At 70.8% G+C, this 49,549-nt stretch carries 44 protein-coding genes; 13 read left to right on the forward strand and 31 right to left on the reverse strand.

Annotated features, from left to right (window positions below; all coding sequences use genetic code 11):
* Positions 1-176: 176 nt before the first annotated feature.
* Both ACFWBW_RS08800 and ACFWBW_RS08805 read right to left on the reverse strand, forming a co-directional pair.
* Complete coding sequence (locus tag ACFWBW_RS08800; RefSeq protein WP_385369757.1) at positions 177-1,637, reverse strand: alkaline phosphatase PhoX; 1,461 nt, start codon at positions 1,635-1,637, stop codon at positions 177-179.
* A gap of 166 nt (positions 1,638-1,803) precedes the next feature.
* Entirely contained in the window at positions 1,804-3,357 is a 1,554-nt protein-coding gene (locus tag ACFWBW_RS08805; RefSeq protein WP_385369759.1) for a hypothetical protein, read from the reverse strand.
* 310 nt (positions 3,358-3,667) lie between these two features.
* Here ACFWBW_RS08805 and ACFWBW_RS08810 point away from each other — a divergent pair, with 310 nt between their 5' ends.
* The 3 genes from ACFWBW_RS08810 (at position 3,668) to ACFWBW_RS08820 (ending at position 6,459) form a co-directional block, all read left to right on the forward strand.
* Entirely contained in the window at positions 3,668-5,509 is a 1,842-nt protein-coding gene (locus tag ACFWBW_RS08810; protein WP_385369761.1) for an endonuclease/exonuclease/phosphatase family protein, read from the forward strand.
* Between the two features lie 59 nt (positions 5,510-5,568).
* Complete coding sequence (locus ACFWBW_RS08815; RefSeq protein ID WP_385369762.1) at positions 5,569-6,048, forward strand: GNAT family N-acetyltransferase; 480 nt, start codon at positions 5,569-5,571, stop codon at positions 6,046-6,048.
* 156 nt (positions 6,049-6,204) lie between these two features.
* Positions 6,205-6,459: a hypothetical protein gene (locus ACFWBW_RS08820; protein ID WP_385369764.1), complete on the forward strand. Its 255-nt coding sequence runs from the start codon at positions 6,205-6,207 to the stop codon at positions 6,457-6,459.
* 125 nt (positions 6,460-6,584) lie between these two features.
* Here the strand turns inward: ACFWBW_RS08820 and dapD are convergent, their stop codons facing one another.
* From dapD to ACFWBW_RS08840, 4 genes are all read right to left on the reverse strand, one after another.
* Positions 6,585-7,565, reverse strand: a complete 981-nt coding sequence (dapD, locus tag ACFWBW_RS08825) for a 2,3,4,5-tetrahydropyridine-2,6-dicarboxylate N-succinyltransferase (protein WP_385369766.1) — start codon at positions 7,563-7,565, stop codon at positions 6,585-6,587.
* A gap of 9 nt (positions 7,566-7,574) precedes the next feature.
* Positions 7,575-8,687, reverse strand: coding sequence for an MFS transporter (locus tag ACFWBW_RS08830; protein ID WP_385369768.1), 1,113 nt, complete (start codon positions 8,685-8,687; stop codon positions 7,575-7,577).
* A 118-nt stretch (positions 8,688-8,805) separates the two neighbouring features.
* On the reverse strand, positions 8,806-9,354 hold the full coding sequence (locus ACFWBW_RS08835) for a TetR/AcrR family transcriptional regulator (protein ID WP_385369770.1): 549 nt from the start codon (positions 9,352-9,354) through the stop codon (positions 8,806-8,808).
* 96 nt (positions 9,355-9,450) lie between these two features.
* Positions 9,451-9,774: a DMT family transporter gene (locus ACFWBW_RS08840; protein WP_385369772.1), complete on the reverse strand. Its 324-nt coding sequence runs from the start codon at positions 9,772-9,774 to the stop codon at positions 9,451-9,453.
* A gap of 130 nt (positions 9,775-9,904) precedes the next feature.
* Between ACFWBW_RS08840 and ACFWBW_RS08845 the strand changes: the two genes are divergently transcribed.
* Positions 9,905-10,858 (forward strand): hypothetical protein, encoded by a 954-nt coding sequence (locus tag ACFWBW_RS08845; protein ID WP_385369774.1) that lies wholly within the window; start codon positions 9,905-9,907, stop codon positions 10,856-10,858.
* Here the strand turns inward: ACFWBW_RS08845 and ACFWBW_RS08850 are convergent.
* The 11 genes from ACFWBW_RS08850 to ACFWBW_RS08900 all read right to left on the reverse strand — a co-directional run bounded on the left by ACFWBW_RS08850 (position 10,845) and on the right by ACFWBW_RS08900 (position 21,350).
* Positions 10,845-12,236: a DUF3616 domain-containing protein gene (locus ACFWBW_RS08850; RefSeq protein WP_385369775.1), complete on the reverse strand. Its 1,392-nt coding sequence runs from the start codon at positions 12,234-12,236 to the stop codon at positions 10,845-10,847. The two genes, ACFWBW_RS08845 and ACFWBW_RS08850, sit on opposite strands and share 14 nt — an antisense overlap.
* Positions 12,233-13,657: a DUF3616 domain-containing protein gene (locus ACFWBW_RS08855; protein ID WP_385369777.1), complete on the reverse strand. Its 1,425-nt coding sequence runs from the start codon at positions 13,655-13,657 to the stop codon at positions 12,233-12,235. Before ACFWBW_RS08855 ends, ACFWBW_RS08850 begins: the two co-directional genes overlap by 4 nt.
* 193 nt (positions 13,658-13,850) lie before the next feature.
* Complete coding sequence (locus ACFWBW_RS08860) at positions 13,851-14,195, reverse strand: metal-sulfur cluster assembly factor (protein WP_073913993.1); 345 nt, start codon at positions 14,193-14,195, stop codon at positions 13,851-13,853.
* Entirely contained in the window at positions 14,192-14,653 is a 462-nt protein-coding gene (sufU, locus tag ACFWBW_RS08865; RefSeq protein ID WP_250742305.1) for a Fe-S cluster assembly sulfur transfer protein SufU, read from the reverse strand. Before sufU ends, ACFWBW_RS08860 begins: the two co-directional genes overlap by 4 nt.
* Before the next feature lie 29 nt (positions 14,654-14,682).
* Entirely contained in the window at positions 14,683-15,939 is a 1,257-nt protein-coding gene (locus ACFWBW_RS08870) for a cysteine desulfurase (RefSeq protein WP_266876884.1), read from the reverse strand.
* A complete protein-coding gene (gene sufC, locus ACFWBW_RS08875; protein WP_266876885.1) occupies positions 15,936-16,703 on the reverse strand; it encodes a Fe-S cluster assembly ATPase SufC in 768 nt (255 codons plus the stop codon). The genes ACFWBW_RS08870 and sufC overlap by 4 nt, the downstream gene beginning before the upstream one ends.
* 7 nt (positions 16,704-16,710) lie before the next feature.
* Positions 16,711-17,028, reverse strand: coding sequence for a bifunctional 3-phenylpropionate/cinnamic acid dioxygenase ferredoxin subunit (locus tag ACFWBW_RS08880; RefSeq protein ID WP_250742308.1), 318 nt, complete (start codon positions 17,026-17,028; stop codon positions 16,711-16,713).
* Positions 17,028-18,206, reverse strand: coding sequence for a Fe-S cluster assembly protein SufD (sufD, locus tag ACFWBW_RS08885; protein ID WP_385369780.1), 1,179 nt, complete (start codon positions 18,204-18,206; stop codon positions 17,028-17,030). Before sufD ends, ACFWBW_RS08880 begins: the two co-directional genes overlap by 1 nt.
* 59 nt (positions 18,207-18,265) lie before the next feature.
* Positions 18,266-19,681 carry a Fe-S cluster assembly protein SufB gene (gene sufB, locus ACFWBW_RS08890; protein ID WP_328297992.1) on the reverse strand — a complete coding sequence of 472 codons (1,416 nt, stop codon included), beginning with the start codon at positions 19,679-19,681 and terminating at the stop codon, positions 18,266-18,268.
* Positions 19,678-20,454 (reverse strand): helix-turn-helix transcriptional regulator, encoded by a 777-nt coding sequence (locus ACFWBW_RS08895; RefSeq protein WP_385369783.1) that lies wholly within the window; start codon positions 20,452-20,454, stop codon positions 19,678-19,680. The genes sufB and ACFWBW_RS08895 overlap by 4 nt, the downstream gene beginning before the upstream one ends.
* Before the next feature lie 101 nt (positions 20,455-20,555).
* Positions 20,556-21,350: a formate/nitrite transporter family protein gene (locus ACFWBW_RS08900; protein ID WP_385369785.1), complete on the reverse strand. Its 795-nt coding sequence runs from the start codon at positions 21,348-21,350 to the stop codon at positions 20,556-20,558.
* A gap of 130 nt (positions 21,351-21,480) precedes the next feature.
* On the opposite strand from ACFWBW_RS08900, the gene ACFWBW_RS08905 reads away from it, so the two are divergent.
* The 4 genes from ACFWBW_RS08905 to ACFWBW_RS08920 all read left to right on the forward strand — a co-directional run bounded on the left by ACFWBW_RS08905 (position 21,481) and on the right by ACFWBW_RS08920 (position 25,384).
* Positions 21,481-22,407: an ABC transporter ATP-binding protein gene (locus tag ACFWBW_RS08905; protein WP_385369787.1), complete on the forward strand. Its 927-nt coding sequence runs from the start codon at positions 21,481-21,483 to the stop codon at positions 22,405-22,407.
* Positions 22,404-23,171, forward strand: coding sequence for an ABC transporter permease (locus tag ACFWBW_RS08910; RefSeq protein ID WP_385369789.1), 768 nt, complete (start codon positions 22,404-22,406; stop codon positions 23,169-23,171). The genes ACFWBW_RS08905 and ACFWBW_RS08910 overlap by 4 nt, the downstream gene beginning before the upstream one ends.
* A gap of 79 nt (positions 23,172-23,250) precedes the next feature.
* On the forward strand, positions 23,251-24,387 hold the full coding sequence (locus tag ACFWBW_RS08915; RefSeq protein ID WP_385369791.1) for a hypothetical protein: 1,137 nt from the start codon (positions 23,251-23,253) through the stop codon (positions 24,385-24,387).
* A gap of 25 nt (positions 24,388-24,412) precedes the next feature.
* A complete protein-coding gene (locus ACFWBW_RS08920; RefSeq protein WP_385369862.1) occupies positions 24,413-25,384 on the forward strand; it encodes a heme A synthase in 972 nt (323 codons plus the stop codon).
* A gap of 43 nt (positions 25,385-25,427) precedes the next feature.
* On the opposite strand, the gene ACFWBW_RS08925 is transcribed toward ACFWBW_RS08920, so the two are convergent.
* The 3 genes from ACFWBW_RS08925 to ACFWBW_RS08935 form a co-directional block, all read right to left on the reverse strand.
* Positions 25,428-26,546: an amidohydrolase family protein gene (locus ACFWBW_RS08925; protein ID WP_385369793.1), complete on the reverse strand. Its 1,119-nt coding sequence runs from the start codon at positions 26,544-26,546 to the stop codon at positions 25,428-25,430.
* A gap of 141 nt (positions 26,547-26,687) precedes the next feature.
* Positions 26,688-27,041 (reverse strand): hypothetical protein, encoded by a 354-nt coding sequence (locus tag ACFWBW_RS08930; protein WP_385369794.1) that lies wholly within the window; start codon positions 27,039-27,041, stop codon positions 26,688-26,690.
* 53 nt (positions 27,042-27,094) lie between these two features.
* Positions 27,095-28,042: a heme o synthase gene (locus ACFWBW_RS08935; protein ID WP_250742345.1), complete on the reverse strand. Its 948-nt coding sequence runs from the start codon at positions 28,040-28,042 to the stop codon at positions 27,095-27,097.
* Between the two features lie 270 nt (positions 28,043-28,312).
* On the opposite strand from ACFWBW_RS08935, the gene tkt reads away from it, so the two are divergent.
* From tkt to pgl, 5 genes are all read left to right on the forward strand, one after another.
* A complete protein-coding gene (tkt, locus tag ACFWBW_RS08940; protein ID WP_385369796.1) occupies positions 28,313-30,400 on the forward strand; it encodes a transketolase in 2,088 nt (695 codons plus the stop codon).
* 35 nt (positions 30,401-30,435) lie between these two features.
* Complete coding sequence (gene tal, locus ACFWBW_RS08945; RefSeq protein WP_385369798.1) at positions 30,436-31,578, forward strand: transaldolase; 1,143 nt, start codon at positions 30,436-30,438, stop codon at positions 31,576-31,578.
* Positions 31,579-31,583: 5 nt separating this feature from the next.
* A complete protein-coding gene (gene zwf, locus ACFWBW_RS08950) occupies positions 31,584-33,110 on the forward strand; it encodes a glucose-6-phosphate dehydrogenase (protein ID WP_243338381.1) in 1,527 nt (508 codons plus the stop codon).
* Positions 33,107-34,156, forward strand: coding sequence for a glucose-6-phosphate dehydrogenase assembly protein OpcA (gene opcA, locus ACFWBW_RS08955; RefSeq protein WP_385369800.1), 1,050 nt, complete (start codon positions 33,107-33,109; stop codon positions 34,154-34,156). The genes zwf and opcA overlap by 4 nt, the downstream gene beginning before the upstream one ends.
* Before the next feature lie 162 nt (positions 34,157-34,318).
* The gene (pgl, locus tag ACFWBW_RS08960) at positions 34,319-35,101 is read left to right on the forward strand and encodes a 6-phosphogluconolactonase (protein WP_385369802.1); all 783 of its coding nucleotides are present in this window, start codon (positions 34,319-34,321) and stop codon (positions 35,099-35,101) included.
* A gap of 73 nt (positions 35,102-35,174) precedes the next feature.
* Here pgl and pgi read toward each other — a convergent pair whose 3' ends face one another.
* The 11 genes from pgi to uvrC all read right to left on the reverse strand — a co-directional run bounded on the left by pgi (position 35,175) and on the right by uvrC (position 49,473).
* Entirely contained in the window at positions 35,175-36,878 is a 1,704-nt protein-coding gene (pgi, locus tag ACFWBW_RS08965; protein WP_385369864.1) for a glucose-6-phosphate isomerase, read from the reverse strand.
* Between the two features lie 155 nt (positions 36,879-37,033).
* Complete coding sequence (locus ACFWBW_RS08970) at positions 37,034-37,369, reverse strand: RNA polymerase-binding protein RbpA (protein ID WP_007263454.1); 336 nt, start codon at positions 37,367-37,369, stop codon at positions 37,034-37,036.
* Between the two features lie 177 nt (positions 37,370-37,546).
* Positions 37,547-37,783 carry a preprotein translocase subunit SecG gene (gene secG, locus ACFWBW_RS08975; RefSeq protein WP_385369804.1) on the reverse strand — a complete coding sequence of 79 codons (237 nt, stop codon included), beginning with the start codon at positions 37,781-37,783 and terminating at the stop codon, positions 37,547-37,549.
* A 143-nt stretch (positions 37,784-37,926) separates the two neighbouring features.
* Positions 37,927-38,715, reverse strand: coding sequence for a triose-phosphate isomerase (gene tpiA / locus ACFWBW_RS08980; protein ID WP_385369806.1), 789 nt, complete (start codon positions 38,713-38,715; stop codon positions 37,927-37,929).
* A 6-nt stretch (positions 38,716-38,721) separates the two neighbouring features.
* Positions 38,722-39,933, reverse strand: a complete 1,212-nt coding sequence (locus ACFWBW_RS08985; RefSeq protein WP_385369808.1) for a phosphoglycerate kinase — start codon at positions 39,931-39,933, stop codon at positions 38,722-38,724.
* 140 nt (positions 39,934-40,073) lie between these two features.
* On the reverse strand, positions 40,074-41,078 hold the full coding sequence (gap, locus tag ACFWBW_RS08990) for a type I glyceraldehyde-3-phosphate dehydrogenase (RefSeq protein WP_243338363.1): 1,005 nt from the start codon (positions 41,076-41,078) through the stop codon (positions 40,074-40,076).
* A 208-nt stretch (positions 41,079-41,286) separates the two neighbouring features.
* Positions 41,287-44,244: a M14 family zinc carboxypeptidase gene (locus tag ACFWBW_RS08995; RefSeq protein WP_385369810.1), complete on the reverse strand. Its 2,958-nt coding sequence runs from the start codon at positions 44,242-44,244 to the stop codon at positions 41,287-41,289.
* A gap of 156 nt (positions 44,245-44,400) precedes the next feature.
* A complete protein-coding gene (gene whiA, locus ACFWBW_RS09000; RefSeq protein WP_112449750.1) occupies positions 44,401-45,402 on the reverse strand; it encodes a DNA-binding protein WhiA in 1,002 nt (333 codons plus the stop codon).
* Positions 45,393-46,463: a uridine diphosphate-N-acetylglucosamine-binding protein YvcK gene (yvcK, locus tag ACFWBW_RS09005; RefSeq protein ID WP_385369812.1), complete on the reverse strand. Its 1,071-nt coding sequence runs from the start codon at positions 46,461-46,463 to the stop codon at positions 45,393-45,395. The genes whiA and yvcK overlap by 10 nt, the downstream gene beginning before the upstream one ends.
* Complete coding sequence (gene rapZ / locus ACFWBW_RS09010; RefSeq protein ID WP_385369814.1) at positions 46,460-47,464, reverse strand: RNase adapter RapZ; 1,005 nt, start codon at positions 47,462-47,464, stop codon at positions 46,460-46,462. Before rapZ ends, yvcK begins: the two co-directional genes overlap by 4 nt.
* The gene (uvrC, locus tag ACFWBW_RS09015; RefSeq protein ID WP_385369816.1) at positions 47,461-49,473 is read right to left on the reverse strand and encodes an excinuclease ABC subunit UvrC; all 2,013 of its coding nucleotides are present in this window, start codon (positions 49,471-49,473) and stop codon (positions 47,461-47,463) included. The genes rapZ and uvrC overlap by 4 nt, the downstream gene beginning before the upstream one ends.
* Between the last annotated feature and the right edge of the window lie 76 nt (positions 49,474-49,549).

A 49,549-nucleotide genomic window follows, 5' to 3' on the forward strand; every position in this document is an offset into this window, starting at 1 on the left:
GGGGGGGGGGGGGTTTTGGCAACGCGAAAGAACGAAACAACAAAAAAAAAAAAAAAAAAAAAGGAAAAAAGAACAAACAGGAACCCCCCCCTCCCCCAAGCCTCCTCCCCCCTCTTCTCATGTCCACCGCCCATGTCCGCCGCTCATGTCCACCGCTCATGTCCGCGGCCGGAGGGTCAGCGCCGGCGCCGCCACGGCCCCGTGATGGCCAGCATGACGCCCGGGTCCTGGATGTTGGCGAACAGCGTCCGCCCGTCCGGCGAGAAGCAGATGCCGGTGAACTCCGAGTACTCCGGCTCCTCGGCCGTCCCGATGTTCATCTCGTTGCGGGCCAGCGGGTACGTGCGCCCCGACTCGGTCGCGCCGAAGAGGTGCTGCAGCCCCGAGCCGTCCTCGGCGATGATCAGGCCGCCGTACGGGGAGACCGTGATGTTGTCCGGGCCGTCGTACCCGCCTTCCACCGACGGGTCGGCGTTCACCCCGAGCAGGACCTGCAGCCGCACCGTGCGCCGCTTGGGGTCGTAGAACCACACCTGGCCGTCGTGGGCCGCGCCCGGGCTCTCCTCACGGGCGTAGGAGGAGACGAAGTACGCGCCGCCGTCGGCCCACCACATGCCCTCCAGCTTGCGCGCGCGGGTCACGGCCGCCTCGCCGAACTGCTTGCGCACGGCCACGGTGCGCGCATCGCGGTCCCGGACCGGCACCCAGTCCACCCCGTAGGTGGTCCCGATCTTCGTCGCGCGCGAGAGGTCGTCGACGAACAGCCCGGCGCTGTCGAAGCACTTGGCGGCCGCCAGCACACCGGCGTCGTCGGCGAGGGTACGGAGCTTGCCGCGCCCGTGGCGGAAGCCGCTCGGCGGGGTCCAGCGGAAGAGCAGCCCGTTGGGGTTGGAGGCGTCCTCGGTGAGGTAGGCGTGGCCCTGGCGCGGGTCGATGACCACGGCCTCGTGGTCGTAGCGCCCGAACGCCTTGACCGGCTTCGGGCCGAGGTTGGCGCGGCGGTCGTGCGGGTCGACCTCGAAGACGTAGCCGTGGTCCTTGGTCATCCCGTTCTTGCCGGCGAGGTCCGAGTTCTCCTCGCAGGTCAGCCAGGTGTCCCAGGGGGTGGAGCCGCCCGCGCAGTTGGTCGACGTACCGGAGATGCCCACCCACTCGGCGACCTCGCCGCCGCGCCGGACCTCGACGACCGTGCAGCCACCGGCCGCGGCCGGGTCGTAGACGAGGCCCTCGGCGAGCGGGACGGGGTGCGTCCAGTTCGTGCGCGGGCCCTTCAGCTCGTGGTTGTTGACGAGGAGGGTGACTCCCCGGTGGCCTTCGAAGGCGGCCGTGCCGTCGTGGTTGGACGGGGTGCTTTCACCCGAGTCGAGCACGGTGACACCGCTGTGCGTGATCACGCGGTACGCGAATCCGGCGGGGAGGGCCAGAATGCCGGCCGGGTCGGAGACGAGCGGTCCGTAGCCGGGACCGTGCCCGTGGCCGTGGTCGCCATGACCCTGCTCGCGGTCGGCGTCCAGTGTGCCGTCGTCCGCGGCGAGGGCCCCGGGAGCGGTGGCGAGTGCACCGACCGTCCCGGTGAGCGCGACTCCCGCACCCGCGAGTGCGGTGCGGGTGGTGAAATCTCTGCGGCTGAGCGGCATCGGGTCTCCAGGGGTGGGGAGGTGGTGCGCCTGTCGTGCGGTCGTCGGCGCACACGCTCCCGCCCGCACGTGAACGCCGACTGAACTACCCGGAAAAACGAACCGACCCCTTGACCGGTGTCCGCGTTGGCCGAGTCCCTTTCGGGAACGGCCGGTTACCAACGCCTCATACGCCCCGGGAACGCGCCTTGAACGCGGCCTTCCGGGCCTCCTTGGCGGCCTTCTTGTCGGGGTGCAGCCGCCCCATCGCCTCCAGCACGTGGGCCGTCGCCGGGTGCTCCACCCGCCAGACCTGCTCGAAGAACCCGGCGTGATGGGCGGTCAGCGATTCGATCAGGAGCGGCAGCTCCGCCTCGGCGCCCTCCCCGCCCTCGGCTCCCCCGCCGCTCCCGCCGCCCGTGGCGAGCTGGGCCGCGATCGTGTCGACCGTCAGCCAGAACACCATCTCCTCGTCCGGCGCCGGTACGTCGGCCACCCCGCGCTCGGCCAGCCAGACCCGGGCGAGTCCGCCGAGCTCCGCGTCGTCCAGTACCGCGCGGACGGCCGGCTCGGCCTCCGCTCCGGCCGGCGCGAGGGCCTGCTGGCAGCGCAGCCGGCGCAGCGGGCCGCCCGCGTCGGCGCCGCGCGCCGCGGCGAGCAGTTCCGCGGCGGCCTCGGGTACGGGGCGGCCGGCCAGCCATTCCTCGATCTCGGCCTGGGCGGCGGCCTCGGAGTAGTGGGAGACCACGTCGAGCAGTACGTCCGCGCCCTTGTCGGCCAGTTCGCCGACGGCCGGGGCCTCGACGCCCGCCTCCAGCATGCGCGCGCGGATCCCGTAGAGCCCGAGCGGGGTCAGCCGGACCAGCCCGTACCGGGAGACGTCCTCCTCGTCGGGAGCGGAGCCGGTGCCCGCACTCGCACTCGCACTCGCACTCGCGAGGAACTCCTCGTCCTCGGCCTCCGCCATCAGCTCCTCGTCGACGGGGCGGAACTCGACCAGCCCGATCGGCTCCAGCTGCCGGAACTGGTCGTCCAGGCGCATCATCGCGTCCGAGACCTGTTCCAGTACGGCGTCGGTGGGGTCGCCCATGTCGTCCGGCACCACCATCGAGGCGGCGAGCACCGGCAGCGGCACCGGGCCCTCGGCCGTGCCGCCTTCGGCGACGGTGAGCAGGTAGAGGTTGGCGAGGACCCCGTCGAGGAAGTCGGCCTCGCGGCGCGGGTTCCAGTCGAGCTGGTCGAAGTCGATCTCGCCACCCGCGTCGAGGGCGTCCACCAGGTCGTCCAGGGCGGGCACCGCCGCGTCCGCGAGCACGGTGTCCAGGGCGGCCAGCCACAGGTCGAGCACGTCGCCGGGGGTTCCGCCGGTCACCAGCGCCAGGTCCTCACCGGGCTCAGCGGTGCCGAACTCCCCCTCCTCCCCGTCCGCTTCCCCGTCCGCGGAGCCGCCCTCCTCCGGTTCGGTGACGTCGACGAGGCCGGTGTCGACGGCCACCCGCCAGGCCTGGCTCGCATGGGCGGCGGAGTCCTCGTCGGCGGGGTCGAGGCCCAGCAGGGCCACGGCTTCGGGCAGTTGCCCGGGGACGAGCTCGCCACCGGTGTCCACGCGGGTGTCCGGTCCGGCCCAGCGGGCGAGGCGCACGGCGCGGGCGAACAGCGGGGCGGCCAGGGCGTCGCGGGCCAGCTCCGCGTCGGGGAGCAGCCGTACCGGCGGCAGCGTGGGGTGCGAGTCTGCGGGCATGGGACGGTTCTCCTCGCGGGCACGGGGTGTTCGGGCACGGGATGTTCAGGTACGAGATGTTCAGGTACGGGGTGTTCAGGTACGGGATGTTCGGGCGCGCGCGGTTCGCGCGGGCCGGATACGCGTGGTGCGGTGGTCTACGGCGCCCCAGAGTAGACGCATTTCGGGCGGTCCCGGCGGCCCCTCCCCTTTGGTTCATCCCACAGTCAACCTCTGTCTTCCCTGTAGGGCTTGACAACTTTGCCGGGCACGAAGGAAATTGACGCGCGTAGATATCTGCTTCCTCCTCCACACACCGGAGTTCCCGCCCATGCGCTCCTCGCATCCCCGTTCCGCCGCCGTCGCGGCCCTCGTCGCCACCGCGCTGGCCACCGGCCTGCTCGCGGGCACCGCCGACGCGGCCGAAGGCGCCGCGTCCGCCGATCCGATACGCATCCACGACATCCAGGGCACCACCCGGATATCCCCGCTGGTCGGCAAGCAGGTCGCCGGTGTCGCGGGCGTCGTCACGGGCGTTCGCACGTACGGTTCGCGCGGCTTCTGGATCCAGGACCCGGACACGGACGACGACGACGCCACCAGCGAGGGCGTGTTCGTCTTCACCAGCTCGGTCCCGACCGTCGCCGTCGGCGACGCCGTCACCGTCTCCGGCCTCGTCGGCGAGTACATCCCCGGCGGCGTCTCCTCCGGCAACCAGTCGGTCACCCAGATCTCCAAGCCCGTCGTGACCGTGGTCTCCTCCGGCAACGCCGTCCCCGAGGCCACCGCCGTCAACGAGTACTCGGTCCCCTGCGCGTACGCCCCGGAGGGCGACCCGGCCGCCGCCGGCAGCGTCAACGGCCTGACCCTGGAGCCCTCGCGCTACGCCCTGGACTACTACGAGTCCCTTGAGGGCATGAACATCGCGATCGGCACTTCGCGCGTGGTCGGCGCCACCGACCCGTACGCGGAGCTGTGGGTGACCGTGAAGGGCTGGGAGAACAACACCAAGCGCGGCGGCACGCTCTACGGCTCGTACGAGTCCCAGAACACCGGCCGCCTCCAGATCCAGCAGCTCGCGCCCCTCGCGCAGCAGCCGTTCCCGGTGGCCAACGTCGGCGACAAGCTGACCGGCCGCACCGAAGGCCCGCTGGACTTCAACCAGTTCGGCGGCTACACCCTGGTGGCCCGCACCCTCGGCACGGTCACGGCGGGCACCCTCGCCCCGGAGAAGACCAAGCCGCAGGCCGAGAAGGAACTCGCGGTCGCCACGTACAACGTCGAGAACCTCGACCCGTCCGACCCGCAGGAGAAGTTCGACAACCTGGCGAAGGCCGTCGTCGAGAACCTCGCCTCCCCCGACATCCTCGCCCTGGAGGAGATCCAGGACGACAACGGCGCCAAGAACGACGGCACGGTCTCGGCCGAGGCCACCCTGACGAAGTTCACCGCGGCCATCGCGGCGGCCGGCGGCCCGGCCTACCAGTGGCAGACCGTCGACCCGGAGGACAAGAAGGACGGCGGCGAGCCCGGCGGCAACATCCGCCAGGTGTTCCTCTTCAACCCGGCGCGGGTCTCCTTCACCGAGCGCGCCCCGGGCGACGCCGTGACGGCGACCGTCGTGGTCAAGGAGAACGGCAAGGCCGCCCTGACCCACTCCCCGGGCCGGATCGACCCGGCGAACCCGGCGTGGGTCGACAGCCGCAAGCCGCTGGCCGGCGAGTTCGTCTTCCGCGGCAAGACCGTCTTCGTGATCGCCAACCACTTCGGCTCGAAGGGCGGCGACCAGGGCCTGACCTCCTCGACCCAGCCTCCGGTGCGCTCCTCCGAGGCCAAGCGGCTGCTGCAGGCGCAGGCCGTGAACGGCTTCGTGAAGGACATCCTGGCGGTCGAGAAGAAGGCCGCCGTCCTCGTGGTCGGCGACATCAACGACTTCGAGTTCTCGGACACGACGAAGGCGCTGGAGGACGGCGGGGCGCTGTACGCGGCGATCAAGTCGCTGCCGAGGCCGGAGCGCTACTCGTACGTCTACCAGGGCAACTCGCAGGTCCTCGACCAGATCCTGACGAGCCCGGGCATCAAGCAGTTCACCTACGACAGCGTGCACATCAACGCGGAGTTCGCGGACCAGAACAGCGACCACGACCCGCAGGTCGTGCGCTTCCGCCCGTAGCGGCGGCGCCGAAGGGGCCGGGCCGCACCGCCGCCCGGCCCCTTTGGCATGATCCCGGCATGATCTTCCGCACCGCAAGGCGTCAGGACCTGCCCGCCGTACTCGCCCTGCTGGCTCAGGACGACGACCCGGCCGCGGCCGGGGTCCAGGCCGGGGCTCCCGCTCCCGAACCGGTCTCCGAGCCGGTCTCCGAGGCCCACGAGCTGGCCTTCGCCGCGATCGAGGCGGACCCGCGCAACGAAATGCTGGTCCTGGAGGAGGACGGGCTCCTCCTCGGCTGCCTGCAGCTGACGTACGTTCCCGGACTCGGCCAGGGCGGGCGGGAGCGGGCCCTCGTGGAGGCCGTACGGATCCGCGCGGACCGGCGGGGCGGGGGGCTCGGGGCCCGCCTGATGGAGCTGGCCGCGGACCGGGCCCGCGAGCGCGGCTGCGGCCTGATGCAGCTCACCAGCAACAAGCGGCGCACCGCCGCGCACCGCTTCTACGAGCGGTTGGGCTACGCCCGGAGCCACGAGGGCTTCAAGCTGCCGCTGGCCTGACCGGGACCGGCGGTGGGACGGGCCGGCGGAGCCAAGGAAGGGACCTTTGGCCCTGGCGTGACGCTCAGCACATCCCTACCCATTCGGGCGGTTCTGGTGTTGAGTGTCCCCACGCCCGATCTTGTACCGCACTCCAGCACTCCTTTGGAGGACCGCGTGTTCCCCTCCATCTCCCTCGCTCAGGAAATCGGCATCGCCGTCCTGCTCGTGGCCGCCGCCGTCTGGCTGATCGGCCTCGGCCACATGCTGTGGGACAGCCGTTTCCACCACCCGGAGCCAGGCGCCTTCGAAGGCCTCTCGATCATCCCGGCCCAGCGCGGCGTCTCCGTCCACCCGATGGAGTCGGTGGAACTGACCGAGGCGGAGCAGCAGGCCTTCGCCGGCCTGGTCCGCACCATCCCCCTGCGCTGACGCCGCCGCGCGGAGCCGCGTAGGCGAGCCCCTCCCCCGCTCGGGGCGGGAGGGCGCTCACCACGCACGGTGCCCTCCCACCCCGTCGGGGTGGGAGGGCACTGGTACGACGGGACCGGGATCGGTCAGTTGTGGCTGTGGAGGACCTCGTTCAGGCCGCCCCAGGCCGCCTTGTACGGGCGGGCCTCGACGGCGCCGGAGACCGAGTTGCGGCGGAAGAGGATGTTGTTGGCGCCCGAGAGCTCCAGCGCCTTGACGATCTGGCCGTCCGGCAGGGTGACGCGAGTGCCCGCGGTCACGTACAGGCCCGCCTCGACGACGCACTCGTCGCCCAGCGCGATGCCGACGCCCGCCTCGGCACCGATCAGGGTGCGCTCGCCGATCGAGATGATCTGCTTGCCGCCGCCCGACAGGGTGCCCATGGTGGACGCGCCGCCGCCGATGTCGGAGCCGTCACCGACCACGACGCCCGCGGAGATCCGGCCCTCGACCATGGAGGTGCCCAGGGTGCCGGCGTTGAAGTTGACGAAGCCCTCGTGCATGACGGTGGTGCCCTCGGCGAGGTGCGCACCGAGGCGGACCCGGTCCGCGTCGGCGATGCGCACGCCCTTGGGGGCGACGTAGTCCGTCATCCGCGGGAACTTGTCGATCGAGGTGACCTGGAGGTGCAGGCCCTCGGCGCGGGCGTTCAGGCGGACCGTCTCGACCTGGTCGATCGCGACCGGGCCCAGCGAGGTCCAGGCGACGTTGGCCAGCAGGCCGAAGACGCCGTCCAGGTTCTGGCCGTGCGGCTTGACCAGGCGGTGGCTGAGCAGGTGCAGGCGCAGGTACGCGTCGTGCGCGTCCAGCGGCTTGTCCTCCAGGGAGGCGATCACGGTGCGGACGGCTACGACCTCGACGCCGCGGACCGCGTCCTGGCGGATCGCCTTGGGCGCGGTGGCGCCCAGCAGCTCCACGGCCTGTTCGGCGGTGAGGCGCTCGGTGCCGGCCGGGCCGGGCTCGGCGACCAGCTGGGGGGCGGGGAACCAGGTGTCGAGGACGGTGCCGTCGGCGGCGATGGTGGCAAGTCCGGCGGCGACGGCGCCGGTGGTACGCGTAGCAGTCATGCCCGAAACCTAACCGGCGACGGCCCGCGGTCGCGAACCGGTCTCATGTGCCGGGCGCTCGCGTCGCCGCGTCCCGCGCGAGCCCATGACCAGGACGGTCCCGCCCGCGGCTGCGCCGAGTACCGCGCACAGCGGCCACAGCAGGCCCGGCGCGGCGTCGTACAGGGCTCCGCCGAGGGGCGCGGCGAGGACGACACCGCTGACGGAAACGCCCGCGTAGAGGCTCTGGAACCGGCCGATGGCGTGCTCGGGCGGCTCGTCCGCGACGTACGCCGTGGCGGTGGTCTTGTAGAGGATCTCGCCGAGGGTGAGCAGCAGCATCATCGCGACCGCGGTCAGGACGCCCACTCCGAGCGCCGGCATCGCGTAGCCGCCGCCCACCAGCACGAGCCCGGTGCTGATGATGTGCAGCGGGGAGCGCCGGCGCAGGGCGAGGGCGGCGGGCCGCGCGCGCAGCTCGCGCCACAGGCCCCCGCGGCCCTGACCCCCGTCCGGGGCCGCGGGAGGCCTGGTGGCTGCCCGGGCCGGGACGACCCGGGCGGTCCAGAGGGCGAAGAAGAGCGTGCCGAGGCCGTCCGCGACGAAGAGCCAGTCGTAGGAGAGCCCGGTCGCGATGAGGGCCCCGATGGGTGAGCCCACCGCGAAGCCGGCGTTGGACATGAAGCGGGTGAGCACGAAGGCCTGGCGCCGGGAGCCTTCCGGCACGGTGCCGGCGACCAGCGCGGAGTTGGCGGCGCGGACCACCCCGGAGGCGTACTGCGCGAGCGGCAGGACGAGGACCAGCAGGCCGGTGGAGACCACCGGCAGGGCGACGAGGGCGACTCCGCCGAGCGCGGAGGCGGTGAGCAGCACCCGGCGGTGGCCGAAGCGGTCGCCGTACCAGCCGCCGGTGAAGCTCCCGGCGACCAGCCCGACGCCGCCGATGCCGACGATCAGGCCCGCCTGGGCGGCGCCCAGGCCGCGCGGGCCGGTCAGGTAGAGGAAGACGAAGACGAAGGTGAAGCTGACGACGGCGTTGACGAGGATCCCCGCAGCCAGCAGCCACACAACCCTCGGTACGTCCTTGAATCCCTGCAGCGAGGCGAGCGTGGCCCGCCGCCCTCGCGGCGGTCCGCGGCGCATAGCCCGCCGGGGGTCGGGGGCCGGGCGTCGGGGCCGCGCCCCGGGCCCGGCCGCCGTCAGGCCCGGCCGCCGTCAGGCCCGCCGCCCTCAAGCCCGGCCACCACCAGACCCTGCCGGGTCAGACCCGCAGCACCCGCCGCAGGATCTCGCGGGCGTACGCCTCGTCGTACTCCGCCCCCGCCAGCAGGACCTGCAGGCTGATCCCGTCCATCACCGCCACCAGCGCCCGCGCCGTCGCCGGGTCCACCCGGCCGGACAGGGCGACGGAGACGGCCTCGCACCATTCGGCCGCCACGGGGCGCAGCACCGGGCGGCGCAGGGCGGCCAGGTAGAGCTCGTACTCCAGCTCCGCCCGCGCCCGGTCCGCCCCCAGGAACTCGCCCAGCAGGACGGCCAGGGCGCCCGCCAGGTCCGCGCCCGGATCGGCCAGCGCCGGTGAGTCCGCCACCGCCCGGGCGAAGCCCTCGTTGGCCTGCCTCAGCGCCGCGACCAGCAGGTCGTCCAGGCTCTTGAAGTGGTACGTCGTGGAGCCGAGCGGTACGTCGGCCTCCGCGGCCACGCTGCGGTGGCTGAGCCCCGCGATGCCCCGGGCGCCCACCACCCGGATCGCCGCGTCGATGATCCGGCCCCGCCGGTCCGGGTCGTAGCGGCGCACCGAGCCGGCCATCAGCGGACGGCTCCCGTCACACGGGCGGCGGGCGGCTGACAAGGCATGCGTACGACAGTACACAGGGAGCGCGCAGGGCCGGCGCCACCACCGGCGTCAGTGCGTCGTCCCCCCGAGGTTCAGCAGCACGACCCCGGCGATCACCAGCGCGATACCGCCGATCTTCGCGGCCGTCGCCGCCTCCCCCATGAAGATCATGCCGATCGCGGCGATCGCCGCCGTGCCCACGCCCGCCCAGATCGCGTACGCCGTCCCGACCGACATCGACTTCAGCGTCTGCGCGAGCAGCGTGAAGGCGATGACGTAGCCCACCAGCGTGATCAGCGAGGGCCACAGCTTCGTGAAGCCCTCGCTGAACTTCATGGCGGTGGTTCCGGCGACCTCTGCGACGATCGCGGCGGCGAGCAGTATGTAGGGCATGCGTACGACTGTACACATCGTTATGGACGCTCGTACATATCAGCGTGTCCCCGGGACTTCCCCGGCTCCGGCCGCTACGGTGTCCGCGCCGCGGCACCGAGGCGCGCGCACCGGGGGACGGGAGATCCGCATGGCCCAGCACGGGACGTGGCGCGGGACTCGGCACGGAACGCAGCACGACAGCCGGCAGCCGGCAGGGCCGTGGACCCCCTGGAGCGGCGGCTGGCTGCCCCCGCAGCCTCCCCGGCCCGGGGTGGTATCCCTGCGGCCGCTCACCCCCGGCGAGATACTCGGCGGCGCCTTCGCCGCCCTCGCCCGGTACGGGGTCCGCCTCGCCACCGCCATGCTCCTCGGCCAGCTCTGCGCCCTGCTGCTGGTCGCCGCGGCCGCCGCGGCGGCCCTCGCGCTGGACGCCCGGCCCGTCGCCGCCCTCGTACCCGCGGCGGCCCTGGCCACCCTGCTGACCTGCGCCCTGGCCTCCGCCCTGACGGGGGCCGTGCTCCGCCCGGCGGTACTCGGCCGCCCCGCCACGGCCCGTACGCTGCTGCGCGCCGCCCGCCCCCGCTTCGCGGCGGTCCTCGGCACCCAGCTCCTGGTTCTCGGCGCCGTGGCCGGACCGGGCGCCGCCGTCCTGGCCGCCGGGCTGCCCCCGCTCCTGGCGGCGGCCACCCTGCCGGCGGCGCTCGTGCCCGGGGTCCTGTTCGCGCTCGCGCCCACGGTCGCCGTCCACGAGACTCTGGGCCCGCTCGCCGCCCTGCGCCGCTCGGCCCGCCTGGTGCGCGGGGCCTGGTGGCGCACGCTCGGCCTCACCGCCCTCGCCGCCGCGATCGCGCTCGCAGCGGCGTACGCCGTCCAGCTGCCCTTCGCGTTCGCCGGGGCGCTCAGCCTGATCCCGGCGGTGGACGGCGGCTTGGTGCACGCGATCCTCACCGCACTCGGCGGGATGGTCGCGCAGACGCTGCTGCTCTGCTTCCCACAGCTCACCGCCGGCCTGCTCTACGCAGACCGGCGGTTGCGCCGCGAGGACCTGGCGGCAGAGCTCACCAGGCAGTCGGCGCAATCAGGGGAGCTCAGTTCAGCGTGAACCAGGCCGCGCGGGACTTCTTCCACTCCGGGTGGGTGAGGTCCTTGGCCTCGGTGCCGTCCCCGTACAGATCGGCGGAGCCGCTGTCGGTGATCAGCTGCACCCGCGCGCCCGCGACCGACAGGTCGGGAACCGCCACGATGGCCTCCCAGCCGCCGGGGTCGGTGGTCGGCAGGTCGGCACGCTTGACCGGGGCGTGGCCCGCGATCCCGTCCCACTGGTAGAGGGCGTAGGGGTCGGAGTTGTCGTCCGCGGCCCAGGAGCCGGCGAGGATCAGGTACTGGTCGGCGGCGTTCTTGCGGATGTCACGGATCGCGAGCCCGCCGAGGTCGAGCTCGATGCCGGCGCCGAAGGTGGCCTTGGTCCCGCTGGAGATCACCTTGTCGAAGTTGGTCACCGGCATGACCAGCGCCTTGCCGCCGATGACCGCCGGGGCCAGCGGGGCACGGAAGCCCAGGTAGGCGGTGGTGGTGGAACCCGGGGCGAACTCCAGGCCCTCCACGTTGAACCCGTCGATCTGCTTCGGCGCCTCACCGGCGGCCGTACCGGCGGCGAAGCCGTAGCGGTTGCCGTTCGCCGTGTCCCAGGCGACCAGGTCCTCGCGGAGCTTCTTGTACGAACGCCCGTACGCGAGCTGCGCGGTGGCTCCGGAGCCGCTCAGCGTGGTGGTGAACACCGTGTTGCGGGGCGCCTTGTACTCGCCGTCCTTGTTGTTGCCCAGCGAGCCCGTCCAGTAGACGGTGTTGCCGATCAGGGTCGCGCCCTCGATGTCCACCTCCTTGGTGACGCCGAGCTGCGAGCTGAAGTCCCAGGTCCTGACCGGGGCCGCGGAGCCCGCCCGGTCGTACAGGCGCAGCACGTTGCTCTCGTCGTCGGCGACCACCGTGTAGCCGCCGCCGACGTCCACGGCGGCCGAGGAGTCGGAGGCACCGGTGAAGTAGCGCGCGTCGGCCGGGTTCTGCACCGCGGCGGAAGCGGCGAAGTACAGCGTCTTGGTGGCGGTCTTGCCGCCCAGCCCGGTCACCTTCACGGTGAGGTTGGTGTAGCCGCGGCCGCGCGCGGTCACGGCCAGCTGCCGTACCGCACCGGTCCCGGTGACGCTCACGTCCCCCGTGCCGGCGACCGAGGCCTTGCTGGACGCGGAGGCGCTGACGGTGAGCGCGGAGACGTCCGCGCCGCTCTGCGCCACGGTCACGTTCACCGTCGGGTCGCCCGTCGCGCCGACGGCCCCGGACAGGTAGGAGGCGGACAGCGCGATGGTGGGCGTGCCGTACGTCACCGCCTGCGCGGGCATCGTCGTGGCGGCGATCAGCAGCGCGGCGATGCCGGCGGCCCCGAGATACGTCGTCTTCATCGTCTTCCCATGCTGCGTGTTCATCGGTGACCTCCGCGAATCGGGCCGAGCGCGAACCATCCGGACCGGGACTTCTTCCACTCCGGGTGGTCGAGGTCCTTGGCTTCGCCGCCGTCCCCGTACAGGTCGGCGGAGCCGCTGTCGGTGATCAGCTGGACGCGGGCGCCGGGGAACCGCAGGTCGGGTACGGAGACCACGGCTTCCCAGCCGCCGGGGTCGGTGGTCGGCAGGTCGGTCCGCTTGACCGGGGCGTGGCCCGGGACGCCGTCCCACTGGTAGAGGGCGTAGGGGTCGGAGTTGTCGTCCGCGGCCCAGGAGCCGGCCAGGATCAGGTACTGGTCGGCGGCGTTCTTGCGGATGTCACGGATCGCGAGCCCGCCGAGGTCCATCTCGATCGCCTCGCCGAAGACCGGCTCGGCCGCGCCGGCCACGACCTGGTCGATGTTGGTGACGGTCACCACCAGTGCCTTGCCGCCGGGGACGGCGGGCGCCAGCGGGGCGCGGAAGCCCAGGTAGGCGGTGGTGGTGGAACCCGGGGCGAACTCCAGGCCCTCCACATTGAACCCGTCGATGCTCTTGGGGATCCGGCCGGCCGCCGTGCCCGCCGTGAAGCCGTAGCGGTTCCCGTTCGCCGTGTCCCAGGCGATCAGGTCCTCGCGCAGGCCCTTGTAGGCGGAACCGAAGACCATCTCGGTGTCGGCGCCCGTCCCGGTGAGCCGGGTGGTGAAGACGGTGTTGCGCTCGGCCTTGTACTTGCCGTCCTTGTTGTTGCCGAGCGAGCCCGTCCAGTAGACGGTGTCGCCGACGCGGGCTGCCGCCTCTACGTCGGCTTCCTTCTTGATGCCGAGCGCGGGGCCGAGGTCCCAGGTCTTCACGGGGGCGCCCGAGCGGGACCGGTCGTACAGGCGCAGCACGTTGGTCTCGTCGTCGGCCACCAGCGCGTAGCCGTCGCCGACGTCCACGGCGGCCGAGGAGTCGGCGGAGCCCGTGAGGTAGCGGGTGGTGAGGGCGCCGGTGGCCACCCGCGCCGAAGCGGCGTAGGAGAGGGTGGTCGTGGCCGTCCTGCCGCCGCGGCCGGTCACCCGGAGGGTCAGGTCGGTGTAGCCCTGGGCCCGCGGGCGGACGGTCAGCTCGCGGTCGCCCTCCCAGGTCCGCGCGATGCGCACGTCGCCGGGCCCGGCGACCGCCGGGTTGCTGGAGGAGAGGACCTCGACCTTGAGGAAGGCGGCGGGCATGCCCTCCTGGGCGATGTCCACGGTGACGCCCGGGTCGCCGATCGCGCCGACGGCCCCGGACAGGTAGCCGGCGGAGAGCGCGATGGTCGGTTCGGCGGCGGTTTCCTGGGCGGCGTGGGCGGGCGCGGTCAGTCCCGCGGCGAGCAGGGCGGCGGCCCCGGCGGCTCCCACGGCACCGAGGCGGCGTGCCGGCGACAGGCGAACGGTCAACGGAGAGTCCTCTCGTGTGCGCCGTCACGTCGTGACGGCCGTCGAGAAGATTCGGCCACCGTGGCCAACTCCCGGTGCACGCGGCCCGTCCGCCGGGAAAACAGAGGACCCCCGGCACACCCGTGCCGGGGGTCCTGCGTTCACTCGGCCGTCGGACGGCCGTCGTGCGGGGTCTTGCGGGGATGGGCGTCGATCAGACGTTGAATCCGAGCGCGCGCAGCTGCTCGCGGCCGTCGTCGGTGATCTTGTCCGGGCCCCACGGCGGCATCCAGACCCAGTTGATGCGCAGTTCGCTGACGATGCCGTCCGTAGCCGACTTCGCCTGGTCCTCGATGACGTCCGTCAGCGGGCAGGCCGCCGAGGTGAGGGTCATGTCGAGGGTCGCGATGTTCGCGTCGTCGACGTGGATCCCGTAGATCAGGCCCAGGTTGACGACGTCGATGCCCAGCTCGGGGTCGACCACGTCGTAGAGGGCCTCGCGGACCTCTTCCTCGGTGGCCGGCTTGATGGACGCCTCGGGCGTCGCGTTCTCGGTCATGCCGTCTTCCTCTCGGCGTCGCCCAGTGCCTGGGCGGTCGCGTCCTTCCACGCCATCCAGCTCAGCAGGGCGCACTTCACCCGGGCCGGGTACTTGGAGACGCCGGCGAACGCGACCGCGTCCTCCAGCACCTCCTCCATGGCCTCGTCGGGCTCCAGCTTTCCCTTGGACTGCATCAGCTCCAGGAAGACTTCCTGGATCTTCCGCGCCTCGCCCAGCTCCTTGCCGACGAGCAGCTCGTTCAGTATCGACGCGCCGGCCTGGCTGATGGAGCAGCCCTGGCCCTCGTACGAGATGTCCGTGAGGGTCTCGCCGTCGTACTTCACGCGCAGGGTGATCTCGTCACCGCACGTCGGATTGACGTGGTGCACCTCGGCGTCGCCGTCGCGCAGGCCACGCCCGCGCGGGTGCTTGTAGTGGTCCAGGATCAGTTCCTGGTACATGGATTCCAGCTTCACTGCGCCCTCGTCGCCTTCGTCGCTTCGTCTTATCCGAAGAAGTTCCGTACGTGCTCCAGCCCGTCGATCAGTGCGTCGACCTCGGCCGGAGAGGAGTACAGGTAGAAAGACGCTCGCGTCGTCGCCGGAATTCCGTACCGGAGGCAGACCGGGCGGGCGCAGTGGTGTCCCACGCGGACCGCGATGCCCTGCTCGTCCAGTACCTGGCCGACGTCGTGCGGGTGGATGTCACCGAGCGTGAACGAGATCGCGGCGCCGCGGTCCTCGGCCGTGGTCGGGCCGATGATGCGCAGGTCCGGGACCTCCGCGAGGCGCTTGATCGCGTACTCGGTGATCGCGTGCTCGTGCGCGGCGATCTTGTCCATGCCGATCGCGGTCAGGTAGTCCACGGCCGCGCCGAGGCCGACGGCCTGGGCGATCGGGGGCGTACCGGCCTCGAACTTGTGGGGCGCCGGGGCGTACGTCGAGGAGTGCATCGAGACGGTTTCGATCATCTCGCCGCCGCCCAGGAAGGGCGGCAGGTCCTCGAGCAGCTCCTGGCGGCCCCAGAGGACGCCGATGCCGGTCGGGCCGCACATCTTGTGGCCGGTGAAGGCCACGAAGTCGGCGCCGAGCGCCTGCACGTCGAGCGGCATGTGCGGAGCGGCCTGCGAGGCGTCGATCAGCACCAGCGCGCCGACCTCCTGCGCGCGCCGGACGATGGCCTCGGTCGGGTTGACCGTGCCCATGATGTTGGAGACCAGCGTGAAGGAGACGATCTTCGTCTTCTCCGTGATGACCTCTTCGATGTTGGACAGGTCGAGCCGGCCGTCGTCGGTGAGGCCGAACCACTTCAGCTTCGCGCCGGTGCGCTGCGAGAGCAGCTGCCACGGGACGATGTTGGAGTGGTGCTCCATCTCCGTGATGGCGATCTCGGTCTCGCGGTCGACCCGGTAGGGCTCGTCCGCCCAGCCGAGCATGTTCGCGACCAGGTTGAGCGACTCCGAGGCGTTCTTGGTGAAGATCACCTCGTTGCGGCTCGGCGCGTTGATGAAGGCGGCGACCTTGTCGCGAGCGCCCTCGTACAGCGCCGTGGCCTCCTCGGCGAGCACGTGCACGCCGCGGTGGACGTTGGCGTTGTGCTGCTCGTAGTACTCGTTCAGCGCGTCGAGCACCTGGCGCGGCTTCTGCGAGGTAGCAGCGTTGTCCAGGTAAACGATCTTCTTCCCGTCGTGGACCACACGATCCAGAAGGGGGAAGTCCTTGCGGATCGCCTCGATGTCGAGGAGGCCAGGCAGCTGTGTCACGCGGTCGCGCCACCCTTCGTGCTGTAGGACTCGTAGCCTTCCGCCTCCAGCTTGTCGGCGAGCTCGGCGCCGCCGGACTCGACGATGCGGCCCTCGGAGAAGACGTGGACGAAGTCGGGCTTGATGTAGCGCAGGATCCGCGTGTAGTGCGTGATCAGCAGGGTGCCGGTGTCGCCGGTCGCGTGGACGCGGTTGACGCCCTCGGAGACCTGGCGCAGGGCGTCGACGTCGAGGCCGGAGTCGGTCTCGTCGAGGATCGCGATCTTCGGCTTGAGGAGCTCCAGCTGGAGGATCTCGTGGCGCTTCTTCTCACCGCCGGAGAAGCCCTCGTTGACGTTGCGCTCGGCGAAGGCCGTGTCCATCTGGAGCTGCTCCATCGCGGACTTGACCTCCTTCACCCAGGTACGCAGCTTCGGAGCCTCGCCGCGGATCGCGGTGGCCGAGGTGCGCAGGAAGTTGGAGACCGAGACGCCGGGGATCTCGACCGGGTACTGCATCGCGAGGAACATGCCGGCGCGGGCGCGCTCGTCGACGGACATCTCCAGGACGTCTTCGCCGTCCAGGGTCACGGTGCCCTTGGTGATGGTGTACTTCGGGTGACCGGCCAGCGCGTACGCGAGGGTGGACTTGCCGGAGCCGTTCGGACCCATGATGGCGTGCGTCTCACCCTGCTTGATGGTGAGCTCGACGCCCTTGAGGATCTCGCGGGCGCCGTTCTCGGCCTCGACGGAGACGTGCAGGTCGTGGATTTCAAGCGTTGCCATGGATACCTCAGGACTCCTGGGTGAGGGAGACGAGCACGTCGTCCCCTTCGATCTTTACGGGGTATACGGGGACGGGGCGCGTCGCGGGCAGGCCGGACGGCTTGCCGGTGCGCAGGTCGAAGGCCGAGCCGTGCAGCCAGCATTCGATCATGCAGTCTTCGACCTCGCCCTCCGAGAGGGAGACGTTCGCGTGCGAGCAGATGTCGTTGATCGCGAACACCTCCCCCTCGGCGCGCACGATGGACACCGGCGTGCCGTCGAGCTCGACCCTCTTGGGGGCGTTCTCCTCGAGCTCGCTCAGCGCACAGGCCTTGACGTAAGTCATCAGACGGAACCCTGAAGCTCGGTCTCGATCTTGGCGAGCAGGCGCTCCTCGATGTCGTCGACACCGATCTGCTGGACGAGCTCGGCGAAGAAGCCGCGCACGACCAGGCGGCGGGCCTCGTCGGCCGGGATGCCGCGCGACTGCAGGTAGAAGAGCTGCTCGTCGTCGAAGCGACCGGTCGCGGAGGCGTGGCCTGCGCCGACGATCTCGCCGGTCTCGATCTCCAGGTTCGGCACCGAGTCGACCCGCGCGCCGTCCGTGAGGACGAGGTTGCGGTTCATCTCGTAGGTGTCGGTGCCCTCGGCGGTCTTCTCGATGAGCACGTCACCGATCCAGACGGCGTGGGCGTCCTGGCCCTGGAGCGCGCCCTTGTAGACCACGTTCGACTTGCAGTGCGGGGCCTTGTGGTCGACCAGGAGGCGGTGCTCCTGGTGCTGACCGGCGTCCGTGAAGTACAGGCCGAAGAGCTCGGCCTCGCCGCCGGGGCCCGCGTAGTTCACGCGCGGGTGGAGGCGTACGACGTCTCCGCCGAAGGTGACCACGATCGACTTGAAGGTCGCGTCGCGGCCGATCAGGGCGTTGTGCTGGGAGCAGTGGACGGCGGTGTCGTCCCAGTCCTGCACGGAGACCACGGTGAGCTTGGCGCCGTCGCCGACGAGGAAGTCCACGTTGGCGGCGCGCACGCCGTCACCGGTGTGGTCGATGACCACGACGGCCTCGGCGAAGGCCTTCACGTCGAAGACGGTGTGGCCGAAGGTGGTGCCGCCCTCGCCGTGCAGCGTGACGCGCACGGGCTCGGTGAGCACTGCCTCCTTGGGCACGGTCACGACCGTGGCCTTGGCGAAGGACGAGAACGCCTGGGCGGCGATCCGGTCCACCGGGGTGCCGGCCTTGCCGATGCGCGCGTCGCCGCGCTCCACGGACTCGATCGTGACCACGTCGGGCGCGTCGATCTGGGCCTTCATGGTGCCGTTGGCGACCGCGGTGCCGTCGTGCAGACCCCCCAGGCGGGCGAGCGGCGTGAAGCGCCACTCCTCCTCGCGGCCGTTGGGCACGGGGAAGTCCGCCACGTCGAAGGACGGGGGGGCACTCATCCGGGTGGCGACGGTGGACTCGGCGGCCACCGCGATCGCGCCGGCGGTGGTGGAACCCGCCGGAATGTTCTGAGCCTCAGCCATGGCTGTCGTGTTGCTCTCTTCCTTAAAGAATCTGCTGCGGGACGTCTGGCGGGCCGGGACTAACCGACCGAGCCTTCCATCTGCAGCTCGATCAGCCGGTTCAGCTCCAGCGCGTACTCCATCGGCAGCTCACGGGCGATCGGCTCGACGAAGCCGCGCACGATCATCGCCATGGCCTCGAACTCCGTCAGACCGCGGCTCATCAGGTAGAAGAGCTGGTCGTCGGAGACCTTGGAGACGGTCGCCTCGTGGCCCATGGACACGTCGTCCTCGCGGACGTCCACGTAGGGGTAGGTGTCCGAGCGGGAGATGGTGTCGACCAGGAGCGCGTCGCACAGCACGTTGGACTTGGAGCCGTGGGCCCCCTCGCCGATCTCGACCAGACCTCGGTACGAGGTGCGGCCGCCGCCTCGGGCCACCGACTTCGAGACGATGTTGGAGGAGGTGTTCGGCGCCATGTGGACCATCTTGGAGCCGGCGTCCTGGTGCTGGCCCTCGCCCGCGAAGGCGATGGAGAGGGTCTCGCCCTTGGCGTGCTCGCCCATCAGGTAGACGGCCGGGTACTTCATGGTGACCTTGGAACCGATGTTGCCGTCGATCCACTCCATGGTCGCGCCCTCGTACGCCACGGCGCGCTTGGTGACCAGGTTGTAGACGTTGTTCGACCAGTTCTGGATCGTCGTGTAGCGGCAGCGGCCGCCCTTCTTCACGATGATCTCGACCACGGCGCTGTGCAGCGAGTCCGAGGAGTAGATCGGGGCGGTGCAGCCCTCGACGTAGTGGACGTAGGCGTCCTCGTCGACGATGATCAGCGTCCGCTCGAACTGGCCCATGTTCTCCGTGTTGATACGGAAGTAGGCCTGGAGCGGGATGTCCACCTTGACGCCCTTGGGGACGTAGATGAACGAGCCGCCCGACCACACGGCGGTGTTCAGCGAGGCGAACTTGTTGTCGCCGACCGGGATGACCGTGCCGAAGTACTCCTGGAAGAGCTCCGGGTACTCCTTGAGCGCGGTGTCCGTGTCGAGGAAGATGACGCCCTGCTCCTCCAGGTCCTCACGGATCTGGTGGTAGACGACCTCGGACTCGTACTGGGCGGCGACACCGGCGACGAGGCGCTGCTTCTCCGCCTCCGGAATGCCGAGCCTGTCGTACGTGTTCTTGATGTCCTCCGGCAGGTCCTCCCACGAAGCGGCCTGCTTCTCGGTGGAACGCACGAAGTACTTGATGTTGTCGAAGTCGATGCCCGAGAGGTCGGAACCCCAGTTGGGCATGGGCTTCTTGCCGAACAGCTTGAGGCCCTTGAGACGGAGGTTCAGCATCCACTCCGGCTCGGACTTCTTCGCCGAGATGTCGCGGACGACCTCCTCGGACAGGCCTCGCTTGGCGACCGCACCGGCCGCGTCGGAGTCGACCCATCCGTATTCGTAGGTGCCCAGGCCATCGAGCTCAGGGTGAGCAGTCTCCGTGGTCATGCGGGGTTCCTCCCGGCCGTACTTGCAGATACTGATGTGTCGGTCTGTGTGGCGCCTGCGGCGACGCCGTTCCCACTGCGTGGAATGAACGTCGTGCACACCCCGTCGCCGTGGGCGATCGTGGCGAGACGCTGCACATGCGTCCCGAGCAGGCGGGAGAAGACCTCGGTCTCCGCCTCACAGAGCTGCGGGAACTGCTCGGCGACGTGCGCGACCGGGCAGTGGTGCTGGCAGAGCTGTTCACCGCTGTGCGGACCGGGAGCGCTCTTCGCCGTAGCAGCGTACCCGTCTCCGGTCAACGCCCTGGCAAGGGCCTCGGTGCGCTGCGCCGGGTCGGCCGCTTCCACGGCTTCGCGATAGGTCTCCGCCTGCGCCGTCAGCCTGGCCTTCGCGAAGGCGGCGACGGCCGCCTCGCCCTGCTCCCCGCCCCCGGCGGCCTGCGCGATCCAGCGCATGGCGTCGGCGGCGAGAGAGTCGTAGGACTGGTCGAATGCGTCCCGACCGCAGTCGGTCAGCGCGAAGACCTTGGCGGGCCGACCTCGGGTCCGCGCACCGTACACGCGCTGCTCACGGGGTTCGACGACGTCGTCGGCGACGAGCGTGTCGAGGTGGCGGCGAACGGCGGCCTGGGTAAGGCCGAGGCGCTGGGCGAGGTCGGCGACGGTGGAAGGACCGTGGTCCAGGATCGACCGCACGACCCGGTTGCGGGTTGACCGCTCCCCGGTCGCGAGTTCGCCCTGGGGGGCCTCGCTCATCCGTTCGCCGTATTTCACAACGCCATTGTTGCGTAATTAGTCGGGCCCCGACAAGCCGTGATGGAGGCCACCTCTGGTGGCCTCCATCACTAAGGGTTACCTTATTTATCTACGGAGCGTTAAGCGGAAGTCGACTCTCCGGCTTCCCGCAGGGCCCCGCCGGTGAACCAGTACACGGCTCCCACCAGCAATCCCCCGCCCACGATGTTCCCGGGCACGGTGAACATCAAATTGCGGAAAAGATCACCGAACCCGGCTGAGCCATCCAGGATCGCGAGGCTGAAAACAGCCATGTTCGCTACACAGTGTTCGAATCCGACGGCAACAAAAACAGCCACGGGCAGCCACAGGACGAAAATCTTGGCCGCATCGCCGCGGGCCCGGGTGAACATCCAGATGGCCAGGCAGACCAGCATGTTGCACAGGACCGCTCGCCAGAACAGCTGCCCGCCGCTCAGCGCCATCTTCCCGTGCACCATCTCGGTGAGCATGGACCGCGCCGAGGCCGAGGAGACCACGCCCGAGGCGTGCACCATCGCGCCGAAGGCGAAGGCACCGGCCAGGTTCCCGGCCAGCGAGAGCACCCAGGACAGGATCAGGTCCCTGGGGCCGGTCCGCCCGGAGAGGGCACCGACCAGCATCACCATCACGTTGCTGGTGAAGAGCTGGGCGCCGGCGAACATCACGATGGTCAGGGCGATCGGGAAGACCGCACCCTCCAGCAGCTTCACGGCCGGCGAGCCCTTGGCCACGAACGGCGAGATCGCGACCAGGAGCAGCACCTCGCCGATGGCGATGTAGGCGCCGGCGAGCATCGCCGACACGAAGTAGCGCGGCGGATGCCCGAGGTCATGGGCCTTGTGCTCGGCCTGCCCCGAGGTGGCTTCGACGTTCTGAGCGATGCTGTTCACCATTCGACGTTAGGGTCGGGCCCGGTCCCCGGACGGACGATAAAGTCACGAGTACGCAGGTCCGTGACCCTTCGGGGGCAGGACCTACGGCCCCACCCCGGGCACCTCCCACGGCTCCGTAGACTCACTCCCCATGAGCAACGACCCCGCCGTGGAAATCCGCGGACTGGTGAAGCGGTACGGCCCCAAAACCGCGGTGGACGGCCTGGACCTCACCGTCCGGAGGGCCTCGGTCACCGCAGTCCTTGGTCCCAACGGCGCGGGCAAGACGACCACTGTGGAAACCTGCGAGGGCTACCGCCGCCCCGACGCCGGATCCGTCCGCGTCCTCGGCCTCGACCCCGTGGCGCAGGCCGGGTCCCTGCGCCCGCGCATCGGCGTGATGCTCCAGTCCGGCGGCGTCTACTCGGGCGCCCGGGCCGTCGAGATGCTGCGCCACATGGCCAAGCTCTACGCCGACCCCCTGGACGTCCCCACCCTGGTGGAACGCCTCGGCCTCGGCGGCTGCGGCCGCACCCCCTACCGCCGGCTCTCCGGCGGCCAGCAGCAGCGCCTGGCCCTCGCCATGGCCGTCGTCGGCCGCCCCGAGCTGGTCTTCCTGGACGAGCCGACCGCCGGCCTCGACCCCCAGGCCCGCCGCGCGACCTGGGAACTCGTACGGGAACTGCGCGCCGACGGGGTCTCGGTCGTCCTCACCACGCACCACATGGACGAGGCCGAGCAGCTCGCGGACGAGGTCGCCATCGTCGACGCCGGGAAGGTCATCGCCCACGGCACCCCCGAGGCGCTGTGCCGCGGCGGCGCCGAGAACACCCTGCGCTTCACCGGCCGCCCCGCGCTCGACGTCGGCTCCCTGCTCAAGGCCCTGCCCGACGGCACCCAGGCCGCCGAGCTCCTCCCCGGCGTCTACCGGGTCACCGGCGACGTCGACCCCCAGCTGCTGGCCACCGTCGCCTCCTGGTGCGCGCAGAACGGGGTGATGCCCGACAGCCTCTCGGTGGAGCGGCACACCCTCGAAGACGTCTTTTTGGAACTCACGGGCAAGGAGCTGCGCGCATGAGCGCCGGTACGTTCACCCCCCGCCCGGGGGCCGCGCCCGTGTCCCGCATGATCCTGGCGCAGACCGCGCTGGAGACCCGGATGCTGCTGCGCAACGGGGAGCAGCTCCTGCTGACCGTGATCATCCCGGCGCTGCTGCTGACCCTCTTCTCCGCCGTCGACATCGTGGAGACGGGGGCGGAGAAGTCCGTGGACTTCCTCGCCCCCGGCATCCTGGCGCTGGCGGTGATGTCCACCGCCTTCACCGGCCAGGCCATCGCCACCGGCTTCGACCGGCGCTACGGGGTCCTCAAGCGGCTCGGGGCCTCCCCGCTGCCGCGCTGGGCCCTGATGGCCGCCAAGACGCTGTCCGTGCTGGTCACCGAGGTACTGCAGATCGCGCTGCTGACGGTGATCGCCTTCGCCCTGGGCTGGTCCCCGCACGGGAACCCGCTGTCCGTCGCCGTGCTGATCCTGCTCGGCACCGCCGCCTTCTCCGGGCTCGGCCTGCTGATGGCGGGCACCCTCAGGGCGGAGGCCACCCTGGCCGCCGCCAACCTGGTCTTCCTGCTCCTGCTGGTCGGCGGCGGGGTGATCGTGCCGATGGACAAGTTCCCCGGCGCGGTCCAGTCCGTCCTCGGCCTGCTCCCGATCTCCGCACTCTCCGACGGGCTGCGCGAGGTGCTCCAGCACGGGGCCGCGCTGCCCTGGGGCGACGCTGCGATCCTGGCGGTCTGGGCCGTACTCGGTCTGGGCGCGGCCGGGAAGTGCTTCCGCTGGGAGTGAATCCCTTCCCCCGAGCGTTGCCACGGCAGGAGGATGGGCGCCTCCACAGGGGAGCGCACCACAGACGCCGGGGGGCGGCATGGCGCAGCGGGAGGCCGTTCTGCGGCTGGACGAGCAGTGGGCACGGATCCGGTCGGGCGCGGCGCACGCGGAGCCCGCGGAGGCCGACGCCCTGCTGGCCGAGCTGATCGGAGCCCTGCGCGAACCGGCCCGCGCCGACGCCGAGTGCGCGGCCCGGCTGGGTCTGCGCCTCGGCGACCTGGCGGCCCGCCGGTTCGCCGGCGGGGACCGGGCCGGGGCCCTGTCCGCCATCGAGGAGGGGCTGCGGTTCTCGCAGCAGGCGGCCGGGCACGCAGCCGAGTACGCCCGCTGGTACGCCCGGGGCCTGATCAATCAGGGGGTCTGGCTGTCCTGGCCCCTCAGTGACGGGGAGCGGCTGCCGAAGCACCCGCTGGGCCCCGGCTCCGAGAGCGGCCCGAGCGCCATGGAGCGGGCCGCGGGCGAGCGGGCCCGGGACCTGACGCGCGGCGCGGTGGAAGTGTGGGCGGCCCTGGACCAGGGGGATCCGGTCAATCAGCGGGGCCTCGCCCAGGCGAAGGTGTTCCTCGGTGACCGGCTCGCGGAGCTGGGCCTGGCCGAGGAGTCCGTGGCCTGGGCGGTCGACGCGGAGGGCTCCTTCCGGCGGCTGCTGCTCGCCGATCCCGGCTCCGAGGAGTCGCAGGAGGCCGAGGAGGCCCTGGACCACATCGGCCGCCAGCTCGAACTGCGGCTGCGCTTCCTTTCCTTCGCCTCCCTGGCCGGTCTGCGCACGCGCGGGCTGCTGCCCGAACGGCTGCTGCCCCAGGCCGTGGTGGCCGCCCGGATCCAGGGCGTCCCCGAGGCGGAGATCGCCGTCCGGCTGGGCCTGGAGGCCGACCAGGTCCACACGATGCTGGAGGTGACCCCCTGGGTCGCGGTCTGGCGCGTCGAGGTCCGCGACTCCGACGGACTGTGGAACGTACAGTCACATCCTTGGCACAGCGGGGCGGAAGTCAGAAATAGGACAGCGGAGGACGTAGGCGCCGAATTGGTGCAGGGGTTCGCAGCCTCGGCCGACTACCCGGGCGAGGCCGCGCATTGGCGGATCCGCGTCTGGTGGCATACCGAAGGCGACCCCGCCGGGGCCCGGTTCCGGCTGGCCGTCGGCCCCGACGCGGCGGCCGCCACCCCCTCGTGAAACTTTGCACAAGTGTCCGCGTACGATAAGCGCCGTGTTGACCCCCCTCGCATATCTCGCCCGCCGCTGGACGCCGTCACCCCGGACCGTCCGGCGGGCCGCGCTCGCAGCGGTGCTCATGAGCGTCGTCATCGTCGTCACCGGCGGCGCGGTGCGGCTGACCGGATCCGGTCTCGGCTGCGACACCTGGCCCAAGTGCACCGACGACAGCCTGATCGTGACCCAGGAGCAGGGCTTCCACGGCGTCATCGAGTTCGGCAACCGCATGCTGACGTACGTGCTCTGCGCGGCCGTTGGCTGGGCGATCACCGCGGCACGCTGCGCCAAGCCGTGGCGCCGCTCGCTGACCCGGCTCGGCTGGCTCCAGTTCGCCATCGTGATGGGCAACGCGGTCCTCGGCGGCATCACCGTGCTGACGGGTCTCAACCCCTACAGCGTGGCCGGGCACTTCATGCTCGCCACCTCGCTGATCACCGTGACGACGATCACCTGGCAGCGCACCCGCGAGGGTGACGGCCCGGCCCGGCCGCGCGTGCCCGCTCCGGTGCGCAAACTCTCGTGGGCGCTGCTCGCGGCCACCGTCGTGCTGATCGCGGCGGGCACGGTGGTCACCGGTTCCGGTCCGCACGCCGGGGACAGCAGCGAGATCAAGCGGATGCCGTTCGACTGGTCGGCCACCGCCCACGTCCACGCGGTCTCCGCCTGGGTGGTGTGCGCGCTCGCCGTCGCGATGTGGCTGGTGCTGCGCGTGGTCGACGCCCCCGTGGACACCCGGGCGCGCGCCCGCGACCTGCTGATCGTGCTGCTCTCCCAGGGCGCCATCGGCTACGTCCAGTACTTCACCGAGGTGCCCGAGGCCCTCGTGGCGGCCCACATGCTCGGCTCCTGCCTGGTGTGGATCTCGGTGGTCCGGGTGGCGCTGAGCCTGCGCGAGCGCCCGTCCGTGCAGGACGGGGTCCCGGCCCGGGACGACGACGCCCGGCTCTCCGCGGTCTGACCCACCGACCCACCGGAGGCCGGCCTCTCGCCGGCCCCGCTCGTCAGCCCCGTTCGTCCAGCCGGTAGACGCGGCGGGCATTGCCCGCCGCGACCATCGCCGCCACCCGCTCCGCGTCCCGCCAGGACCAGGAGCCGTCGGCGCCCCAGCCGCCGAGCACCCGGCCGAGGGCTTCCCGGAAGAGCAGCGCTCCCACCGCGTGCAGTTCGGGCAGTTGCCGTCCGCCGCCGGAGAACATCAGCTTCCCGAACGGCGCCGTCTCCAGGCACTCCGCCAGTACGGCGGCCGCGCGCGCCCCCGTGGGCCCCAGCGCCGCGCCGAGGTCGGCGTGTACGTGCGGGAAGGCAGCGGCCAGCCGTGCGGCCTGCCGGTGGTGGGGGTACCCGCCGAGCAGGACCAGCCGCGCTCCCAGGCCTCCGGTCGCCCGCATGAACCCGGTCAGCCGCTCCGGCTCCCCCGATTCCCCGCCCGTGTGCAGTTGGAGGGGCAGCCCGGCGGACACCGCGCTCCACGCCAGGTGCCGCAGGAGTACGGGATCCCGTACGGCCCCGCCCCTGGCCCGCGCGGCCAGCCAGCGCCCGGCCGCGCCCCGCACCTCGCCCGGACCGGGCGGCTCGGGCGCGGCTTCGAGGGCCGCTCCCCAGGCCCGGGCGGCGACGCCTCCCGCTCCGGCCCCGCAGGTGAAGGCCACGGCGCCGGCGGCGGCATGGTGGACGGCCCCGGCGAGGTTGGCCAGGAAGGCGGCCACGCTCCCGGAGGTGTCCGCCGCCTGCTCGGCCAGCAGCTCCGGCCGCACCAGCTCGAAGGCCTCGGCCTCGCCGGCCAGGGACAGCTCCTTGGGCGTGGTGAGGTCCCCGGGCACCCCGGTGTCGACGAGCCGGGCGCCGACCCCGCAGCCGCGCAGCAGTCGCCGGGTCGTCTCGGCCGCGCCGAGTTCGCGCCGCCGGGCGAGGTAGCGGACGGGGGCGCAGTGCGGTTCGAGCCCGAGCAGCGGCGGGCACCAGCGGCGCACCGCGAAGCCGGTCTGGGTGTCGAAGAAGGTGGTGCCGGCGGCGGGCGGGCCGGCCGAGGGGATGAGCTGGGCCTCGAAGGTGGCGAGGCCGAGCTCCGTGCGGAGCACTCCCTGGCAGTACTGGTCCACCAGGGGCGGCGTTTCGATCATCCGGGCATCCCGTTGCGGACGTGAGGAAGGGGCTTCCACACGTCCTAACGGGTGAGCGGGGTGTGAGGTGTTGCTCGCGCTGTTGACCGAGCGGGTGACGCGGGAACGATCAGGCCAATGATCAAGCCAAGATCGACCGGGTCAGGCGGCCGGGTTCGCGGTTCCGCCGAGCTGCATGCCGGCCATCCGGGACCACTCGTACGGCCCCGTCCGCACCCGTGCGGCGAACTCTCCGTCGAACTCCTCGTGGAGGGTCAGCCCGGCCTTCTCGGCCGCGAGCCGCGCGGTGTCGTACGCCGGGGCCACCAGGTCGCCCCAGCCTCCGTCGGTGCCGACGAGGACGATCCGGGTGCCCGCCTGGCCGATGTGCGCGAGGTGGCCCTCGGCGCCGCCGTGCTGCTTGGCGAACGCGCCGATCTGCTTGGCCAGCTTCGCGGCCGTACGGTCCTGCTTCTTGTCCGCCGCAGCGGCGGCGGTCTCCTCGGTGTCTGCCATGAAGAACATGCTACCGGCCGGTAATGAGCGGAGGAAGGTTCACGGCCGAAGGATCATCGGAGGAAGGGGTCCACGGCGACGGCGACGAAGAGCAGCGACACGTAGGTGATCGACCAGTGGAACAGCCGCATCTCCTTCAGCTTCGCGCCCGTCACTCCCGACTTGGCGCGTGCGTTGAGCCCGTGCGCCTCCCACAGCCACCAGCCGCCGGCCACCAGTGCGACCGAGGTGTAGAACCAGCCGGTGTACCCCAGGGGGGTCAGCAGCAGCGAGACCGCCACCATCACCCAGCTGTAGAGGACGATCTGCTTGGCCACGGCCTTGTTGCCCGCCACGACCGGCAGCATCGGCACGCCGACCCGCGCGTAGTCGTCCTTCACCTTCATCGACAGCGGCCAGTAGTGCGGCGGCGTCCAGAAGAAGATGACGAGGAAGAGGATGACCGCGGCCCAGGAGACCTCGTTCTTCACCGCCGACCAGCCGATGAGCACCGGCATGCAGCCCGCGATGCCGCCCCAGACGATGTTCTGCGAGGTGCGCCGCTTCAACAGCATCGTGTAGACGACGACATAGAAGAGGAGCGCGCCGAGCGCGAGCGCGGCCGAGAGCCAGTTGATCAGCAGCCCGAAGAACAGCGTGGACGCGATCCCGAGGGTGATGCCGAAGACCAGGCACTCGCGCGGGCTGACCATGCCGGTCACCAGCGGGCGTCCCGAGGTCCGGTCCATCAGCGCGTCGATGTCGCGGTCGATGTACATGTTCAGCGCGTTGGCGCCGCCCGCGGACAGGTAACCGCCGAAGCAGGTGGCGAGGACCAGCCACAGCGAAGGCACGCCCTGCTCGGCGAGGAACATCACCGGCACCGTCGTGATGAGCAGAAGCTCGATGATCCGCGGCTTGGTCAGTGCCACGAAAGCCATGGCCCGGGCCCCGAACGGCCGGTGGTTGGGGCTCGTCCCGAGCACCCCCGCTGGACGGGATTCGACGGCCGTCACGCACACCCCTGACAGAGAATCCAGCAAGCTCCGACGTGAACCCTTTTAAACATGTAGGTCCCGTAAAGGCTTGCGCGTACCACGCCACTCTAGACGTAGCCATTGGCTCGTCCCGCGCGGGGGTCGCCCCGTGTTGGTCCGATCGGCGGTGAGACGTCACGTGTGGACCGTGGGAACTCGAATAGCTGCACGCTGTGGCGGGGGTAGGCTCGGAATCGCGCCGGTGCACCGTTCGTCACCGGGAACCAGACATGTGGAGAGGAGCCCTGACCCACGGTGAGCACCAAGCCGACGACCACAGAGCTCGACTGGACCGAACTGGACCAGCGTGCTGTCGACACCGCCCGGATCCTGGCCGCCGACGCGGTCCAGAAGGTCGGTAACGGCCACCCCGGCACGGCGATGAGCCTGGCCCCCGCCGCGTACACCCTCTTCCAGAAGGTGATGCGGCACGACCCGGCGGACCCGGAGTGGGTCGGCCGCGACCGTTTCGTGCTCTCCGCCGGTCACTCCTCGCTGACCCTCTACACCCAGCTGTACCTGGGTGGGTTCGGGCTCGAGCTGGACGACCTGAAGGCCTTCCGCACCTGGGGCTCCAAGACCCCCGGCCACCCGGAGTACGGCCACACCGCGGGCGTCGAGACCACCACCGGCCCGCTGGGCCAGGGCATCGCCAACGCGGTGGGCATGGCCATGGCCGCCCGCTACGAGCGCGGCCTGTTCGACCCCGAGGCTCCCACGGGCACCTCCCCGTTCGACCACATGATCTACGCGATCGCGGGCGACGGCTGCCTCCAGGAGGGCATCTCCCACGAGGCGTCCGCGCTGGCCGGCCACCAGAAGCTCGGCAACCTGGTGCTGCTGTGGGACGACAACCACATCTCCATCGAGGGCGACACGGAGACGGCCGTCTCCGAGGACACCCTGAAGCGTTACGAGGCGTACGGCTGGCACGTCCAGCGCGTCGCGCAGCAGGAGAACGGCGACCTCGACCCGAAGGCGCTGTTCACGGCGCTGCAGGCCGCCAAGGCCGAGACGGAGCGCCCCTCCTTCATCGCCGCCCGCTCGATCATCGCCTGGCCGGCCCCGCACGCCCAGGGCACCGAGGCCTCGCACGGCTCGGCCCTCGGCAACGACGAGGTCGCCGCCACCAAGCGCGTGCTCGGCTTCGACCCGGAGCAGACCTTCGAGGTCTCCGACGAGGTCATCGCGCACACCCGCTCCCTCGGCGACCGGGGCCGCGAGGCCCGCGCCGCCTGGGAGAAGGAGTTCTCCGCCTGGCGCACCGCCAACGCCGGGCGCGCCGCCGAGTTCGACCGCATCAACGCCAACGAGCTGCCCGCGGGCTGGGAGGACAAGCTCCCCGTCTTCGAGGCCGGCAAGGGCGTCGCCACCCGCGCCGCCTCGGGCAAGGTCCTCGAAGCGCTCGGCGCGGTCATCCCGGAGCTGTGGGGCGGCTCGGCCGACCTCGCCGGCTCCAACAACACCACCATCGACAAGAACTCCTCGTTCCTGCCGGTGGGCAACCCGCTGCCGGAGGCCGACCCGTACGGCCGCACCATCCACTTCGGCATCCGCGAGCACGCCATGGCCGCGGCCATGAACGGCATCGCCCTGCACGGCCACACCCGCATCTACGGCGGCACCTTCCTGGTGTTCTCCGACTACATGCGCAACGCCGTGCGCCTCTCCGCCCTGATGCACGTGCCGGTCACCTACGTGTGGACGCACGACTCCATCGGCCTCGGCGAGGACGGCCCGACCCACCAGCCGGTCGAGCACGTCGCCGCGCTGCGCGCCATCCCGGGCCTGAACGTGGTCCGCCCGGCCGACGCGAACGAGACCGCCGTCGCCTGGCGCGAGATCCTGAAGCGCCACACCAAGGTCTTCGGCAAGGGCGCCCCGCACGGTCTGGCGCTGACCCGCCAGGGCGTGCCGACCTACGAGCGCAACGAGGACGCCGCCAAGGGCGGGTACGTGCTCTTCGAGGCCGAAGGCGGCCCCGCCGAGGTCGTCCTCATCGGCACCGGCTCCGAGGTCCAGCTCGCCGTCGCCGCCCGCGAGGCCCTGCAGGCCGAGGGCGTCCCGGCGCGCGTCGTCTCGATGCCGTCCGTCGAGTGGTTCGAGGAGCAGTCCCAGGAGTACAAGGACAGCGTCCTGCCGCCTTCGGTCAAGGCGCGTGTCGCGGTCGAGGCCGGCATCGGCCTGACCTGGCACCGCTACGTCGGCGACGCGGGCCGGATCGTCTCGCTGGAGCACTTCGGTGCCTCGGCCGACGGCGCCGTGCTGTACCGCGAGTTCGGCCTGACCGCCGAAGCCGTGACCGCCGCCGCACGCGAGTCGCTCGCCGCCGCCGCGCGCTGACTCCCGCACCCAGACCAGTAGGAGATGCAATTCCCATGACAGACGCACTGAAGCGCCTTTCCGACGAGGGCGTGGCGATCTGGCTGGACGACCTGTCCCGCAAGCGGATCACGTCCGGCAACCTGGCCGAGCTCATCGACCAGCAGCACGTGGTGGGTGTCACCACCAACCCGGCGATCTTCCAGAAGGCGATCAGCGGCGGCGAGGGGTACGGGCAGCAGCTCGAGGACCTGGCCGCCCGCAAGGTCACCGTCGAAGAGGCGATCCGCATGATCACCACGGCGGACGTCCGCGACGCCGCCGACATCCTGCGCCCCGTCTACGACTCGACCGAGGGCCAGGACGGCCGCGTCTCGATCGAGGTCGACCCCCGCCTGGCCCACAACACCACGGCGACCATCGCCGAGGCCAAGCAGCTCGCGTGGCTGGTGGACCGCCCGAACACGCTCATCAAGATCCCGGCGACCAAGGCCGGCCTGCCGGCGATCACCGAGGTCATCGGCAAGGGCATCAGCGTCAACGTCACGCTGATCTTCTCGCTGGAGCGCTACCGCGAGGTCATGGACGCGTACCTGGCGGGCCTGGAGAAGGCGAAGGCCGCGGGCCTGGACCTCTCCAAGATCCACTCGGTCGCCTCCTTCTTCGTGTCCCGCGTGGACTCCGAGATCGACAAGCGCCTGGACGCGCTGGGCACCGACGAGGCCAAGGCCCTCAAGGGCAAGGCGGCGCTCGCGAACGCCCGTCTGGCCTACGAGGCCTTCGAAGAGGTGTTCGGCTCTGCCGACAAGTCTGCACAGACCACCGAGCGCTGGGCCGCCCTGGACAAGGCGCACGCCAACAAGCAGCGTCCGCTCTGGGCCTCGACCGGCGTCAAGGACCCGGCCTACAAGGACACCCTGTACGTGGTGGACCTGGTCGCCCCCGGCACCGTGAACACCATGCCCGAGGGCACCCTCGAGGCCACCGCCGACCACGGCGTGGTCGAGGGCGACACCATCCGCGGCACGTACGAGCAGGCCCGCGCCGAGCTCGCAGCGGTCGCGAAGCTGGGCATTTCGTACGACGATGTGGTGCAGCTGCTCGAAGAAGAGGGCGTCGAGAAGTTCGCGGTGTCCTGGAACGACCTGCTGAAGTCGACCGAGGCGGAGCTTGAGCGCCTCGCCCCCACGGAGGCCTGAACACTTTGTCTGTAAACGGAGCGAACCCGCTTCGTGACGCACAGGACCGGCGGCTCCCGCGCATCGCGGGGCCGTCCGGCCTGGTCATTTTCGGCGTTACGGGTGACCTGTCGCGCAAGAAGCTGATGCCTGCCGTCTACGACCTCGCCAACCGCGGCCTGCTCCCGCCGGGCTTCTCCCTGATCGGCTTCGCCCGACGGGAGTGGCAGGACGAGGACTTCGCGCAGGAGGTTCACGACGCGGTCAAGCAGCACGCGCGCACCCCCTTCCGTGAAGAGGTCTGGCAGCAGCTCGTCCAGGGCTGCCGCTTCGTCCAGGGCGACTTCGACGACGACCAGGCGTTCGAGACGCTGAAGTCGACGATCGAGGAGCTGGACAAGGCGCAGGGCACCGGCGGCAACTTCGCCTTCTACCTGTCCGTACCGCCGAAGTTCTTCCCCAAGGTCGTCGCCCAGCTCAAGAAGCACGGGCTGGCGCAGAAGGAAGGCTCCTGGCGGCGCGCGGTCATCGAGAAGCCGTTCGGGCACGACCTGACCAGTGCGCAGGAGCTCAACCAGCTCGTGCACGACGTCTTCCCGCCCAACGAGGTCTTCCGGATCGACCACTACCTGGGCAAGGAGACCGTCCAGAACATCCTGGCGCTCCGCTTCGCGAACACGATGTTCGAGCCGATCTGGAACCGGTCGTACGTCGACCACGTGCAGATCACCATGGCCGAGGACATCGGCATCGGCGGCCGGGCCGGCTACTACGACGGCATCGGCGCGGCGCGCGACGTCATCCAGAACCACCTGCTCCAGCTGCTGGCGCTCACCGCGATGGAGGAGCCCGGCTCCTTCCACCCGAAGGCGCTGGTGGCCGAGAAGCTCAAGGTGCTGACCGCCGTGGAGCTCCCCGAGGACCTGGGCAAGCACACCGTGCGCGGCCAGTACTCGGCGGCGTGGCAGGGCGGCGAGAAGGTCGTCGGGTACCTCGAAGAGGACGGCATCGACCCCAAGTCGAAGACCGACACCTACGCGGCCATCCGCCTGGAGATCAACAACCGCCGCTGGGCGGGCGTCCCGTTCTACCTGCGGACGGGCAAGCGCCTGGGCCGCCGGGTGACCGAGATCGCGGTCGTCTTCAAGCGGGCCCCGTACCTGCCGTTCGAATCCGGCGCGACCGAGGAGCTGGGGCAGAACGCCCTGGTCATCCGGGTCCAGCCGGACGAGGGCGTGACGGTGCGCTTCGGTTCCAAGGTTCCGGGCACCTCCATGGAGGTCCGGGACGTGACGATGGACTTCGCCTACGGCGAGTCCTTCACGGAGTCGAGCCCCGAGGCCTACGAGCGGCTGATCCTCGACGTGCTGCTGGGTGACGCGAACCTGTTCCCGCGCCACCAGGAGGTCGAGCTGTCCTGGAACATCCTCGACCCGATCGAGCGGTACTGGGACACGCACGGCAAGCCCGCGCAGTACCCGTCGGGCACCTGGGGACCGGTCGAGGCGGACGAGATGCTCGCACGAGACGGACGGAGCTGGCGCCGGCCATGAAGATCGATCTCACGGAGACCAACTCCAGCAAGATCAACGCCTCGTTGGTGCAGGCGCGCCGGGACATCGGCACGCCGGCCATCGGGATGGTGCTCACGCTGGTGATCGTGACCGACGAGGAGAACGCGTACGACGCGCTCAAGTCGGCGAACGACGCGTCCCGCGAACACCCTTCGCGGATCGTCGTGGTCATCAAGCGGGTCAGCCGCTCGCCGCGCAGCCGCCAGGGCGCCCGTCTCGACGCGGAAGTCCGCGTGGGGACGGACTCCGGCACCGGCGAGACGGTCGTGCTCCGCCTGCACGGGGAACTGGTCGACCACGCCCAGTCGGTGGTTCTCCCGCTGCTCCTCCCGGACGCGCCCGTCGTCGTCTGGTGGCCGGAGGGCGCTCCGCAGGACCTGGCGGGCGACCCCCTGGGGGCGCTCGGCCAGCGCCGGATCACGGACACCTACTCCACCGAGGACCCGATCGAGGCACTCGGCAGCCGGGCGGTGGCGTACGCGCCCGGGGACACGGACCTGTCCTGGACCCGGATCACCCCGTGGCGCTCCATGCTGGCGGCGGCGCTCGACCAGCAGACCCACTCCGTGACCTCGGCTACGGTCGAGGGCGAGGACGACAACCCGAGCTGCGAGCTGCTGGCCATGTGGCTCGCGGACCGGCTGGGGGTCCCCGTCAAGCGCACCTCCTCGGCGGGCCCCGGGCTCACCGCGGTGCGCCTGGAGACCAAGGACGGCGAGATCGTCCTGGACCGGGCGGACGGGGCGCTGGCCACGCTGTGCATGCCGGGGCAGCCCGACCGTGCGGTGGCGCTGAAGCGCCGCGACACGGCCGAGCTCCTGGCGGAGGAACTCCGCCGCCTGGACCCGGACAACACCTACGAGGCCTCGCTGAAGTTCGGCGTCTCCCGCCTGGCTCCCGTGGCCGGGCAGGCGCCGGCGCCCGCGAAGGCGGCTCCCGCGAAGGCGGAGGCCCCGGCCAAGGCGGAGGCCCCGGCGGCGAAGCCCGCTCCGGCGAAGCCGGCCAAGAAGGCCGCGGCGAAGTAACGGCCCCGCTGCGCGGAGCTTGTCCCCTACCCTCCCTTCCACCGTTCCCCGGGGCTCCGCCCCCGGTTTCGGGAAGGGGCGGGGGTGGGGGAAGGCTCCGCGCAGCGGCATCCGGACCCGCACCCGAACGCAGAACTACCGACAAGGCGGCAGCACATGGGTATGACGACTCCCCAGGTCGTCGTCCACCGGGACAAGGAGCTGATGGCCCAGGCCGCGGCCGCCCGGCTGATCACGAAGATCGTGGACGCGCAGGCCGCCCGCGGCACCGCGTCCGTGGTCCTCACCGGCGGCCGCAACGGAAACGGCCTGCTCGCCGCGCTGGCCGCGGCCCCGGCCCGGGACGCCATCGACTGGTCGCGCATCGACCTGTGGTGGGGCGACGAGCGCTACGTGCCCGCCGACGACCCCGAGCGCAACCACGTACAGGCCCGTGAGGCCCTGCTGGACTCCGTCCCGGTGGACCCCGCGCGGGTCCACGCCATGCCCGCCTCCGACGGCCCGTACGGGGTCGACGTGGACGCGGCGGCCGCCTCCTACGCGGCGGAGCTCCTCAAAGCCTCCGGCCCCGAGGACCACGGCCCGGTCCCCCGCTTCGACGTCCTGATGCTGGGCGTGGGCCCCGACACGCACGTGGCTTCGCTGTTCCCCGAGCACCCCGCGTCCCGCGAGAGCGAGCGCACGGTGGTCGGCGTCCACGGCGCGCCCAAGCCGCCGCCGACCCGGATCTCCCTCACCCTCCCGGCGATCCGGGCGGCCCGCGAGGTCTGGCTGCTGGCGGCCGGCGAGGACAAGGCCGGAGCGGTGGCGATCGCGCTGGGCGGGGCGGGCGAGGTCCAGGCGCCGGCGGCCGCCGCGTACGGCCGCTCCCGCACCCTGTGGCTCCTCGACCGCGCCGCGGCCGCGAAGCTCCCGCCGGCCATGTACCCCCCGGCCTCGGCCTGACCCCGTGTGACACGTACGGAAGGGCCCGCTCTCCCCACGGAGAGCGGGCCCTTTCGCTGTGGACGGCCCGGGGTCAGCGGCCCCGCAGCGAGCGGTACGTGGACACCAGCGCGCGCGTGGACGCGTCCAGGCCCGGTACCTCCGCACCTTCGGTGAGCGCCGGCTCGACCCGCTTGGCCAGCACCTTCCCGAGCTCCACGCCCCACTGGTCGAAGGAGTCGATGTTCCACACCGCGCCCTGGACGAACACCTTGTGCTCGTAGAGCGCGATCAACTGGCCCAGTACGGCCGGAGTCAGTTCGGCGGCCAGGATCGTGGTCGTCGGGTGGTTGCCCGCAAAGGTCTTGTGCGGGACCAGCGGTTCGGCGACGCCCTCCGCCCGGACCTCGTCCGGGGTCTTGCCGAAGGCCAGCGCCTGCGTCTGCGCGAAGAAGTTCGCCATCAGCAGGTCGTGCTGGGCGGCCAGCGCCGGCGACAGTTCGCCCACCGGCCGCGCGAAGCCGATGAAGTCCGCCGGGATCACCCGGGTGCCCTGGTGGATCAACTGGTAGTAGGCGTGCTGGCCGTTGGTGCCGGGCGTGCCCCACACCACCGGGCCGGTCTGCCAGTCCACCGGATTGCCCTCGCGGTCCACCGACTTGCCGTTGGACTCCATGTCCAGCTGCTGCAAGTACGCGGTGAACCGGGAGAGGTAGTGGCTGTACGGGAGCACCGCGTGCGACTGGGCATCGAAGAACGCCCCGTACCAGATCCCCAACAGGCCCAGCAGCAGCGGGGCGTTCTCCTCGGCCGGCGCCATGCGGAAGTGCTCGTCCATGGTGTGGAATCCGCCGAGCAGCTCCCGGAAGGCATCCGGGCCGATCGCGATCATCAGGGACAGCCCGATCGCGGAGTCGAAGGAGTAGCGTCCGCCGACCCAGTCCCAGAACTCGAACATGTTGGCCGTGTCGATGCCGAACGCGGAGACCTTCTCCTCGTTGGTGGACAGCGCCACGAAGTGCCGTGCCACGGCCGCCTCGTCGCCGCCGACGCCCGCGAGCAGCCATTCCCGCGCCGAAGTGGCGTTGGTGATGGTCTCGATGGTCGTGAAGGTCTTCGACGCGATGATGAAGAGCGTCTCGTGCGGGTCCAGGTCCCGCACGGCCTCGTGCAGGTCTGCGCCGTCCACGTTGGACACGAAACGGACCGTCAGGCCCCGGTCGGAGAAGGCGCGCAGCGCCTCGTACGCCATCGCCGGACCGAGGTCGGAGCCGCCGATGCCGATGTTGACGACGTTCTTGATGCGCTTGCCGGTGAAGCCGGTCCACTCCCCCGACCGGACCCGGTCGGCGAAGGCCGCCATCTTGTCGAGGACCGCGTGGACGCCGGGTACGACGTTCTCCCCGTCCACTTCGACGACCGCGTCGGCCGGTGCGCGCAGCGCGGTGTGCAGGACCGCCCGGTCCTCGGTCGTGTTGATCTTCTCGCCGCGGAACATGGCCTCGCGCAGCTCGGCCACGCCGGTCGCCGCGGCCAGTTCGCGCAGCAGTGTCAGCGTCTCGTCGGTCACGAGGTGCTTCGAGTAGTCGATGTGCAGGTCCGCGACCCGCAGGGTGTAGCCGGCGCCCCGGCCCGGATCCGTCTCGAACAGCTCCCGCAGATGCGTCTGCCCCAACTCGTCCCGGTGCTTGCCGAGTGCGTGCCACTCGGGCGTCCGGTTGAGCCTCGTACGGCCCTCCCGTCGCCCACCACCACCCTCGCTTGACGCGCCTCGCGCGGCGGCCTGGTTTGCGTTCATCTCGGACATCAACCCACTTCCTGTCCTGTCGTGCCCCGCCGGTTCCAACCTAAGGGATGGGAAGCGCACAACCGACACAAAGCAGCCCGGCCCGCAGGAGAGAAGACTCCTGCGGGCCGGGCCGTATGCCACTTCGGTCGTTCGGTGGGGACGCGTCAGATCTCGCCGCGCAGCTTGGCGAGCGCCTCGGCGAGGATCGCCTCGCCGTCGGCGTCCGTGCGCCGCTCCCGTACGTACGCCAGGTGCGTCTTGTACGGCTCGGTGCGCGGCGGCGCGGGCGGGTTGTCCCGGTCCTGGCCGGCCGGGAACCCGCAGCGCGGGCAGTCCCAGGTGTCCGGCACCTGTGCGTCGCTGGCGAAGCTCGGCTGCGTCTCGTGCCCGTTCGAGCACCAGAAGGAGATGCGCAGGCGGGGCGCGGACTCGCCGCGCTCGGCCTCACCCATCGGCCCCGCTCCGACCCGACTACCACGGATCGCGTTGCCACTTGCCACGGTCGTAACTCCCTGCGTGATGGTGCCGCGAAACGTGAGTGGATTCCGTCGCGGGCGCCCAAGTCTACGTAAGGCGGGCGCCCGTCCAGGAGTGGAGTTACCCATTCCAGACAAGAACGCCGGACCTCATGATAGGCCGGGGGGAGCCGACCGGACGGCCGGAATGGCCAGAACGGTTCAGCTGCCGGTCTTCATGAGCAGACCGAGCGCCACGATGCAGGCGAACCAGAGCAGACCGACCACGACGGTGATGCGGTCGAGGTTGCGCTCCGCGACCGAGGAGCCGCCGACCGACGACTGCATACCGCCGCCGAACATGTCGGAAAGACCGCCGCCCTTGCCCTTGTGCATCAGCACGAGCAGCATCAGCAGGGCGCTGAAGACGACCAAGGCGATCTCGAACCCCAAAATCACGGCTGATTCCTACTTTCTGGGCTTACTGGCTTTCCGGCTTTCCCGTATTGCCGATAACGAGCACGGGGGCCAGCGGCTGGTTCAGCCTGCTGGCCCCCGCAAGGGTACGACGGATCCGCCCTACCGCATACTCACGATGAACGTCACTGGTCGCGGAACCGGACGATCTTCACGAACTCGTCCGCGTCCAGCGCCGCGCCGCCGATCAGGGCGCCGTCGACGTCGGGCTGGGCCATGATCGCGGCGATGTTGCCGGACTTGACCGAGCCGCCGTACTGGATGCGGACCTTGTCGGCCAGCTCCTGCGAGTACAGCTCCGCGAGACGGCCGCGGATCGCGCCGCAGACCTCCTGCGCGTCCTCGGGGGTGGCGACCTCGCCGGTCCCGATCGCCCAGACGGGCTCGTACGCGATCACGATGGACTCGACCTGCTCGGCCGGGATGTCCTTGAGGCCGCCGTCGAGCTGGCTCAGCGTGTACGGGACCTGCTGGCCGGCCTTGCGGATGTCCAGGCCCTCGCCGACGCACAGGATCGGGGTGATCCCGTGCTTGTAGGCGGCCTTGACCTTGGCGTTGCAGATCTCGTCGCTCTCGCCGTGGTACTGGCGGCGCTCGCTGTGGCCGACGGCCACGAACGTGCACTTCAGCTTCGAGAGCATCGGTCCGGAGATTTCGCCGGTGTAGGCGCCGGAGTCGTGGGCCGAGATGTCCTGGGCACCGTACTTGATCTTCAGCTTGTCGCCGTCGACCAGGGTCTGGACCGAACGCAGGTCGACGAAGGGCGGCAGGACCGCGACCTCGACGAAGTCGTAGTCCTTGTCGGCCAGGGCGAAGGCGAGCTTCTGGACGTGGGCGATGGCCTCGAGGTGGTTGAGGTTCATCTTCCAGTTGCCCGCCATCAGCGGGGTACGGCCGGCGGTGTTCTCAGTCATCAGGGTTCAGACCTCCAGTGCGGCGAGGCCGGGGAGCGTCTTGCCCTCGAGGTACTCGAGGGAGGCGCCGCCACCGGTCGAAATGTGGCCGAAAGCGTTCTCGTCGAAGCCGAGCGTGCGGACGGCGGCGGCCGAGTCGCCACCGCCGACGACGGTGAAGGCGCTGCTGTCGACGAGGGCCTGCGCGATGGCGCGGGTGCCGCCGGCGTAGTCGGGGTGCTCGAAGACGCCCACGGGGCCGTTCCAGAAGACGGTCTCGGCGTCGGCGATCTTCGAGGCGTACAGCTCGCGGGTCCTGGGACCGATGTCCAGACCCTCCTGGTCGGCGGGGATCTTGTCCGCGTCGACGGTGATGAAGTCCGCCGGGGCCTTGGTCTTCAGGTCCGGGAAGTCCTTGGAGGCGAGGATGTCGACCGGGAGGACCAGCTCGACACCGTTCTTCTCGGCGCGCTCCATGTACTCCTTGACGACGTCCACCTGATCCTTCTGGAGCAGGGAGATGCCGACCTCGTAGCCCTTGGCGTAGAGGAAGGTGTACGCCATGCCGCCGCCGATGAGCAGGCGGTCGGCCTTGCCGAGCAGCTCGTCGATGACGGCGAGCTTGTCGGAGACCTTGGCGCCGCCGAGGATGACGACGTAGGGGCGCTTGACCTCGGCGGTCAGCTTCTTCAGGACGCCGACCTCGGTGGCGATGAGGTAGCCGGCCGCGTGCGGGAGGCGCGCGGGGAGGTCGAAGACCGAGGCGTGCTTGCGGTGGACAGCGCCGAAGCCGTCGCCGACGTAGATGTCGGCCAGCTCGGCGAGCTGGTCCGCGAAGGCGCCGCGCTCGGCGTCGTCCTTCGCGGTCTCACCGGCGTTGAAGCGGAGGTTCTCGATGACGGCGACCTGGCCGTCGGCGAGGTTCGCGACGGTCTCCTTGGCGGAGGCGCCGACGGTGTCGGTGGCGAACGCGACGTCCGTACCGAGCAGCTCGCCGAGGCGGGCGGCGGCGGGCGCCAGCGAGAAGGCGGGGTCCGGGGCGCCCTTGGGGCGGCCCAGGTGCGAGGCCACGACCACGCGGGCGCCGGCCTCGGCGAGCTTCGCGATGGTGGGCTGCACGGCGCGGATGCGGCCGTCGTCGGTGATCTCACCGTTCGAGAGCGGCACGTTCAGGTCGGCGCGTACGAAGACACGCTTGCCGGACACGCCCTCGGCGAGAAGTTCGTCGATCGTCTTCATGCTGTTTTCTACTCCTTTTCCCAGCCCAGGACTTTACCCGTGCGGGACGAGAGGGGTACGAGGCAAGCAACAGGGCCCGTACAGCGCTTCATCGCGCTGCCCGAGCCCCGGTGCTCACATCGTGGTGCCTGCCTTGGTGCTTAGAGCTGACCGCCGACGAACACGGTCAGGTCGACGAGGCGGTTGGAGTAGCCCCACTCGTTGTCGTACCAGCCGATGACCTTGACGCTCTTGCCCTGGACCATCGTCAGGGAGGAGTCGAAGGTGCAGGAGTACGGCCAGTTCACGATGTCGGAAGAGACGATCGCGTCCTCGGTGTAGTCCAGGATGCCCTTGAGCTGGCCCTGAGAGGCCTTCTGGAAGGCCGAGTTGACCTCGTCCTTGGTGACTTCGCGCTCGAGCTCGATGACGAGGTCGGTCACGGAACCGGTGGGGACCGGGACGCGCATCGCGATGCCGTCGAGCTTGCCCGCCAGCTCCGGGATGACCAGCGCGGTGGCCTTGGCGGCACCGGTGGTGGTCGGGATGATGTTCTCGGCGGCGGCGCGCGCCCGGCGCAGGTCCGAGTGCGGGAAGTCCAGGATGCGCTGGTCGTTCGTGTACGCGTGGACCGTCGTCATCATGCCCTTGACGATGCCGAAGTTCTCGAGGAGGACCTTGGCCATCGGCGCCACGCAGTTGGTGGTGCAGGAGGCGTTGGAGATGACGTGGTGGTTGGCCGCGTCGTACTTCTCCTGGTTGACGCCCATCACGATCGTGATGTCCTCGTCCTTGGCCGGAGCCGAGATGAGGACCTTCTTCGCGCCGGCCGCGATGTGCTTGGCGGCGTCGGCCTTCTTCGTGAAGATGCCGGTCGACTCGATGACGATGTCGGCGCCCAGCTCGCCCCAGGGGAGGTTCGCGGGGTCGCGCTCGGCAAAGGTCTTGAAGGTGTTGCCGCCGACGGTGATGGTGTCGTCGGTGTGGCTGACCTCGGCCTTGAGACGGCCCAGGATCGTGTCGTACTTGAGGAGGTGAACCAGGGTTGCGTTGTCAGTCAGGTCGTTGACACCGACGATCTCGATGTCCGCTCCCTGCTCCAGGAGCGCCCGGAAGTAGTTGCGGCCAATTCGGCCAAAACCATTGATGCCTACGCGGATCGTCACGAACCGATCTCCTCGTTGGTGCGCCGGCCTGTCCGCCAGCGAGCTGTATGGGATGTCCCCGACCGCTTACGACACTACCTCTCCGTGAGCTTCGGAGTGACATCGACCATCCTGTGACACGCCCCGAAGCCCCGCACTCCAAGACGAGTACGGGACCTCGGGGACTTTGTGCCCGGTCACTCACGGTGAGCCCGGTCGGGGGCTCTGATCAGTGGTTCAGCGAGCGGAGCGCCTTACTGACGAGTACGGCGCGGTCGGCCGCGGCCGGCACGTGTTCCAGGCCGAAGCCCAGGAGCACGGTGTCACGCGTAGTGACGGAGGCGTAGGACTTGAACAGCTCGCCCGACCGGGACCAATCGCCCGGAACATCAGGGCTTCCGGCAGGTGCGCCCTGGGCGGTCCAGACACCGAACGAGGACTCGAAGCCCTCGACCGCCTGGTCGGCGCCGCCGATCGAGACGCGGGCCTCGTCCGCGAAGACTCCGCGGCCGCCCGAGCCCGGGTCGGTGATGTAGGCGAGGGAGACCTCGACGGTCTTGCCCGCGTACGCGCTCAGGTCGAAGGAGACCTGCTTCCAGCCGCCGGAGGAGGCGGTGAAGGAGTTCCAGGTGCCGCTGGTGCCCTGCGGGGTGCAGCCCCCGGCGTCGAGGGTGAGGTAGCGGCGCAGGAACGGGTGGCCGTTGATGAAGAACCCGGCCCCGCACTCCTCGGGAACGGTGGTGGTGGTCAGGCCGCCCAGCTCGGGCAGGGTGGTCCAGTCGTCGCCGCCCGCGGTACGGGACTCCAGGACCGCGTGGTCGTAGCCCTCCTCGGTGTTCCAGTTCAGCGCCATCTTGAGCTTCGGCTGGTCGGCCGCGGTGACCCCGGTGAGGTCGATGGTGCGGGTGAGGCGCTTCCAGTCGTCGTCGGCGTGCGTGGCCGAGGCCATCGAGGCGCCGGCGTACGGGGCGTACGGGTTCACGACTCCGGCGTACTGGCCCGACTGCGCGCTCTTGAACTGCGGGAACTGCGCCGCGGGCAGGGTGTCGGAGGTGACCGTGTAGGAGCCCGGGCGGTCGAGCGGGTTGCCCGCGGCGTCGCCGAGGGCGCCCTTGGCTCCGGTCAGGGAGCCCGCGCCGGTGAAGCCGGTGGGACCGGTGACCCCGGCGCGGCCGTAGGCGCCGAGGAAGTACTGGCTGAAGTCGTTGGTCACGGCGCGGCCGACCTGGGCGTTGCCGCCCGCCAGCTCGCCGGCCTCGATCAGCTTGCCGCCCTCGTTGAGGAAGTCGCGTACCGCCAGCTGGGTGTCGCCGCCCGGGGACTTGGCCCCGGTGTAGTGGACGGCCGTACGGAAGTGGGAGAGGGCTCCGAGGTGGTGCGGGGCGCCCTGGACGGCCACGTCCCAGACCGCCGCGCTCTTGCCGTTGGCGCGCAGGGCGTCGACGTAGGACTGCGCGTGCTGCGCCGGGGCGCCTTCCTCGGCGATCACCAGCACGTCGGCGCGGGGCCGCGCGGCCACCGTGTACGTGAAGTGCTCGCTGGAGACCTGCTTGCCGCGGTCGCGACCGGTGAACCAGACCTCGACCTTGTCGCCGGGCTTGGCGCCCTCGACCTCGGCCCGGTACTCGTCGAACCAGCTGTTGTCCTCCCCGCCGTAGACCTCACCGCCCTTCCAGGCCTCGAGGTCCTCGTCGTGGGTGCGGCCCCCGTTGATGCGGTAGTTGAGCTCCTTGTCCTTCAGTGCCTTGCGGGCCGTGACGGCCACCTTCTGGTCCTCGCCGCGGGCCGCGTAGGAGGTGGTGAAGGGGTCGAGGGTGAAGTCCGCGGCGGTCAGGCCCAGCGAGGACTTCGGCTGGTCCGGACGCTCGGCGCTCTCGGCCACGGAGAGCGCGAAGTTGATGTTCTTCGCGAACTCGGCCTGGATGAGCTTCTCGTCGTCCGGGAAGTTGAATCCGGAGGCGCAGTCCTCGGGCTTCCACTGGTCGTCCGGGTCGATCGCGGAGGCCGTCTGGCAGGTGGTCATCTCCGGCGTGAACATCATGATGCCGTTGGCGTTGGCGGCGTGCCCGTCGGCCTCGCCGTTGGTGGTGTAGAGCTCGGAGGAGACCTGTGGGTAGTAGCCGGGGACGGCCGGGTTCTCCGGCGTGCCGGCGAGGGCCTTGTAGGCGACGTCGTCGGGGGTGGGGGTGGCCACCTGCCAGCCCACGCCGTAGAGGATCAGCTCGGCCGCGGAGTGGTAGTTGATGCCGTATTCGAAGCCGATGCGCTTCTGGAACCTGTCGAGGGCGACGGTCTCGGGCTCGGAGGAGGCCTTGGCGCCGCGGTAGGTCTCGCTCGACTCGTTGGGCGAGGAGCCCTCGTTGTCGTAGCCCCACTTGTAGGCGAAGTTGCGGTTGAGGTCGACGCCGTCGCCCGCGGTGATCTTGCCGTCGGCGTTGTTGTCGCGCAGGTTCTTGCGCCACAGCCGCTGGCCGTCGGGGGCGAAGGTGTAGTCGTAGCCGTCGGGGTTGGCGGAGAGCAGGAACCACAGCTCGGTGGAGTCCACCAGCTTGGTGATCCGCTGGTCCTTGCCGTAGTTGTCGAGGGTGTGGTGCATCAGCCGCCGGGTCATCTCGGGAGTGATCCACTCACGGGCGTGCTGGTTCGACATGTAGAGCGTGGAGGGCTTGGCGCCGTCCCTGGACTTCTTGGCGTTCTTGGTGACCTTGAGGGCGAGGATGTCCTTGCCCTGGACGGTCTTGCCGATGGAGACGACCTTGGTGAGGCCCGGGTTCTCCTGGGCGGTGCGCAGGATCTCCTCCTGGAGCCCGCCCTTGCCGCTGTACGGGCGGAAGACCCCGTCGCCGGCCGCCAGCGAGCGTGCCGCGGCCTTGGCCCCGACCTTGCGTTCGGCGAGCTTGATCCCCTGCGCCGCCAGTTCCTCGGCCTGTCCGCCGGTGAGGAAGAGCTCGACCTTGGCGGTCCCGGTCTCCGGGGCGCGTTCGGAGAGCTCGTGCGCGTCCTGGCCGGCCGCCAGGACCAGCGGGACCTGCTCCTTGGTGATGTCGGCGTCGTAGACCCGCACCTCGTCGGCGGCGGACTTGTCCGCCGGACCGGGCTGGGCCTGGGCCGCTGCGGGTAGTGCGGCGAGTGTGGTGCCGAAGACGAATGCGCTTGCGGCGAGGATCGATCTCGCGCGGTGCCTCATGTGCCCCCCTGGGCGTCGTCTGCCACGTAAGCCTCCGTCTGCCACGAAGGCTTCGGACGACAGGCTCACGACCAGCCCATGCTCATGTCAATGGGGCATACCGGAAAGGGGCCCGCACGAGTGATCGTGCGGGCCCCTTTCGGAGGCGGTTTTCGCTCAGCCGGCCATGTTGTCGGCCAGCTCCTCGCTGTCGCTGAGGTCGAGGTTCGACTCGGTGCCCGGGATCCCGAGGTCCTGGGCCCGCTTGTCGGCCATCGCCAGCAGGCGGCGGATCCGGCCCGCGACCGCGTCCTTGGTCAGCGGCGGGTCGGCGAGCGCGCCCAGCTCCTCCAGGGAGGCCTGCTTGTGCTCCATGCGCAGCCGGCCGGCCGCGGCGAGGTGCTCGGGGACCTCCTCGGCGAGGATCTCCAGGGCACGCTGCACCCGGGCTCCGGCGGCCACCGCGGCCCGCGCCGAGCGGCGCAGGTTGGCGTCGTCGAAGTTGGCGAGGCGGTTCGCGGTGGCGCGCACCTCGCGCCGCATCCGCCGCTCCTCCCAGGCCAGCACCGAGTCGTGGGCGCCGAGGCGGGTCAGCAGGGCGCCGATGGCGTCCCCGTCCCGTACGACGACCCGGTCCACGCCGCGGACCTCACGGGCCTTCGCGGCGATGGAGAGCCGGCGGGCGGCGCCGACAAGGGCCAGGGCGGCCTCCGGACCGGGGCAGGTGACCTCCAGGGAGGAGGAGCGGCCCGGCTCGGTCAGCGAGCCGTGGGCCAGGAAGGCCCCGCGCCAGGCCGCCTCGGCGTCACAGGTGGCCCCGGAGACCACCTGGGGGGGCAGACCCCGGATCGGACGGCCGCGGCCGTCCACGAGGCCGGTCTGGCGGGCGAGCTGGTCACCGCCGGCGACCACCCGCACCACGTACCGGTTGCCCCGGCGCAAGCCGCCCGGAGCCATGATCACCAGATCCGAGGAGTGTCCGAAGATCTCCAGGATGTCCTTGCGCAGGCGGCGGGCCGCGATCCCCGCGTCCAGTTCCGCCTCGATGACGATCCGGCCGCTCACCAGGTGCAACCCGCCCGCGAACCGAAGGATCGCCGAGACCTCCGCCTTCCTGCAGCAGGTGCGGGTGACAGGCAGGCGGGCGATCTCATCCTTCACCGCGGGCGTCATCGCCATGGGCCGATCCTTCCATGCATCCGAAAAATACGGTCGTACGCGGCGGCAAGCAGCTCCGGATCATGCTTCGGAGAGCCGTCCAGCCGGGCAACCGGCGCCAGCTCGACCGCGGCACCGAACCGTTTTGCGGCATCGGCGAGGGACTCGCGATCGGGCACGGCAGCCTGATCGGCCAGCACCACGTCCAGGGCGAGTTTAGGGGCGTGTCGGGCCAAAACCTCCAAATGACGCTGCGGAGAGAAGCCCTCTGTTTCGCCGGGTTGTGGTGCGAGGTTCAGCGAGAGCACCCTTCTGGCCTTGGTCTCGACCAGCGCGTCGAGCAATTCGGGCACCAGCAGGTGCGGAATCACCGACGAGAACCAGGACCCCGGACCGAGTACGACCCAGTCCGCGTCGAGCACCGCCGCGACCGCTTCCGGCACCGCCGGCGGGTCGCTCGGCACCACCTGTACGGAGAGCACCTCGCCGGGGGTCAGCGCCACGGTGGCCTGCCCCCGTACGGTGTCCACGTCCTCGGGGCGGGCCGGATCATGGCCCTTGACCAGGGCCTGGAGCTCCAGCGGGACCGCCGACATCGGCAGCACCCGGCCCTGGGCGCCGAGCAGCTTGCCGACGAGGTCCAGGGCCTGGACGGGGTCGCCGAGCTGTTCCCACAGGGCGACGATCAGCAGGTTGCCGACGGCGTGCTCGTGCAGGTCGCCCTTGGACTGGAAGCGGTGCTGGATGACCCGCGACCAGGTCTGGCCCCAGTCGTCGTCACCACACAGCGCGGCCAGCGCCTTGCGCAGGTCGCCGGGCGGCAGGACCCCGAGCTCCTCGCGCAGCCTGCCGCTGGAGCCGCCGTCGTCGGCGACGGTGACGACGGCGGTCAGCTCGCCCGTGATCCGGCGCAGGGCGGTCAGCGAGGCCGAGAGGCCCATGCCGCCGCCCAGCGCCACGACCTTGGGCGAGACCGCCTCGGGGGCCTCGCCCCGGCGCAGGCCCGTGCGGCCCGCAGGATCCTCGCCCTTGCCGGTGGTGAGCCGGCGCAGGCGGCGGAGCCGCATGGTACGTCCGGTCACTCGCGCCCCATGTCCCTGTGGACGACGACGGTCTCGACTCCTTCGGAGGCGAGGCGGGCGGCGAGCTTCTCCGACATGGCGACGCTGCGGTGCTTGCCGCCGGTACAGCCGACCGCGATGGTCACGTACCGCTTGCCCTCGCGGCGGTAGCCGGTGGCGATGAGCTGGAGCAGCTCGGTGTAGCGGTCGAGGAACTCCTTGGCGCCGGGCTGGCTGAAGACGTAGCCCGACACCTCCTCGTTGAGGCCGGTGAAGGGGCGCAGCTCCGGGACCCAGTGCGGGTTGGGGATGAAGCGGCAGTCGACGACGAGGTCGGCGTCGACGGGGAGCCCGTACTTGTAGCCGAAGGACATGACGGTGGCCCGCAGCTCGGGCTCCTCGTCGCCGGCGAACTGGGCGTCCATCTTGGCGCGCAGCTCGTGCACGTTCAGGCTGGAGGTGTCGATGACCAGGTCGGCGTCGCCGCGCAGCTCGCGCAGCAGGTCGCGCTCGGCGGCGATGCCGTCGACGATGCGCCCGTCGCCCTGGAGCGGGTGGGGGCGGCGGACCGACTCGAAGCGGCGGACGAGGGCGTCGTCCGAGGACTCCAGGAAGACGATCCGCCGGGTGACCCCGCGGGTCTCCAGGTCGGCGAGGGATTCGCGCAGCGCGTCGAAGAACTGGCGGCCTCGGACGTCGACGACGACGGCGATGCGCGCCACATTGCCCTGCGAGCGGGCGCCGAGTTCCACCATGGTGGTGATCAGCGCGGGCGGGAGGTTGTCGACGACGAACCAGCCGAGGTCCTCCAGGCACTTTGCCGCCGTACTGCGGCCGGCCCCGGACATACCGGAGATGATCACCAGCTCGGGGATGGCCGCCTCGGCGGTATCTCCGGGCTCCACTGTCGTGCCCGTACTCACCTGTGCTCCGTCTCGGTCGTACTCGGATGCGATGTCTTCGGTGCCACTTCCGGAATCCTGCTCGGATCCTCGGCCCTGGCGGGTCTCGCGCTCGGTCATTGCTCGGTCCCCCGATCGGATGCTGCTCCCGCGGACGCGGGGGTCTCATCCTCAATGATCTCCCCGGTCGCCGTATTGACGGCGGGACCGGCGGGAACGGCCTGGGCGAGGGCCACGGCCACGGTCTCGGCCGTCTTGCGGCCTATGCCCGGGACCTCGCAGATCTGGTCGATTGTCGCCTGTCTCAGCTTTTTCACCGAACCGAAGTGCTTGATCAGGGCCAGCCTGCGGCTCTCGCCGAGCCCGGGAACCTCGTCGAGAGGGCCGGCCTTCAGCCGTTTGCCCCGCTTGTTGCGCTGGTACTGGATGGCGAACCGGTGGGCTTCGTCACGGACCCGCTGGAGCAGGTACAGGCCCTCGCTGCTGCGGGGCAGCACCACCGGGTCGTCCTCCCCGGGCAGCCAGACCTCCTCCAGCCGCTTGGCGAGGCCGCACACGGCGACGTCGTCGATCCCCAGCTCCTCCAGGGCCCGCTTGGCGGCGGCCACCTGCGGCTGCCCGCCGTCGACCACGACGAGCTGCGGCGGGTACGCGAAGCGCCGGGGGCGCCCGTCGTCCTCGGGCTGCTGCCCGTCGTCACCGTCCTCGGGGGACCACTCCCCCGTCTTCAGCTTCTCCTGGAGGTAGCGGCGGAAGCGCCGGGAGACCACCTCGTGCATGGAGCGGACGTCGTCCTGGCCCTCGAAGGACTTGATCTGGAAGCGCCGGTACTCTCCCTTGCGCGCCAGCCCGTCCTCGAAGACGACCATGGAGGCCACGACGTCGTCGCCCTGCAGGTGGGAGATGTCGAAGCACTCGATGCGCAGCGGCGCGCCGTCGAGCTCCAGCGCCTCGGCGATCTCCTCCAGGGCCCGCGAGCGGGTGGTGAGGTCGGAGGCGCGCTTGGTCTTGTGCAGGGCGAGGGACTGCTGGGCGTTGCGGTGGACGGTCTCCATCAGCGCCTTCTTGTCCCCGCGCTGCGGGATGCGCAGGCTCACCTGCGAGCCGCGCCGCTCGGCGAGCCATTGGCTCAGGGCCGGGGTGTCCTCGGGCAGGGCCGGGACCAGCACCTCCTTGGGGACGGCCTCGCCCTTCTCCTCCCCGTACAGCTGCTGGAGGGCGTGCTCGACCAGCCCGGCGGTGTCGACGGCCTCGACTTTGTCGGTGACCCAGCCGCGCTGGCCCCGGACCCGGCCGCCGCGGACGTGGAAGATCTGCACGGCCGCTTCGAGCTCGTCCTCGGCGACCGCGAACAGGTCGGCGTCGGTGGCGTCGGCGAGCACGACCGCGTTCTTCTCCATCGCCCGGCGCAGGGCCCCTATGTCGTCGCGCAGCCGGGCGGCCTTCTCGTACTCCATCTCCTCCGCGGCCTCGTGCATCTGCTGTTCGAGGCGGGTGAGGTAGGTGCCGGTGCGGCCGGCCATGAAGTCGCAGAAGTCCTCGGCGAGTTCGCGGTGCTCCTCGGGGGTGACCCGGCCGACGCAGGGCGCGGAGCACTTGCCGATGTAGCCGAGCAGGCAGGGGCGGCCGATCTGGGCGGACCGCTTGAACACCCCGGCGGAGCAGGTGCGGACGGGGAAGACCCGGAGCATCAGGTCGACGGTCTCGCGGATGGCCCAGGCGTGCCCGTACGGGCCGAAGTAGCGCACGCCCTTCTTCTTGGGCCCGCGCATGACCTGGACCCGCGGGTAGTCCTCGTTCATGGTGACGGCGAGGGAGGGGTAGCTCTTGTCGTCCCGGTACTTGACGTTGAACCGGGGGTCGAACTCCTTGATCCAGGAGTACTCGAGCTGGAGCGCCTCGACCTCGGTGGAGACCACGGTCCACTCGACGGCGGCGGCCGTGGTCACCATGGTGGCGGTACGGGGGTGCAGTCCGGCGAGGTCCTGGAAGTAGCTGGCCAGCCGTTGGCGCAGGCTCTTGGCCTTCCCGACGTAGATCACCCGGCGGTGCTCGTCGCGGAACTTGTAGACCCCCGGGGAGTCGGGAATCTGCCCCGGCTCGGGGCGGTAGCTGGAAGGGTCGGCCATGCCAACCACCCTACTGTCGCCCGCCGACAAGCGGGCCGAGGCCGTCTCTTTCGGATCTTGCCGGTCAGGCCAGATC

Origin of the sequence: Streptomyces sp. NPDC059957 (assembly GCF_042730015.1) — a bacterium.
Classification (GTDB): domain Bacteria; phylum Actinomycetota; class Actinomycetes; order Streptomycetales; family Streptomycetaceae; genus Streptomyces.

Coding starts and splice junctions, on each gene's coding strand:
- ACFWBW_RS08800 (WP_385369757.1), bottom strand. CDS start 1,637: ATGCCGCTCAGCCGCAGAGATTTCACCACCCGCACCGCACTCGCGGGT.
- ACFWBW_RS08805 (WP_385369759.1), bottom strand. CDS start 3,357: ATGCCCGCAGACTCGCACCCCACGCTGCCGCCGGTACGGCTGCTCCCC.
- ACFWBW_RS08810 (WP_385369761.1), top strand. CDS start 3,668: ATGCGCTCCTCGCATCCCCGTTCCGCCGCCGTCGCGGCCCTCGTCGCC.
- ACFWBW_RS08815 (WP_385369762.1), top strand. CDS start 5,569: ATGATCTTCCGCACCGCAAGGCGTCAGGACCTGCCCGCCGTACTCGCC.
- dapD (WP_385369766.1), bottom strand. CDS start 7,565: ATGACTGCTACGCGTACCACCGGCGCCGTCGCCGCCGGACTTGCCACC.
- ACFWBW_RS08830 (WP_385369768.1), bottom strand. CDS start 8,687: ATGCGCCGCGGACCGCCGCGAGGGCGGCGGGCCACGCTCGCCTCGCTG.
- ACFWBW_RS08835 (WP_385369770.1), bottom strand. CDS start 9,354: ATGGCCGGCTCGGTGCGCCGCTACGACCCGGACCGGCGGGGCCGGATC.
- ACFWBW_RS08840 (WP_385369772.1), bottom strand. CDS start 9,774: ATGCCCTACATACTGCTCGCCGCCGCGATCGTCGCAGAGGTCGCCGGA.
- ACFWBW_RS08845 (WP_385369774.1), top strand. CDS start 9,905: ATGGCCCAGCACGGGACGTGGCGCGGGACTCGGCACGGAACGCAGCAC.
- ACFWBW_RS08850 (WP_385369775.1), bottom strand. CDS start 12,236: ATGAACACGCAGCATGGGAAGACGATGAAGACGACGTATCTCGGGGCC.
- ACFWBW_RS08860 (WP_073913993.1), bottom strand. CDS start 14,195: ATGACCGAGAACGCGACGCCCGAGGCGTCCATCAAGCCGGCCACCGAG.
- sufC (WP_266876885.1), bottom strand. CDS start 16,703: ATGGCAACGCTTGAAATCCACGACCTGCACGTCTCCGTCGAGGCCGAG.
- ACFWBW_RS08880 (WP_250742308.1), bottom strand. CDS start 17,028: ATGACTTACGTCAAGGCCTGTGCGCTGAGCGAGCTCGAGGAGAACGCC.
- sufD (WP_385369780.1), bottom strand. CDS start 18,206: ATGGCTGAGGCTCAGAACATTCCGGCGGGTTCCACCACCGCCGGCGCG.
- sufB (WP_328297992.1), bottom strand. CDS start 19,681: ATGACCACGGAGACTGCTCACCCTGAGCTCGATGGCCTGGGCACCTAC.
- ACFWBW_RS08900 (WP_385369785.1), bottom strand. CDS start 21,350: ATGGTGAACAGCATCGCTCAGAACGTCGAAGCCACCTCGGGGCAGGCC.
- ACFWBW_RS08905 (WP_385369787.1), top strand. CDS start 21,481: ATGAGCAACGACCCCGCCGTGGAAATCCGCGGACTGGTGAAGCGGTAC.
- ACFWBW_RS08910 (WP_385369789.1), top strand. CDS start 22,404: ATGAGCGCCGGTACGTTCACCCCCCGCCCGGGGGCCGCGCCCGTGTCC.
- ACFWBW_RS08915 (WP_385369791.1), top strand. CDS start 23,251: ATGGCGCAGCGGGAGGCCGTTCTGCGGCTGGACGAGCAGTGGGCACGG.
- ACFWBW_RS08925 (WP_385369793.1), bottom strand. CDS start 26,546: ATGATCGAAACGCCGCCCCTGGTGGACCAGTACTGCCAGGGAGTGCTC.
- ACFWBW_RS08930 (WP_385369794.1), bottom strand. CDS start 27,041: ATGGCAGACACCGAGGAGACCGCCGCCGCTGCGGCGGACAAGAAGCAG.
- tal (WP_385369798.1), top strand. CDS start 30,436: ATGACAGACGCACTGAAGCGCCTTTCCGACGAGGGCGTGGCGATCTGG.
- opcA (WP_385369800.1), top strand. CDS start 33,107: ATGAAGATCGATCTCACGGAGACCAACTCCAGCAAGATCAACGCCTCG.
- pgl (WP_385369802.1), top strand. CDS start 34,319: ATGACGACTCCCCAGGTCGTCGTCCACCGGGACAAGGAGCTGATGGCC.
- pgi (WP_385369864.1), bottom strand. CDS start 36,878: ATGAACGCAAACCAGGCCGCCGCGCGAGGCGCGTCAAGCGAGGGTGGT.
- tpiA (WP_385369806.1), bottom strand. CDS start 38,715: ATGACTGAGAACACCGCCGGCCGTACCCCGCTGATGGCGGGCAACTGG.
- ACFWBW_RS08985 (WP_385369808.1), bottom strand. CDS start 39,933: ATGAAGACGATCGACGAACTTCTCGCCGAGGGCGTGTCCGGCAAGCGT.
- ACFWBW_RS08995 (WP_385369810.1), bottom strand. CDS start 44,244: ATGAGGCACCGCGCGAGATCGATCCTCGCCGCAAGCGCATTCGTCTTC.
- whiA (WP_112449750.1), bottom strand. CDS start 45,402: ATGGCGATGACGCCCGCGGTGAAGGATGAGATCGCCCGCCTGCCTGTC.
- rapZ (WP_385369814.1), bottom strand. CDS start 47,464: ATGACCGAGCGCGAGACCCGCCAGGGCCGAGGATCCGAGCAGGATTCC.
- uvrC (WP_385369816.1), bottom strand. CDS start 49,473: ATGGCCGACCCTTCCAGCTACCGCCCCGAGCCGGGGCAGATTCCCGAC.